Source organism: Catenulispora sp. GAS73 (assembly GCF_041262085.1).
GTDB lineage: Bacteria > Actinomycetota > Actinomycetes > Streptomycetales > Catenulisporaceae > Catenulispora.
Map to the genome: position 1 here is coordinate 1 of NZ_JBGCCM010000034.1, position 57,671 is coordinate 57,671.

Genomic DNA, 57,671 nt, shown 5'->3' on the forward strand with positions numbered 1-57,671 from the left:
CGGCCTCGACACGGACAGCACCCACACCGGTCATTTTCGCGCCGCCACGACGGCGCGGCAACGCCGTGCCAGGACTACTCAACCGAACTGCGTCCCCCCGCGAGGCCATCAAACCATGCGCGAAGCCGTAAAAATCTTCTGCAAACCCACAAACAGGCAGAACCCGACCTCCCCGCAGCACTCCCCATCAAGCGCTCGAAGAAGCCGGGGCCCTAACTAACTAACTAACCAACCAACCAACTAACCAACTCACTCACTCACCCACCCACTAACTCACCGCACACCCCTCACGGCCTCCAGCTATAAACCAAAACCTTGTTCTTCAAATCATCCTCAACCGTCACGTGATACACCCCATCCACCCCCACCGCAGCATTCAACCCATACGGAATATCCACCCACCCCGTCGGCCCATACGCCGAAGGCGCCCCCACAATCGCGCCCGGCTCCCACATCCCGACCGCCGACCCATCCGACGCCCTCAGCACCCACACCAACCCGCGCGTAGCGATCCCACACACGAAGATGTACTCCCCCGCCGGCTGCCAACTCACCGGCGTCGTAGCCACCGGCTGCACCGTCTCATCCCACGGCAACAGAACCTGCCACGTAGGCGTCGCCGTCGCCGGGTCCAGCGTGCTCCACTTGTCGTACCGCGCCAGGACCTTGCCGCACTCCTTCCAGTGCGCGTTCTCAAACGGCTGCGCCGCCGTGTACCCGGACACATACATCACGTCCATCCCCACGTCGTAGTACAACCGCCGCACCGGCTTGAACGGCGCCGGTAGCGCCGTCGTCACCATATGCGCGTAGTCGTAGATCGGATTGCCGTGACTGTCGAACCCCTGCAGCGGATACCGCCGCAAGTTACGGTCCCCGCCCTCCCACACATCCCCCTTGTCGTCGACGAACCACACCCAGCAGTTACTCGGCGCACTGAGCCCGTTGTTCGTCGTGTACTCATCCGCAGTGAACGCCCCATCACCATTCGCGTCCCGCCAGATCCACTCACCCACAGCAGGCTGAAAAGGCGGCCAGTTCGGGGCATCAGTGAAGTGCGCCTTGAAAATCGCAGCAGACGGGACCGCAATCTCACCCTGCATCCGATGAACCACCAACTCACCGCTGTACATACCAGTCGTGTACATATACACGGCGCCGTTAAACCGCCGCACGAACGCCGAAGTAATGTGATGCTGATGCCCGATCATGAACAACCGCGGATCCTGCGGATACTTCACCGAGTCCAGCGTGTACCCCATCCACGTCGAGTCACTTCCCGGAGCCTTGCTGTAGTCCATCCGGTAGTGCGCATGCGGACTGTAGATGTCCAACGCGTTCGACGCCGGATCGAAGTCCCCTGACGTCACAAACTCCTGCCCGACCAGCTGCCACACCAAGCTCCCGCTCGGATCGTACTTGCGCAGCCAAGTCCCGAACTCGTTCATACCGACGTACACATTGCCGGCCGCATCCCCACCAACCCCGGAGATCCCCCAGAACTTGTTCGTGTCCGGCACCCCCGGCGTCCCGCTACCGATCCCACCCGGCCGGCCCAGGCTCTTAGCCAACGTCGGCTTCGGCGAGAGGAGCCCGGTGTACGTGTGCACCTGCCGCAGCGGCCCGTTGTCGCCGACCAGCAGATTGCCGTTGACGTCGATCGCCAGCGACGTCGGCAGCCAGTCGGACGCCGGCCCGGAGATCGTGCCGGGCAGCGCGCTGCCGGTGTTCGTGAAACCGAGCACCGTCGCCGGGCCGTTCGCGCCCACGTGCCAGAAGTGGCCGTCGTTGGTGTCCCGGGTGACCCCGGAAACCACCCAGACGTCGCCGCTCTTCGGGTCGATCGCGACGGCGCCGGGCATGTTCACCGCCCACGTCCGCACGATCGCACCGGTCGCGGCGTCGAACACGATGACCCGGTTCTGCACCCGGTCGGTGGCGACCACCTGCGTGTCGGTCGCGGCGGCCGCGGCCGGCGGGCTGCCGACGGCGAACGTCACCGTGCTCGCGACACCGGCCAGCGAGAACGCGGTCAGCCCGTTGCCGACCGTCAGGAACGCGTTCTTGCTGTTCACCGCAACCGCGTCGCCGTTCGCGCTGTGGCTGTTGCCGACGACCTTGCCATCCTTGTAGATCCCGGCCTCGTCGCCGCCCTCGTCCCAGAAGGAGTTCGTGTAGACGGTGCCGTCGGCCGCGACAGCGATGTTGAAAAGGAAGTCCTGCATCCACTGTGTGGCGCCGGCGTACGTGTTCCCCACCCACGAAGTGGTGACGTTCAGCGTCGGGAACGTGGCGGCGGCCGTCGCGCCCTGAGTCGTGGCCGTGGCCGTCGCCGTCGCCGCCTGAGCTGTAGCTGTCTCACCGAGCAGAGCCGCTGCGGCCCCGCCCGCGATCACCGCACCAGCGCTGCTCACAATGAGCCGCCGACGCGTCATTCCCTTCGAATCCTCCATGCCGAGCTCCCTAGAACGACTGTAAAGTGAGCGTTCACTTGAGGGCACTGACGAAGGTAGGTTCGAGCGGCCCTACTGTCAACAGTCTGTTTCCAACGCCCCATGCAACCGTGCCGGATCCAGAGGCGGCGTCGGATCCAGGCATCGTCGACGATCCCCGACACTTGTAAAGTGACCGTTCATTCAGCAAGGATCGCCAGTAGCTCAGCCATGACTGCACGTCCATCCCGGGGAGGAGGAGGGATGCCTGGACAGCCGACCATGCGCAGCGTCGCGGAACACGCGGGCGTCTCGCATCAGACGGTCTCCCGCGTGGTGAACGGCGACCCGACCGTCACCGACGCGGTGCGCGAGCGCGTCGTCACCTCGATGTCCGCGCTCGGCTACCGGCCCAGCGCCGGCGGCCGCGCCATGGCCCGCGGCCGCACCGAGGTGGTCGGCCTGGTGATCCCGCACGACCCCGGCTTCGCCTTCGCCAACGACCACCTGATCCGCATGATGACCGGCGCGGAGCAGGAGCTGGCGGCCCGCGGCTACGGCATGCTGCTGTCCACGCGCGAGACCGCCAAGGACCCCGCCTCCGCCTACCGCCGCTTCGACCGGCGCCGGCTGGTCGACGGCCTGATCGTCGAGGGCGGCGGCGGCACGGCCGCGCTGCCGCGCCTGGTGGAGCTCGGCTACCCGGTCGTGGTGATCGGCTACACCGAGGACGACCTCGCCATGGTGCACCCCGACGACGAGGGCGGCGCCTACGCGGTCGCGCAGCACCTGCTGGCGCTGGGCCACCGCCGGATCGGCGTGGTCAACGGACCGCCGGAGAGCCGGCTGGCCATGGCGGCCCGGATGCGCGGCGTCCATCGCGCCTTCACCGACGCGCGCCTGGAACCCCCGCCCGGCCTGGAAGTCCACGGCGATTTCACCTTCGCATCCGGGCACGCCGCCGCGCAGCGCCTGATGGCCCTCCCCGCCCCACCGACCGCGGTCTTCGCGTTCAACGACGCGATGGCCCTGGGCGTCCTGCGCTGGATGCGGGAGAACGGCAAGAGCGTGCCCGGCGACGTCTCGATCGCAGGGTTCGACGACACCTCCGCCGCTGTACTCGGCGAGACCCCGCTGACCAGCGTCGCGCTGCAGAGCGTGGACCTGGGACGACGCGCCGCCCAGATCCTGCTGGACCTGCTCGACGGCAAGAACGCGCAGAACACCGAGACGGTCATGGCCGGCCGCCTGATGGTACGCGCGTCCACCGCACCGCCTCGCACTGTCATCTGAGAGGGCGGATTGTGACAATTCGCGGCGCGGCTGTACCCATTGGCGGCGAAGCCGCAGTGCCTATGAGCGGCGCCTGGCGTCGCCAGGTGGCCCTTACAGCCAACCAGGATGCGCGGGCCGCCTGTCTAGCCATGCTTGTTACTAGACCGTTTCGCTCGTTTCGTAGTCAGCCGGCGGTTCCGTATGCCGCAAATCATCACAATCCGCCCTCTGAGAACCCTGATCGATCAAAAGGATGTGGCCGACTCGATGACCCCTCAGACCTCGCTCAACCAGCACTCGCCCCTCAAAAAGCGCTTCGCCTACGTCGAAGACCGCTCCCCCGGCAGCGGCCGGCTGGCGCCGCGCGCGGCGTTCGCCTCCGACGCCGCGGTGCTGGGGCTGGACGGCCGGTGGCGGTTCCGGCTGGCCGCCGGGTTGCACGACACCACCGACGGCTTCCACGCCCCGGACTTCGACGACGCCGGCTGGGACCTGATCGCCGTCCCGTCGTGCTGGCAGCTGGACGGCGTGCCGGGCGAGCCGCGCCACGGCGCCCCGGCGTACACGAACGTCACCTACCCGATCCCGCTGAACCCGCCGCACGTCCCGCGCGAGAACCCGACCGGTGAGTACCGGTACGCCTTCGACGTGCCCGCCGACTTCCCCGCCGACGGCGCGCGGCTGCGCTTCGAGGGCGTCGACTCCTGCTTCGCGGTCTGGCTGAACGGCACGCTGCTCGGCGACGGCAAGGGCTCGCGGCTGCCTACCGAGTTCGACGTCTCGGCGGTGCTGGATCCGGGACGGCGCAACGTGATCGCGGTCCGGGTGCACCAGTGGTCGGCCGGCACCTACCTGGAAGACCAGGACATGTGGTGGCTGTCCGGCATCTTCCGGTCGGCGGCGATCCTGGAGCGGCCGCGCGACGGGATATCAGACTTCTTCGTCCACGCCGACTTCGACCCGGCGACCGGCGCGGGCACGCTGCGCGTCGACGTCCACACCATCACCGGGACGGCCCGGCTGACCGTCCCCGACCTCGGCATCGCCGACGCCGACCCGGCCGGCCCGTTCGTCATCGCGCACGTCGAGCCGTGGAGCGACGAGCAGCCGCGGCTGTACACCGGCGAGCTGGTCAGCGCCGGCGAACGCGTCCCGGTCCGGATCGGCTTCCGCCGCGTCGAGACCGCCGACGGTGTCCTGCTGGCCAACGGCAAGCCGCTGAAGTTCCGCGGCGTGAACCGCCACGAGTGGCATCCGATCACCGGCCGCACCCTGAGCCCGGAGACGATGCTCGAAGACGTCCTGCTGATGAAGCGGCACAACATCAACGCGGTCCGCACCTCGCACTACCCGCCGGACTCCCGGTTCCTGGACCTGTGCGACGAGTACGGCCTGTGGGTCATCGACGAGTGCGACCTGGAGACGCACGGCTTCGCGCTGGCCGGCTGGCGCGGCAACCCGGTCGCCGAACCGGAGTGGCGCGAGGCGATGCTGGACCGCGCCGAGCGGATGGTCGAGCGGGACAAGAACCACCCGAGCGTGGTGATCTGGTCGCTGGGCAACGAGTGCGACAGCGGCGAGAACCTGGCCGCGATGGCCGCGTGGATCCGGGAGCGCGACCCGGACCGGCTGATCCACTACGAGGGCGACCGCGACTCCTCCTACGTGGACCTGTACTCGCGGATGTACCCGAACTACGACCACGTGGCCGCGACCGGCGTGTATCAGGAGCCGATGACGATCGACCCGACCGTGGACGCGCACCGGCGGTCGCTGCCGTTCATCCTCTGCGAGTTCGCGCACGCGATGGGCAACGGCCCCGGCGGCCTGCTGGAGTACCGCGACCTGTTCGAGTCCCATCCCCGGCTGGCCGGCGGGTTCGTCTGGGAGTGGATCGACCACGGCGTCGCGCAGGGCGCGCACTACGCCTACGGCGGCGACTTCGGCGAGCGGGTGCACGACGGCAACTTCGTCGCCGACGGCCTGCTGTTCCCCGACCGCACGCCCTCGCCGGGCCTGCTGGAGTACGGCAAACTCTGCGAGCCGGTCCGCGTCGAGGGCGACGCGATCCGCAACCTGCACCACACCCGGGACACCGGATACCTGCGCTGGAGCTGGCGGCTGGAGATCGACGGCGACCTCATCGCGCAGGACGAACTCCCGGTGCCGCCGATCCCGCCGGGTGCCACGTACCGCTTCCGGCACCCGGTGGAACTGACGAAGGCGGCCGACGCCGCGGGCCCCGGCGAGCGCTGGCTCACCGTCGAGGCCGTGCTGGCCGCCGACGAGGCCTGGGCGCCGGCCGGGCACGTGGTCGCCTGGGGCCAGGTCGAGCTGGAGGACGCCCCGTTCAGCGACGCCGATCCGTTGGTGGACCAGGCCGTCGCGCTGGCCGCGGACGCGCTGCTGGCGGCTTCCACGCCGGGCGGCACGTCGTTCGGCAGCGCGACCATCGACCGCGGCGACGCGGCCGCGGACTACCTGACGCCGCAACGCCTCGGCGACACCGTCACGCTCGGCGCGGCGACCTTCGACGCCTCCTCCGGGGAGCTGTTGGGCCTGGCCGGACTGGCGATCGAGGGCTTCGCGCTGGACCTGTGGCACGCCCCGATCGACAACGAGCGCTGGTCCTCCTTCACCGCGCCGCCCCTGCTGGAAGCGTGGCAGGCCGCCGGGTTGGACCGGCTGGTGCACGACGTGCGCGGCGTGGAGTGCGAGCCCGACGCGTTCACCGTCACGACCCGCGTCGGCCCGGTCGGCCTGGACCACCACCTGGAGGTCACCTACATCTGGGCGGCGACCGACAGCCGGCTGAGCCTGACCGTACACACCGCGCCGAACCGGCCGTGGCCGTGCCCGATCCCGCGCTTCGGGGTCTCCTTCCAGCTGCCCGGCGAGCTGGACACCGTGAGCTGGTACGGACTCGGACCCGGCGAGGCGTACCGGGACAGCCGGTCGGCGGTGCGCGTCGGCCAATATCAGAGCTCTGTTTCGGCCATGCAGACGCCCTACCTGTTCCCGCAGGAGAACGGCAACCGGCACCAGGTCCGCAGAGCCTCGCTGACCCGCGCGGACGGCACCGGCCTGCTGCTCTCCGGCGCTCCGCACTTCGACCTCGCCGTGCGGCCGTGGAGCAACGCGGCGCTGGAAGCAGCGCGCCATCCCGACGAGCTGGTCCCCTCCGGACGCCTGCACGTCCAGGTGGACCACGCACACCACGGCATCGGAAGCGCGTCGTGCGGCCATCCCCTGCAACCGCGTCACCGCCTGGAGGCCATGCCCGCCAGCTTCACGTTTACCCTGGAGGCGCTACAGTAGCGACACGAGACAACGTAGGCACCGGGCCCGGCGCCGTGTCGCCGGAAGGAACCGGACCGCCTTGAGCATGAGCACGCCCAGTGCGGGCGGGGAAGCACGCCGCCCGACGATGGCGGACGTGGCACGGATCGCGGGCGTCAGCCTGAAGACCGTCTCGCGGGTGGTGAACAACGTCCCCACCGTGGACCCCCAGTTGGTGGTCAAGGTCAACGCCGCCGTCGCCGAGCTCGGCTTCCGCCGCAACGACATGGCCCGCAACCTGCGGGCCGGCAGCAGTTCGGCGACGGTGGGCCTGCTCATCGAGGATCTGGCGAACCCGTTCTACGCCGGGATAGCCGCGGCCGCGGCGCAGTACGCGCTGGACCGCGACACCCTGCTGATCACGGCCAGCTCCGAGGAGGACGCCGACCGCGAGCGCAAGCTGCTGCTGGAGCTGTGCGAGCGCCGGGTGGACGGGCTGCTGGTGGTCCCGGCCGCCGACGCCGACCACGTCTACCTGCGCCCGGAGATCGAGCGCGGCACGCCGATCGTGTTCCTGGACCGGCCGCCGCGCAACCTGCGCGCGGACACCGTGCTGATCGACAACGCGGCCGGCGCCCGCACGGCGATCGAGCACCTGGCCGCCGCCGGGCACACCCGGATCGGCGTGGTCGCGGACTGGCTGAGCATCTCCACCATGGCCGAGCGGCTGGCGGCGGCGGAGAAGGCGCTGGAGCAGGCCGGGCTGCCCTACCGGCCGGACCTCATCAAGTACGGCGTGCACACCGTCGCCGACGCCACAGCCGCGGTGAACGCCATGCTCGACGGCCCCGAGCCGCCGACCGCGGTGTTCGCGCTGAACAACCGGCTGGTGCTCGGCGCGCTCAGCGCGCTGGGCGGCCGGTCGGCGAAGGTGGAACTGGTCGGGTTCGACGACTTCGAGACCGCCGCGTTCGTCCCGTGGCCGCTGACGGTGGTCTCCTACGACGTGCGCGAGATCGGGCGCATCGGCGCTCAGCTGCTGTTCGACCGGATCGCCGGAGACCGGTCGCGGCCCAAGACGATCGTGGTTCCGACCGAGCTGGTAGTGCGCAGCGCCGGCTGAGACCGGCACGGCGTAGCCGACGCGCGCACTCTCGATTAAATCAGACCTCGAATATACCTGCCGGCACTCCGCGCACTCCGACCCCGACGGCGAAAACCGAGCCCGACAAAGGCTCGCGAGCTGCGTCGGTACCGGCAAGTGCCGAAGTCACGAAAAGTACACCGTCCGCGCCGAAGGCGCACGAAGAGGGTTGCGAGACGGGAAACCGCACGGTGGCGAGGTGCCGGCCGCGCGGATCGTATCGCCGCACTTCAGCGGCTCCCCAGACGGCGAGCCACAGGCAGCCGTCCTCGTCAACGCACAGTCCGTCCGGAAGTCCGCCGTCGATGCGTATCAGTTCCCTGAGAGTCCCGAGGGCGCCGGTGCGTACGTCGAATTCAGCGGCCAGCACCACCCGTCGCATGCTGTCGGCCAGGTAGAAGACGGTGTCGTCCGGGTTCCAGCCCAGGCCGTTCGGCAGCGTCAGCCCTTCGACGACGGTCCGGACTCCGTCCCGCGGGTCCCAGCAGTGCAACGCGCCGCGGCCCGGCTCGAAGGACAGTTCCGTGCTGCCCGCCCAGAAACGTCCCGCTGAGTCGCACTTGGCGTCGTTCATCCGCAACGCCGGATCAGCCAGCACTGGATGCTCGACAGTGAAGCCGCCGTCCGGTCTCAGTATCCCGAAACCCTTTGCACACGCGGCGACCCAGCCTCCGCCGCGCCGTGGAGCCACCGCGCCGAGGCTCATCCCGATTCTCGTGGTCTCCGTCGCCGGTCCGGGTTCTCGCAGGTCAGCTGATAGAAGCCGACCCTGCGGGATGTCCACGAAGACCAGGCGTCCGGCCGCCTGCTCGACCACCGGCCCCTCGCCCACCTGAGCGTCGCAGGGGGCGAATATCTCTGGACTGAACATGGGAATGCGCTTTCCTTTCCTTCGCTGAAACGCTGGACAACGTTGTCTCGGCGTGACTATGGTTCCAGCCAATCCCTTGAGAGGAACAGTGATGACCCCCCTTCCCGAGCCGCGTCGGCTGTGGAACGACGGTAGCGCCGTTGAGGTGCGAGGTGCCGTCGTGACGCGGTTGACGCCGGGGGCGGAACCGGTCGTCACCATGGAATCCGAGGGCGGTGTCGTCGAGCTCGCCGGTGGGATGCCGGGGACAACGTTGGTACGCCTGGACATCCCGCTCGGCGGCGCCGTCGGCTACTGGCACCCGGCCGCCGGCTGGGACCGCCACCTGGCCGCGGACTGGATGACCGGCTGGCGCGCGGTCGGCCTGTTCGACTCGGCGCCGCTGGGTTGTCTCTACGACGCCGATGGAAACTCGTTGCTCGCCTACGCCTCCGACCGCCTGGTCGCGACCACGCACGTCAAGTTCGGCGTCGGGGAGCGCACCGGCCGGTTCGGGATCTGGCTGGCCATGGACCTGGAGCCGGGCGAGGTCTGCCGGATCCGAATAGCCGGTCCCGGGCAGTCGCACGCCGACGCGCTGCGCGATCTGGCGCGCTGGCAGTCCTCGAAGTCTGCCGGGACAACGCTGCCCGTCCCGGACGCCGGCCGGACCGCGACCTACTCGACGTGGTACTCGTACCATCAAGACGTCACCGCGCAAGCGATCGAGGCCGAGGCCGAGCTGGCCGCCGAATCAGGGTGCGGACTCCTCATCCTGGACGACGGCTGGCAGCGCGGCGGCACCGGCGGCGGCTACTCCGGCTGCGGCGACTGGGAGCCAGACACCCAGAAGTTCCCGGACTTCGCCGCGCATGTCGCTGAGATCCACGCCACCGGCCTGAAGTACATGGCCTGGATCGCGCCGCTGTTGCTCGGCCAGGACAGCGCTGCACGCGAAGCGCTCGCCGAGTTCGCGCCGCACGCCCGGCCCGAGTGGCGGTGCCACGTGCTGGACCCGCGCCATGCCCGGGTCCGTGACTTCGTCGTCGACAGCTGCGCACGGCTGGTCGAGGCGTACGGCCTGGACGGCCTGAAGATCGATTTCCTGGACTCCGCCTCGGCGTACGCGAGTGAGATGTACACGGACACGGCCGCCGAGGGCTGGATCCCGGACGTCAGCACCGCCGTGCGCGTCATGCTGGCCGCCCTGCACGACCGGCTCCGCGCCGCACGCGGCGACGACTTCCTCGTCGAGTTCCGCCAGCCGTACACGGGCCCTGCGATGCTCGACTACGCCAACCTGCTGCGCGCCGGCGACTGCCCGGCCGACGCGGTCGCCAACCGCGTGAAGTCCCTGGACTTGGCACTGCTCGCACCGGACGCCGCGATCCACTCCGACATGCTGATGTGGGACGCGACCGGCACCCCGGAGCAGGCCGCCCGGCAGCTGCTGGCGGTCCTGCACACCGTCCCGCAGATCTCGATGCGGCTCGCCGACCTACCCGCGGAGCACCGTGCCATGACCGCTTTCTGGCTCGGTTTCTGGCGCGAGCGCCGCGACTTGCTGACCCGCGGCCGGCTGCGCGCCGGCCGTCCCGACGAGCTCTATCCCCTGGTGACCGTGTCCGACGCCGAGCGCGTCGTGGCGGTCCTGCACAACGCACAGCACCTGGTCCCGCTCGCTCTGCGCGGGCTCCGCGAGGCCGCGGTCGTCAACGCCACCGACGCCGACCGCGTCGTCCTGGACCTGCACGACCTGTTCGACCTTCCGCACCAAGCCGACGTGCGCCTGACCGTGTCAGACGCCTGCGGTCGCACCGTCCGCACGGAGAACACACGCCTAGCCCTCGGGCCGATCTCCATCGCGGTTCCCCCTTCCGGCCTGTGCGTGATCACGCCGATCGCAGAGGCCTGAAACTCCTTCCTTCCACGGAGGCCCGAGTAATGATCAACCCTGAGATCAGCCGTCGCCGCGCGCTGGGGTACGGTGCGGCGGCCACCGCCGGCGCCGCCGCGGCAAGCATGATCGGCAGCCAAAGCGCTCGTGCCGAGACGGCGATAGCCGACAGCGCCACGACCGCAGCCGTCCGCATCCCGTTGGTGGACGTCAACTTCACCGACACCACAGGGCTCTACATCGCCGACCCGAACAGCGGCACCGCCCCGGCGGCGCTGGTCGTGACCTTCAACAGCAAGGTCGCGATGACCGGCACCATCGCCTGGACCCTGACCCGGCGCGGCACCACGCAGCTGGGCACGGGTAGCTCGCCGTTCAGCGCCCCGGCCGGAACGCAGGGCGTGGTCACCATCCCGCTCGGCGCGCTGAGCCCGGACCACTACCAGGTGGCGGTCACCGTCACCAAGTCCGACGCCACGGTCCTGATAGCCGCCACACACGGCCTCGGCGTGATCCGTCAGACCGTCACCGGCGTGCGTCCGAACTCGGTGTTCGGCCTCGGGATCCGGCCCGAGGGCACGTGGGCGGTGAGTCAGCAGATCGCCTCGCGCATGGGGGTGAAGTGGACCCGCGGCATCGTGGCCGTCGAGCCGGACACCGTCGCGCCCTCCCCCGGCGTGTTCTGGGACCAGACCGCGATCGACGCCGCACGCGCCGAGGTCCAGAACTGGCTCGCGCTCGGGATCACGCCGATCGGCGGCATCAACTACAACATGTCCTGGAACGTGGAGCCGCTGCCCAACGGCACGATCCCACTGCCGTACCAGAACCGGCCGAAGGACATGGTCGCGCACTCGGAGATGGTGTACCACAGCATCGCGCCGCTCCAGGACCTGGTGCAGAACTGGGAGCTGTGGAACGAGCCGTGGGTGCACGGCTGGTCCTGGGCGACCGGCACGGCGCAGGACTACCGCGACATGACCAAGCTCATCTGGGACCTGGTCAAGCCGGACTACCCGGACGTGAACCTGATCGGCGGCGGCTCGGTCACCTACAACCGGGACATCGTCTACGCGCTCGGCTCGGACAAGACCGGCTACATCGACGGCTCGGTGAACCACGCGTACGGCTACCCGGACGCGACGCAGTACGCGATGACCAAGACCCAGATCAAGCTGGACAAGAAGTACGGCCAGACCCAGGGCCGGGCCGGCCAGTGGCAGACCGAGCTGGGCACCGCCGCGTCGTTCCAGTTCCCGGACTACCCGGTGAACATGCGGCAGTACGGCGTGGCCCGCACCCTGACGCCGAACTACCTGCTGCACATGCTGGCCGGGGCCGAGGAGAACTCGCCGGTCAAGGTGTTCTGGTTCTCGCTGTGCTACGACGCGACGTACTCGGGCGCCGAGTTCAACATGTACGACAACAAGACCAAGAGCCCGAGCGCGCCGATCGTCGCCTACTCCACGATGACCCGCGTCCTGGAGGACTGCCAGCTGCTCGAAGAGCTCTACCCGACCGCGAAGTCGACGTGGGGCTTCCTGTTCAAGCACGCCGACGGCAAGGGCCGCGCCGCCGTCTACGCCGACCAGCTCTACGACGGCACGATGGAGCACCAGAACGTCGGCTACACCGGGACGCTGACCCTGAACAACGCCCGGCACGTGCGCGTCTACGACTACCTCGGCACGCAGCTGGCCGACGGCAGCAAGTCGACCGTCACGTTGCCGCTGAACCCGTGGGAGGTCCTGTACTTCGACACGGACCTGCGGCCGAACGATCTCAAGATGCTGCTGACCGAAGGCGCCGTGTTCACCTACGACGAGCCGGTGAAGGTCACACCGCTGTCGTTCGTGAAGCCCATCGGCGACGGCAGCACCATAGACCTGCGCGTGGAGAACGTGTCCCCGGCTCCTCTGCACGCCAATGTCACGATCACGCCGCCGGCCGGCTGGACCACGCCGACCGCGACCCGGCCGGTGCTGCTGGCGCCGGGTGAGTGTCAGATCGTGTCGTGGCCGGCGCTGACGTCGCAGGTCGATCCGACCAACCAGTACCCGATCGGGTACGACGTGACGATCCCGGGACGGGACGGCTTCCATCTGAAGGGCTCGCAGACGGTCCAGCTCGCCTACGTGCCGAACCGCACGATCACCGTGGGCGGCAGCGCGAGCCAGTGGAACGGCGTCGTGCCGGTCACGATGTCCAGCACCGTGCTGCTCGCCGGCGTCAGCGACACCAAGACGTACACCTACCAGACCGCGTGGGACAGCACGAGCCTGTACGTGCGCGCGGTCATCGAGGACGACACGCAGTCCTCGAACCTGGTGTGGGCCTCGGCGCAGGGGCAGTATCTGTTCCCGTTCGCCGCCGACAGCATCCAGATCGGCTTCAATGTCGCCGCCAACCCCGACGACCTGCTGGCCGGCGACCCGCACTACGACAAGTGCCTGATCTCGGCCTCGCACCTGTTCGTCGCCACGCTGCCCTTCGGCCCCGGCGAGCTGCACCGCCAGCTGGCGCCGGGCACGAACTACCAGACGTTCTATCCGACCAACGCGGTGCTCCCGACGCCGCTGGGCCAGCTGGACGCGCACGCCACCACCGGCGCCGACGGCCGGGTAGTCGTCACCCGCGACGACACCACCAAGCTGACGACGTACGAGCTGGCGATCAACTGGAATCAGCTCCCTGATCTGTACGCGGCGATCCAGGCCCTGCCAGCCGGCCAGGTCCACGAGGCCACCATGGCGGTCCAGGTCAACGACCGCGGCAAGAACAGCCACGGCGCCACGTACTGGACGGCGAAGAACGAGGGAACCGCCTCGGGCTGCTACAACTTCGCCCCGTTCTGGGGCACCGGCGCGCAGTTCACCGGCGGCCGGATCGACACCCGTTGGGGGATCGGACAGTGAACCCCCCTTGGTCGGAGCCATCCGGCGTCAAGATCACAGATGTGCGGACCATCCTCACCGCGCCGACCGGAACCACGCTGGTCATCGTCCGAATCGACACCAACCAGCCGGGCCTGTACGGGCTCGGGTGCGCGACCTTCACGCAGCGCGCCAAGGCGGTCGCGACCGCGGTCGACGAGTACCTGGCACCGCAGCTGATCGGCCGCGATCCGGCCGACATCACGGACATCGTCAGCACCCTGCACGTCTCGGGGTACTGGCGCTCCGGCCCTGTCCTGAACAACGCTCTGTCGGGCGTCGACATGGCTTTGTGGGACATCAAGGGCAAGGCCGCCGGGCTCCCGGTGTGGCAGCTGCTCGGAGGCCGCTGCCGCACCGCGGTCCCGCTCTACACCCACGCCGCCGGGGTGGACGCCAAGGCGGTCGCCGAGGAGGTCCAGGAATGGATCGAAGCCGGCTACACACACGTGCGCTGTCAGGTCGCCGTCCCTGGCGGCGGCACCTACGGCGCACCGAAGGCGGCGAGCGGCGCCGGAGGTGAGGGCAACCGGCGTCCGCTCGTCGCCGACGCGTGGGATCCCCGCGCGTATCTGCGGACGGTGCGCGGTCTGTTCGAGCACCTGCGCAGCGAAGTGGGATCGGAAGTGGAGCTGATCCACGACGTGCACGAGCGCGTGCACCCCACCGAGGCCGTGCGGCTGGCCAAGGATCTGGAGCCGTACGACCTGTTCTATCTGGAGGATCCGGTCGCCCCGGAAGACCTCGACTGGCTCCGCGCCATCCGGAACCAGAGCGCGACGCCGATCGCGATCGGCGAGCTGTTCGTCAACCCCGCCGAGTACCGGCCGGTGATCACCGAGCGCCTGTGCGACTTCATCAGGGTCCACATATCGGCGATCGGCGGCCTGACCCCGGCCTGGCGGCTGGCGAACCTCGCCGAGAGCTTCGGCGTCCGCACCGCGTGGCACGGCCCCGGCGACGTCTCGCCAGTCGGCCACGCCGCCAACCTCGCCCTGGACCTGGCCAGCCCGAACTTCGGGATCCAGGAGCAGCACCTGTTCGCCGACCAGCACCGGGAAGTGTTCCCGGGCTGCCCGGAGATCCGGGACGGCCACCTGTGGCCGTCGGACGCGCCGGGGCTCGGCGTCGACCTCGACGAAGCCCTGGCCGCGAAGTACCCGCCGGCCGCGAAGGCCGAGCCCGGTCACGCCTGGCGCCCTCCGCGCCGGGGCGACGGTGCTCTGCAACGCCCGTAGTTCGTCCCCGTCCAGGAATCAGGAAACGGAGATAGCCGTCATGAGCATCCGCAGACCGGTCGCGATCGCCGTCGTGACCGTCGTGGCCGCGACGACCGCGGCCGCGTGTTCGTCCAGCAAGTCCTCCGGGTCGGGCTCGTCCGGCCCCAAGGAGACCCTCACCGTCGCCGAGTGGACCAACCCCGGCGCCGTCGACTTCACCAAGGCCCTCAACGCGCAGTTCGAGAAAGCGCATCCGGGCGTCACCGTCAACTTCCAGAACACCTCGACCGCGAACGGGGCCTGGGGACAGCTGTCCACCAGCCTGTTGCAGTCGAAGTCGGTGGACGTGCTGGCGCAGTTCGCCCCGACGCAGAAGGCGTTCCCGCCGAGCTTCACCAACATCAAGCCCGGCGGTCCGGCGGCCTTGATCGAGGCCGGCCAGCTGGTCGACCTGAAGGACCAGCCGTTCATGAAGAACTACGACCTGACGGCGCAGCAGGCGGCGGTCGGCTACAACGGCGGCGTGTACGGCGTGATGGCCGCGGAGTACGCCGGGGCCGGGTCGATCTGGTACAAGAAGGACCTGATCGCCAAGTACAACATGACGGTCCCGACCACGTTCTCGGAGTTCCTGGCCGACTGCGCGCAGCTCAAGGCGGCCGGCAAGACCCCGATCTTTCTGGCCGGCAAGGTCGGGATGCAGGGCGGCATCTGGCAGGGTATTGAGAACCAGACCCTGATGGCCGGCAAGCAGCCGACGGACTCCGTCCAGGTCTCCTCCGACCGCGCGAACGCGTTCTGGCAGGGCACGCAGAACTGGAACGCCCAGACCTACAAGGACATCGGCGCCAAGTACCAGCAGGTGATGCAGTACATCGAGCCGGCGGCCTCGGGCGTGGACCAGCAGACCGCGCCGGGCATCTGGGCGGTCAAGACCGACGACTACCCGTTCCTGCTGGACGGCTCGTGGGACTCCGCGACCATCCTGAAGGCGAACCCGAAGCTGAACGCGGGCCTGTTCGTGCTGCCGGGAACGGACAACGCCGCGGACAACCGGGTTCCGGTCAAGCCCGACCTGACCTGGGTGGTGCCGACCTCGGCCCCGCACAAGGACCTGGCGATGCAGTGGCTGGCGATGTTCTCCGACCCGGCCAACTACCAGAGCTGGCTCAAGGCCACCGGCTCGATGTCGACCGAGCCCGCGGTCAGCAACACCGGCACGTCGTGGATGGACTGGCTGAACCAGCACACGTCCGACTCGTTCGTGCAGCTGACCACGCCGTGGATCCCGCAGGGCGCGTCGAACGACGCCGCCGGACCGGACTACTACAAGTTGTCCCCGATCGGCTCGGACAGCCTGGACACGATCCTGAACCGCTCCGCGTCGGCCTACACGAAGTCCATCGGCAAGTAAGGACCCTCCCTGTGGTCCCGCCGAGGTCGGCGGGACCACACCAGCACCGTTGAGAGGAGGCGGCGTGTCGCGCTGTCCCTTCGGAACCTCACGCACCAGACGGTTCATCCCCTGGGCCAGCATCGCGATCCCGGGGATCGGGTGGCTGCTGTTCGGGCTCTACCCGTCGGTGGCCACCATCGGGTACTCGTTCACGCGATACTCGGGCCTGCCGGGCACGCCGCTGAACTACTGCGGGTTCTGCAACTACACCACCGCTTTCACCGCACTGTCCGGCGAAGTCTGGCCGGCGATCAAGACGACGCTGATCTACGTGGCCGGCGTGACGATCCTGCAGACCGCTGTCGGCCTGGGCCTGGCGATGCTGCTGAACCGGCCGGGCCGCTCGTACACCTTCTACCGTGCGCTGATCTTCATGCCGCAGATCTTCTCGGTCGCGGTCGTGGGCACCATCTTCGCGCTGATCCTGGACCCGGTCATGGGGCCGGCCGAGAACCTCTGGCACGGCGTCTTCCACAGCACCTCGGCCTTCCTCGGCGACAACAGCCTGGCGCTGCCGCTGGTGATGCTGGTGAACATCTGGATGTTCTCCGGCTACTCGATGCTGATCTACATCGCCGGCCTGCGGAACATCCCGAAGCCGGTCTACGAGGCCGCAGCCCTGGACGGCGCCGGCAAGTGGCGGGTGTTCCGGCACGTCACCTGGCCCCTGCTGGCCCCGGCGACCACCGTCAACGTCTTCCTCACCGCGATGGGCACGCTTGGCGAGTACGCGCTGATCCTTGTCCTGACCGGCGGCAACTTCGGCACCAAGACCCTGGGGCTCTACATGTACGACTCGGCGTTCGGCGGCAACAGCCAGCTGGGGTACGGCTCGATGCTCGCGATCCTGCAGTTCGGGCTGACGCTGGTGATCGGCGGCGGGCTGCTGTTCGGGCTGCGGCGCAGGGAGATCCAGCTGTGAGCGGCACGACGACGATGACGGCGGCTGCGGATCAGGGTCCGCAGACGCCCGGATCATCCGGAGCCTCCGGCGCCAAGCGCGCCCTGGACGTCCCCTCCCGCGCCTCGCGCCTGGCCCGGGCCAGCGGCCGGCAGCTGCTGTGCTTCGTGATCGCGGCGTTCGTGTTCGCCGCGCCGCTGGTCTACCTGTTCCTGCAGTCGTTCAAGACGTTCACCGGCTTCCTGCAGGACCCGACCGGCAGCCCGCATCCGTGGACCAAGCAGAACTTCGGCGGCGCCTGGAGCGCCGGCGACTTCGGGCGCGAGATGATCAACAGCCTGATCTACGCGGTCATCCCGGTCACGATCACGCTGACGCTCGGCGTGTTCCTGGCGTTCCCGATCTCGCGCGGCTGGTTCCGGCACTCCAACGTGCTGTACAGCTTCTTCATCTTCTCCGGGTTCCTGCCCGGCGGCCTGATCCCGCTGTTCATCGAGGCCCGTGCGCTGCACCTGTACAACTCGATGCCCGGCTATCTGCTGATGGTCAGCCTGTCGGGGGCCGGGTTCTTCTTCTTCGTCGGCTACATCAAGGGCATCCCGCGCGAGATCGACGAGGCGGCGGCGCTCGACGGCTGCGGCTACATCCGCTTCATCTTCAGGATCATCATCCCGCAGATGAAGCCGGCCCTGGCCACCTTCGCGATCTTCGGCTTCGTCGGCGCCTGGAACAACCTGATCCTGCCGCTGGTGATGCTCTCCGACAAGACGCTGTGGCCGGTGACGCGCGGCCTGTACTCGTTCTTCGGTGAGAACACACAGGACTGGCCGCTGATCGCCGCCGGGACGTTCATCGTGGCCGCGCCGATCCTGCTGCTGTTCATCCTGCTGCAGCGCTTCCTGGTCGAGGGCGTCGCCGGCGGCGCGGCGTTCGGAACGCAGGGCGTGGCCAAAGCCGCCGCCGAGCAGGGGGACGAATGAGCAGGGTTTGGGGCGCGCGGGACGAGCAGGTGGAGTTCGTCCTGCGCGACCTGATCGACCACCCGGAGTTCGCCTGGCCGCGGACACTGGTGCGGTATCCGGTGCGGTGGGAGACGCCGTCGGTGCGGGCTGAAGAACTGCGGCTGGTCGACGAGACCGGCATGGCGGTGCCGTTCCAGCTATCGCAGAGCACGAAGTCGGGCACCTTCCTAGCCTCGGCGACGGTCTGCTACTTCGCGGAACTGGAACCCGGCCAGAGCCACCGCTTTACCCTGTCGGCGGACGAGCGCTTGGCCTTGGCCGAGCCGCCGGTTTCAGTTTCGATCGCGGAGTCCGAGGAAGAGATCATCCTCGACAGCGGACCTCTGCGCGTGTGCCTCCCGGCCAAGCTGCCGGCCGATGGCAGCACACCCGGTCCCATCACCCACTTCGACCGTGGCTCCGGCTGGGTCGGCAGCTCCACGATCGGCGGGGAGGTCGAGCGCATCCAGAGCCGCGTGCTGGAATCCGGTCCCTTGTTCGTGGACTGCGAAGTTGTGTACTCCTTCTCCGGCGGCGCCCACTACACCGCCGTCGTCCGCGCGCTGGCCGGGTGCGACTTCGTCGAGCTCTCCGAGACCATGTCCGACGGCCTCGACGCCACCTGGGATCTGGCCTGGACCGGCCTGTCCCCCACCCACCGCTTCTCCTCCGTCTGGCCGCACGAGCAGGGCCGTACCTGGCGCGGCATCGATGACCCCATCGTGCTCGGAGGCGGCGGCGAGGACCCGAACTTCTCCGGTCCCGGCGGCACCGAGGACCCGAGCGTGGACATGATGTTCACCGTCGGGCCCTACGCGCCGAGCTTCGCCTGGGACATCCGTCCCCACGCCGCCTTCTGGGACGAGCGCTCCGGCGACGCATGCGGCGTCTTTATCCGCGACCACGCGCAGTGGGACGACCACCTCTACGCGCTGTGGGCCTCCTCGGACCGGCTCCAACTCCGCTTCCGGCACACCGATGGCGTCCTGCACTGGACCTGGCCGCTGCGCCCCGGGACCCGCGTCACCGGCATCGCGTTCCACGACCACGCCAGCATCGACCGGCCCTATCAGACCTCGTATGCCCGCGAGCTCCACCACTGGCAGGGCACGCTCAGCCTGGACCGGGTCAAGGACTGGCAGCTGGAGTACGTCGGCTCCCGGCCCGCGCCGGTCACGACCGAGGGCGAGTTCGCCACCGCCGACGACTTCCTGAAGGCGTTCTTCGAGGGTGACGAGGGCCCGCGCCTGATCGCGCGCGGCGTCAACGAGGTCGGCGGCTATCTCAATATCCTGCAACGCCCGCTCTACGACCGCTTCCTCGACGGCTACGTCCGGCATCGCGAGTCGCTGAGCCCCGAGGACCGGCGCCGTGTCGAGGCCCTGCTGTTGCTCTGCGCGTACGTCTCGGCCAACGAGGAGATGACGCCGTTGCTGCGCATGTTCGGCGGCCACCCCAACTTCCACGCCGACGGCGTCGCCGCGCTCGGCGCCCTGGCCTGGGCCTTCCCCGACCACCCGGACGCCCCGGCGTGGAAGGACCGGTTCGAGAAGGTGGCCGAGCTGCTGGGGCAAACCTTCACCCGGCCGGCACTGAACGCCTACCAGGCGGCCGGCGGCCGGTGGACCGAGAGCATCGCCACCTACACCTGGGCCTTCCTGCGCCCGATGACCCTCGGCAACGCCCTGGCCCGCCGCGCCGACGGCCGCAACCGGCTCACCACGCCGGAGTACGCCGCGATCGGCCGCTGGCTGGTCGACGCACTCACCACCCCGATCACCACGCCCGAAGGACCGCTGCGCATGCATCCGGCGCAGGGCGCGCACGCCTTCTGGCCCCGGCGCTCCCCCATCGAGCTGCGCCGCCTCGCCGAGGCGTTGCGCAACTATGAACCCTTGCTCGCCGAGCACCTGATCTGGGGCAGCGACGAGAACGCGAAGGGCCTGGACGTCCGGCCCGGGATGCCCGATCCGTGGCGCCCGTTGGTGGAGACAGCCGGGAATTCCGGGACGAATCCACGGCTTCGCAGCTCCAAATACACCGGCTACGGCATCACGCTGCGCGCCGACGTCTGCGAGGACTCCGAAGTCGCGGTCTTCCTCCAACAGGTCGACCACGGCCCGAACTACCGCTGGGGCATCGCCGACGACAACGGCTCGGGCCACATCTACTACTACGCCGACGGCCGCGCCTGGAGCGGCCACGGCCCCGAGGACGCCGGCGACCGTCGCGTACCGGACGGGACGTTCACCACCTCGTGCGCGGTCTGGAAGGACGGCGCGTTCCGTGCGATCGGCCAGAACGTGCTCTCGCGCCCCTTCTACGACCTGGGCTGGGCCCAGTACGCGGAGATCGTGCCGCACCCCGAGGGCCCGGTCGCCGAGGAGTACAAGAGTCGCAGTGTCCTGCTGATGGGCTCGGACTACATCGCGGTGCACGACGCCTTCGCCCCGAAGCAGCGCGTGGTGTGGACCTGGTCCACGCTGGCCGCCGCGACCGGCCACGACGCGAACAGCTTCGCCGAGCTGCCGGACCGGATGCCGGCCGTGCACATGCTCAGCGGCATCCCCTTCGTGGACGAGATCCGGACCTCCACCTCGCAGATCCGGCGCTGGGAGGGCTCGGACACCGACGTGCTGGCGGTGGTCAGCCACCGCGGCGACGTGGGCGCCGACGCCCGGCCGTGGGGCGCCAGGATCCGCGGGCCGCACGGCGTGGACCACGTGTTCCGCGGCGGAGACATCGACCACGCCGCCGACGGACTTCGCTTCGCCGGTGCCGTCGGCGCCATCCGGGTCGGCGACGACGGCCACACCCGGCTGGCGCTGTTCCACGGCAGCGCGATCGGCGCCGGGGACGTGCTGCTCACGACCGACGACCCAAACCTGGGCATCAGCCTGGAGTACGCGGACGGCACGAGCATCTCAGGGGTTTTCTTCACCCACCGCGAGACCACCGCGAGACTGTGCATCGCCTCCGGCCTCGGCACCGGTTCGCTGTTCGTGGACGGCGTCGCACCGATGATGACCCGGGTGACCGACACCGAACTGCTGGTCTCGCTACCCGCCGGACGGCACCTGGTGGAATTCACGAATGGACTGCCGCGACCACTCGCTCCCCGCGTGCTACGCACCGCGAACAGCAGCCAGAGCGCCATCGTCGAGTTCGAGCACGTCGAGGCGGCCGAGTCCTACGTGATCCAGCTGTCCAAGGACGGCGGCACGCGCTGGGAGACCGCCGGTTCGGCCCGGCAAAGCCCCTGCACCTTGCGCGGCCTCGAAAACGACACGAAATACCACGTCCGCGTCATCGCCACCAACGCCGACCAGATCGGCGAACCCGGACCGGACTACCCGCTCTACGTCAACGCCGACAGACCGCCTGCCCCCGACGGTCTTCGCCTACGGCCCAGCGGCGACCACGTGGACATTACCTGGGGCGAAGTCCTTGGTGCGTCGCGATACCGCTTGTACCGTCGGTTGAAGGGCGATCTCGGCTACCGGGAGGTGTTCTCAGGGCTGGCGTTCGAGTTCCGGGACACCGAACCGGCCTCCGACCGCGTCTATGAATACGCCGTAGCCGCGGAGAACGGCAACGGCATCGGTCCGGAGTCCACGCCGATCGACACCGATGCTGGCAGTTGGCGTTTCTGGGAGCCGCCGGTTGGGGGCTTCCGGCGTCAGCACACGTACAACCAGCTTCCCTACACGCCGAACCCGATCGTCCCCGATTCCTATGGGGAGGCGTTGTCATGACCGAACGGATCCTGATCACCGGTGCGGCCGGGCGCATCGGCAGTGCACTGCGTCCACTGCTGGCGCGGCCCGGACGCGTGCTGCGGCTGCTGGACGTCAACCCGGTGCCGCCCGGCGACGACGAGGCGGAGATCGTGAAGGCCTCCATCACCGACCCGGACGCGCTCGCCGAGGCCTGCGCAGGCGTGGACGCCGTGGTGCACCTCGGCGGCAAGCCCGGCGAGGGGACTTGGGACGAGCTGGCCGAGGTGAACGTCGAGGGCACCCGGACCGTATTGGAAGCCGTGGTACAGCAGGGGGTACCGCGGGCCGTGCTGGCGTCGAGCATCCACGCCGCCGGGTTCTGGACGCGCGACGACGTCGGGCCGGACGGGCTGCTGCCGGCCGGCGTCACCCCGCGCCCGGACACGTACTACGGCGCCAGCAAGGCGGCGGTGGAGGCGCTGGGCAGCCTGTACCACTCCCGCTTCGGGATCGATGTCAGCTGTCTGCGACTCGGCGCCTACCGCCCCGAGCCCCGCTCGGTCATCGACCTCGCGGTGTGGATCTCGCACGGGGACGGCGCGCGCCTGGTCGAGGCGTGCCTGGCAGCGCCGTCCCCGGCTGCCTTCCGCGTGTTGTGGGGCATCTCGGCGAACACCCGGGGCTGGTTCTCCCTGGCCGAGGGCGCGGCCATCGGCTACCACCCCGAGGACGACGCCGAACGCTTCGCGGCCGGCATCCCCGGCGTCGAGGCCTTCGACTGGTCGGCCCCGGCGCTGCACCGGGCCGGCGGCGGTTTCTGCGCCATGCCGCTGGGGTGATCGGGTCACCCGGCGGCTTCTGACTCCCCCCGGCGCGGGTCCGGGGGGACCTGGAAAGGACGAACGACTGTGAAAGAGCACGCGGGGCGGGTCGCCCTGGTCACCGGCGGGGCGAGCGGGATCGGCCGGGCCACGGCCGAACTGCTCGCCGCCGCCGGGGCCGCGGTGGCGGTCAACGGGCTGCGGGAGGGGGACGCGGCCGAGACCGTCGAGGCGATCGCCGCGGCCGGCGGGCAGGCCATCCCGGTGATCGCAGACGTCTGCGACGCCTCGGCGCTCGCCGCCGCGGTCGAGGCGACGGTCGCCGCCTTCGGCCGGCTGGACGTGCTGGTCACCTCCGCGGGCATCCAGCGGTACGGGACCGTGGCCGACACCGAGGAGAAGACCTGGGACGAGGTGTTCGCGGTCAACGTCAAGGGGGTGTTCCTGGCGGCCCGCGCCGCGCTGCCGTACCTGCGGCGCTCCGGGGAGGGGGCGATCGTGGTGGTGTCATCGGTGCAGGCGGTGGCGACGCAGGCGAACGTCGCGGCGTACACGGCGGGCAAGGGCGCGCTGGGGGCGCTGGTGCGGTCGATGGCGATCGACGAGGCGCCTTACGGGGTCCGGGTGAACGCGGTGTGCCCGGGCTCGGTCGACACCCCGATGCTGCGGCACTCGGCGCGGCTGTTCAGCGACGGGACCCCGGCGGGCGTCGATGCGCTGCTGGCCCAGTGGGGCCGCGCGCATCCGCTGGGCCGGATCGCGCAGCCGCTGGAGGTCGCCGAGGTGGTGGCGTTCCTGGCCGGGCGCCGTGCCGGGTTCGTGACCGGCGCCGACATCCGCGTGGACGGCGGGCTGCTGGCCTCGCTGGCGGTCGCGCTGCCGGACGACGGGGAGTAGCACCGATGCGGGTGGCGGTGGGGCACGTCGACGAGTACGACGAGCGGACGGCGGTGTTCGCGCACCAGCTGGGATTGCGGAGCGTGCAGCTCCACACGCCGAGAAATCTGGTGGGCGCTGAAGGGTTCTGGTCCGAACCGGAACTCAGGGCTCTGCGAGAGCGCATCGAGGGCGACGGGCTGCGGCTGGAAGGGCTGGAGAACGTGCCGGCCGCGCACTTCGCGCTGATCCAGCGCGGGGCGCCCGGCCGGGACGAGCAGATCGAGAACTACCTGCGGACCGTTCGGAACATGGCCGCCGCCGGCATCCCGATCCTGGGGCACCACTGGATGCCGACGTATGTGTGGCGGACGTCGATGGACGCGCCGGGACGCGGCGGGACGCACGTGACGTCGTTCGATCTGGCCGACGCGGCGTCCGGGAACGCGCTGGCGGCGTACAAGCTGACACCGGAGGAGCCGATCGACCCGCCGCTGAGTGTCGACGACATGTGGGCCAACTACCAGTACTTCCTCGACGCGGTGCTGCCCGTCGCCGAGGAGGTCGGTGTCCGACTGAGTCTGCACCCTGATGACCCGCCGGTCGCCGAGCCGTTGGGCGGTGCGGCGCGGATCTTCACGTCCCCGGCGGCGCTGGCCGAGGCACGGGACCGGGCGCGCGGGAGCAACGCGTGGGGGCTGACGCTGTGCACCGGGTCGGTGTCGGCGATGGCCGGGGCGGCGAACGTCACGGAGGTCATCGACCTGCTGGCGCCGAGCGGGCACATCGCCTATGTGCACTTCCGGGACGTGCGCGGAACGGTGCCGGCGTTCGCGGAGTGCTTCCTCGGCGAGGGGAACTTCCATCCGCCGAGCATCCTGCGGCGGCTGCACAGGGCCGGGTTCGACGGGTTCGTCATCGACGACCACGTCCCGGCGATGGTCGGGGACGTGGCGACGTGGGGCGACACGTCGTCGGACGCCTATTGCAGCCGCGGGCGCGCGCACGAGTTGGGGTATATCTCAGGGATCGTCGATGCGTTGGGCATCGGGGGTTAGGGCCCGCATCACGGTTCCCGGCAAGTGGTTCCAGATATGTGGTTCCCGGACGTCGCCCTCGGGCTGGACGGCGTCCGGTCGCCGCTGTATCTATACCAGGGCCACCTGTGGTTCGAACACGTTTGTCAGTTTTCTGTTTCCGGATCCGCCGTGTCCCACGCGGCTTCGAAGACGGCGCGGTCCACCTCGGCCAGGCCCAGGACCGGGTCGTAGAGGTCGTAGGGCGGGTTGACGGGCCACTCCCCGATCCTCTCGCGGGAGCCGTCGGCGTGCTCGACGACCTGGCGGGTGCGGTAGCCGTCCTCCCGAAGTTCCAGGAGATAGACGTCCTCCTCCCAGGGCTGGCGGACGTAGACCGTGCCGCGGCCGACGAGCGCGCCGAAGCCCGGCTTACCGCGCTGCTCGTCCCGGGTGGCCTTGAAGCCGGTCAACGGGTTCTCGCCGGGAGCGTCGATGTCGATCTCCATCAGCTTCCAGTCCGCGACCCGGTTGATGGTCTCGCTCGCCGTCACCACGACGACGTCCGCGACCCGTTCCTTGATCTCCTTGGCGCTGCGGGCCGTGACCCACCACCACAGGCCGCCCATGCCGTAGTCGTGGCAGACGAGGTAGCGGCCCTTCTCGCCATCGCGGTATCCCTCCGGCGAGGGGTCGTCGACCGGGAGACCGAGCACTTCTCCGGCCCGCAACGCCGCCTTGGCCTGGGCCGCGCCGGTCTCGTGCCAGTGCAGGAGCTCGGGGGCGCGGGCCAGACCGGTCATGAAGCGGCGGTTGGTGCGTCCGTTGTCAGGGTCGGGGCCGATGGGTTCGTAGGCGATGATCGGCGCGGCGTAGCGCAGCTGGGCATAGGGTTCGGGGCGCTTGGCGAACCAGGTGACGACCTGGTGGCCCAGATAGACGGCCCGCTCGGTGTCGATGCGGATCTGGGACTCCTCCATCGCCTCGCGGGCCGCGGTCTTCAGCGGGTCGCCGCCGTCCTCCGGCTCGGGGCGGCCGCCGGGCAGCGTGTAGCGGCGCGGGTGCTGCGGGCCGCGGTCCTGGATCAGGACGCGGCCGTCGTCGGGGTCCAGCGCCCAGACATAGGCCTGCGCGACCGGCATGCCCGGCGGGACCGGCGCTTCGTGCCAGGTGATGTGCGGCTGTTCCTCGGGATGTTCCTCGGCGTCCATCGGTCCTCCATCCTCGGCTCGGAACCCCCATTGTCACCGGTGATCCGGCATCGGCCGGGGCGTTTCTGCCAAGCTCGGTGCATGGCGATCGACAGCGCGGTCCGAGCGCTGGTCCGGGCGGCACATGCCTACCCGCGCCGCAACCCCATGACCTTCGCGTATCTGCTGGTCATCCTCGCCGGCCTGCTGCTCCTGACGAAGATCCTCACCGGCCCGGCCGCGGACCACCTGAAGATCACGATCAGCACCAACCCGCACAACATGGCACACGCCCCACTGACGGTCCTGCTGGCCAGCCCCTTGTTCGCGGCCACCGACAGCGGCCTACTCTCCCACCTTCTGATCATCGCAGGCGGCGTCGGCGTCTGCATGGCCGCACTCGAACGCCGCCTCGGCGCGCGCCGCACCGCCGCCGTCTTCCTCCTGGCCAACACCATCGCCACCGCCGTGGCCACGAGCGTCGCCGCCGCCGCGATCCACTCCGGCCGCTACCCGGCGAAGTGGTGGGACGGCTACGACTACGGGATCAGCTACGGCGTGCTGGCGATCGCGGCGGCGGTGACACCGCTGGTGCCGAAGGCGGTGCGGGTGCTGTGGGCGGCGGGGGTGTTCGCGTACCCGTTCGTCAGCGCGCAGTGGTTCGGACTGCTGCCGAACTTCGCGACGATCGGGCACGAGACGGCGGCGGCTTTCGGACTGGGGGCGGGGTACTTCCTGCTGCGACGTGCCACACCACCTGGATGACCCGGCTCGCCCCTGTCAGTGCCGTGGCGGAGCATGGACCTCATGCGCTTGCTCGATCTGGCCACCACGTCCACCGCGGTCGCCGAGACCTCGGCCCGCTCGGCCAAGATCGCGCTGCTCGCCGAGCGGCTGCGGACGGCCGGGCCCGAGGAGATCACGGTCGCCGTCCACTATCTGTCCGGCGAGCTGCCTCAGCGGCAGATCGGCGTCGGTTGGGCCACCCTGCGCGATCTCCCCGCGCCGGCGGCCGGGGTCGGCGAGCTGGAGGTGGCCGAGGTCGACCGGATCCTCGACGAGGTCGGCGGGACGTCCGGCGCCGGGTCGCAGGCGCGCCGCCGCGAGCTGCTGGCAGGGCTGTTCGCCCGCGCCACCGCTGAGGAGCAATCATTCCTCCGCCGACTCCTCACCGGCGAACTGCGGCAGGGGGCGCTCGACGGCGTCATGGCCGACGCGGTCGCGAAGGCCGCCGAGGTCCCGGCGGCCGAGGTGCGGCGCGCGGCGATGTTCGGCGGCGATCTGGCGGCGGCCGCGCAGACCGCGCTCCGGGACGGCGTGCCGGGGCTGCGCGCGGTCGGCCTGGTCGTCGGGCGTCCGATCCAGCCGATGCTGGCCGGGACGGCGGACGACGTCGTCACGGCCCTGCAGAAGGCCGCCCCGGCGGCCCTGGAGTGGAAACTCGACGGAATCAGGGTCCAGATCCACCGCGACGGCGACCGCGTCCAGGTCTTCACCCGCAGCCTGGACGACATCACCGACCGGCTGCCGGAGGTGGTCGAGTTGGCCCGCGCGCTCCCGGTGACCTCGGCCGTGCTGGACGGCGAGGCGCTGGCCCTGGCCCCCGACGGCCGGCCGCGGCCGTTCCAGGAGACTGCGAGCCGCACGGGCAGCCGCCGCGACATCGCCAAGCTCCGCGAGCAGATCCCGCTGACCGTCTTCCTCTTCGACCTGCTGCACCTCGACGGCCGCGACCTGATCGACCTGCCCTCCCACGAGCGCTCGGACCTGCTCGCCTCGATCGCCCCGCCGGACGCGCTGGCGCCGCGCCTGGTCACGGACGACCCGCAGGCCGCGGAGGCGTTCGCGAAGGACGCTCTGGATCGCGGGCACGAGGGCGTCGTCGTGAAGTCCCTCGACGCGCTCTACACCGCCGGGCGGCGCGGCTCGGGGTGGCTGAAGGTCAAGCCGGTCCACACCCTCGACCTGGTGGTCGTCGCCGCCGAGTGGGGCCACGGCCGCCGGAGCGGGTGGCTGAGCAACCTCCATCTGGCCGCGCGCGATCCGGAGAGCGGCGAGTTCGTGATGCTGGGCAAGACGTTCAAGGGCATGACGGACGAACTGCTCGCCTGGCAGACCGAGCGGCTGCGCGCGTTGCAGACGTCCGCCGACGATTGGACCGTGCGCGTGCGGCCGGAGCTGGTGGTCGAGGTGGCGTTCGACGGGGTGCAGCGCAGTTCGCGGTACCCCGGCGGGGTCACGCTGCGGTTCGCGCGAGTGGTGCGGTACCGGGAGGACAAGCGGGCTCAGGACGCTGACACGATCGACGCGGTGCGGGCGATCGGGCAAGCCGCCCAATAACTTCTCCCTGGCTTCTTCTCCACAGCTCCTCCAATAGTAGCGCCAGCGATAGTATCCTGATCGAAAGTATCCGGATCGACGACTGGACGCACCGGAGGAGCCGCCGTGACTCGTTTCGTGGGCCGAAGACGCGAACTGGCCGCCCTCAACCAGGTCCTCTCCCAGGTCAGCGCCGGTGACGCGGCCGGCCCGGCAGGACGCTGCCTGGTCCTGCGCGGACGCCGCCGGATCGGCAAGTCGGCGCTGGTCGAGGAGTTCGTGGGCGGCGCCGGCGTGCCGCACGTCTACTACACCGCGGAAATCGGCATCGGCGAGGAACCGCTGGCCGAGTTCGTCCGCGCGGTCAGCACCTCCGACCTGCCCGAAGCCGACGTCTTCGGCGACGCCACCCCCGGCAACTGGGCCGCCGCGTTCCGGCAGCTGGCCGGGATCCTGCCCGACGACCGGCCGTCGGTGGTCGTGCTCGACGAGGTGCCGTACCTGATGGACGAGCAGGGCGCGTTCGAGAGCGTGCTCCAGCGCGCCTGGGACCGCGAGCTGTCCCGCAAACCGGTGCTCCTGCTGCTCATCGGCTCAGACCTGTCGATGATGGAGGCCCTCACCTCCTACGGCCGGCCCTTCCACCAGCGCGGCACCGAGCTACCGATCGGGCCGCTCAACCCCGCCGACGTCGCCGCCATGACCGGCCTGAGCGACGCCGACGCCTTCGACGCCGCGCTGATAACCGGCGGACTGCCGATGATCTGCGCACGCTGGCGGCCCGGCGAGGACATGTGGTCCTTCCTCACCAGGGAGCTGGCCGACCCCTTCAGCCCCCTGACCACCTCCGCGCAGCTGTCGCTGGCCGCCGAGTTCCCGGACCAGGCGCAGGCGCGTGCCGTGCTGGCCGCGATCGGCTCGGGCGAGCGCACGTTCACGAACATCGCCCGCACCGCAGGCGGCATCGCGCACTCGACGCTGACCCGCGCCACCGAAGTCCTGACCGACAAACGCGTGGTCGCCGCCGAGCTGCCGGTGTCGCTGGCGCCATCGAAGGAACGGCGCTACCGCATCACCGACTCCTACCTCCGCTTCTGGTTCCGTTTCCTGGCCCCGCACCTGGCCGAGATCAACCGCATGCGCTCAGACCTCACCCTCGACCGCATCCGCACCGGCTGGCCGAGCTGGCGCGGCCGCGCCGTGGAGCCGCTGGTCCGCGAGAGCCTGGCGCGGCTGCTACCCGCCGCGGGCCTGCCAGCCGCCCCGGTCGTCGGCGGCTACTGGACGCGCAGCAACGACGTCGAAATCGACATCGTCGGCGCCGACCGCGCCCCCGTCGCCCGTCGGCTGCTGTTTCTGGGCTCCATCAAGTGGCTCGACCACACCCCCTTCGACGCGCGCGACCTGCTTGCGCTGCAACGGCATCGGGACCGCGTGACCGACGACCCGGTGCCGCTGCTCGCGGTGTCGCGGACGGGTGCGGCGGCGAAGGGGCTGGACGCGGTGTTCGGGCCGGAGGATTTGTTGCGGCCTTGGCAGGGCTGAGGCTCCGACCGACCTGCAATCGTCAACGGCTGACCGGACACGCAGCATTGGGAGCGCGCGCCGGTCGCATGACCAGCGCACGCCCCGATGCGTCACCGCATCAGCATGCTTGTACGTAGTAGACCGGGTTGAAGTCGTAGTTCGTGTTGGAGTCACCTGGCGCCGAGGCCGTGATGACGTTGTGGTTCTGGTCCTTGGTGTAGGCGTCGGTCCCACCGGAGTTGTCGTTGATGTAGGACCCGGCCGCGACCCAGTTCTGCAGCGCCCAGTCGCCGCCGTTGTACTGGCAGTGGTAGAAGGAGAACACGGTGCCGCTGTAGCCGGTGCCGGTGTAGATGCAGAAGTGTCCGCTGTAGCAGTCCGAACCGTTGCCGGCCGCGCTGTTCCAGCAGTCGGCGTTCGACGACGTGTCGCACTGGCCCATACCGGTGACCGACGGGCCGCTGCCGCCACCGCCGCCGGTCCACAGGTAGGTCACGGTGACCCAGCCGTTGTCGTTCAGGCCGATGTTGTAGAAGGTGCCGTCGGCGAGGTCGATGCCGGCCGGGTTGGAGACCGCGCGCCCGAACTCGTCGTGCCCGCCGTTGTAGCCGTTCTGATACGCCGCCTGCGCCTCCGGCGTGCCCTGCGGCAGGTCGGTGAACTCGGCCCGGCTGGCGTCCCAGTAGTCGTCGTGCGTGTTCCACGGGCCGATGTCCCACACCGGCGCGGTCTCGCAGGTGTTCGGCCCGCAGACCTGCACCGAGTAGTCGCCGGAGCCGTTCGGCGACAGCGCCGACCCCGACGGCAACGCGACAAAGTGGTCGCTGGGCTGGATCACATGGCCGTTCGCGGTCGTACCCCCGACCAAGCCCTCGCGCGTGGCGTAGACCTGGTAGGAAACGGACATCGGGGCGAGGCGAGGCGCGACGGCGGGAGCGGCACCGCTGTCAGCGCTCAGCGACAACTTGGCCACAGCCGGAGCGGCACCCTGCGCACTGTCGCGCAGCGTGATGCGCGCCTGCACCTTGCTGACGGACTCCGACAGACGCGTCGCACCGGTGCTCGCTGCGGAGACCCACTGGGTCCACTTGCCGTCCTGGCCCAGGCCCCGCACGTCCACCTGCGCATCGGAGCCTGCGGGCCGAGCGGCGGTCAGCGTAACGACGACCTCGTTCGCCGGCTTCGCGAGGCTGTGCGCGGGCAGGACGTCCTGCGCGTAGCCACGCGTGTCACGCGACGTCGTGGCGTGCACGCGCGCGTCCTTGACGGTGAGCACCTTCCCGGTCCAGGCGACGTTGAAGTCGGAGGCCTGCACCTGGGACAGGTTCTCCGTCCATCGCGTACTACTCGAAGCCGCCTGCGCCGTACCGGCCATCGCACCCGTAGTAACGGTGGACACCGCGAGCACGGCCACGGCTGCTATAGCAGCTCTCTTATGCAGAGGGAGTGTCATGTCGTCCTTTCGTGGGGTCGTTTTGCGCGTGGGGTAGCGTGCCGTCAAGAGCCTGTGATGTGACTGACACAGTCAGTAGTGTCGCAGGGCTGCACGTTGATCGCAGTGCTCTGATTGCACAGCAAGGGCTGTTTGTCATAGGCAGGCACTGCCATGGAGGTTTACCCGACGACAGAAGGGTCGGGCTTTCACTCTGAATGCGGCGACTTCCCCCTGAGGCGATGAGGGCCCGTCCGCGAGCCCCGCATTATCGCTGGACAGCTCGCTGATCACACCAGTTACTCTGAGCCGTCTCATCACCCTGCTACGCGCCCGGAGGGCCGTCTCGCAATGTCCATACCCGCGAAAGCACGTCTGGCCGTCGCAGCGGTCGCGGCAACCGCAGTCTCCGCAGGCTTCGGGATAAGCGCAGGTCCTGCGACTGCGGCGGTGGCCACCACAGTGCCGGCGCACAGCGGCAGTGGTTCGGCGAAGTCCGTGGCCGCCGATTCGTCCGCCACGCTGAACTTCGCTCCGTATACACAGTTCGCGAACGGCGGTCAGTACGACTTCTACGTCAGCTTCGCGGGGCGTGGCTGCATGGGGGTGGCTGCCTGCGTGGACCCGTCGGTTCCGGCGACGGCGACCTGGTCGCTCGACTATCAGGACACTGCGCCCGGCTCCACTCCTGTCCACGTCACCAGCGGGTCGGGCAACTCGATCGCGTCGAACGCGCGGACCCTGGTCGAGTTCCCGACGCCTGCGGCCGGGGCGAAGGGAGCGTGGCGGATTTCGATCACCTTCACCGATACGACCGGCGGCAGCACGCGGACGTGGTCGAACTACGTCTTGATGGACTACGGGAACTCGGGGATCGCCCCGGGCGGGCCCTCGGGGTTGGACGCGGGAACGGCGGACTACGGCGTCGCGGTCGGCACGCCGATCACCATCACCGCGACCGGAGGCTATGTCGCCCCCGGAAGTAGCAAGCACCAGGAGATCTTCGACTTCGGCGACCCCGGCGGAACGAACAGCGTGCAGACCGTGGACGTTCCCGCGGCGCCGGCCGGCACGCAGCCGACCACCACGGCCACCTATACGTATTCGAAGCCGGGCACATACTACGTCCTCGTCAGCACCTTCGACGGGGTAAACCAGTCTCCGCCGTACGCCATGGCCGTGACCGTCACCGCGGACTCGGCGAACCTCGTGGTGAGTCCGACGACCGGTGTGGCCTCGGTCGAGAAGCCGCTGGTCGTCACCCTCGACGGCACCGGATCCAAGGCCGCCCCCGGTGCGACGATCACCAAGTACGCGTTCAGCTGCCAGGTGCTGATGGGGAGCGGGACGTGCGGGTCGCCCACGCCGGTGCCGGTTCCGGGGCAGCCGGGTAAGGCGACGGTGACGTTCGACCAGGTCGGGGCGGCGCAGATCGGACTGACGGTCACCGACTCCGACGGCAACGTCGCCCAGGCCCCGTTCCAGACGATCAACTACGGCCAGGGCCCGTCCGGTCCGGGCTTGGGCACGTTCGGCTTCGCAGTCGGTCCCGCCCCGCTCACCGCCTCCGCCGACCTGCGGCAGATCAAGATCGACCCGTCGGCGGATCCGGCCTCGACGAAGTACACCATCACTTGGGGCGACGGGCAGACGAGCACGTACACCGGTGCGACCCTGCCGCCGGGACCCGCGACACACACCTACGCCGCTGCCGGCCGCTACAACGCCTCGCTCCGAGTCGACGACGGCCTCGGCCTCAGCGGCTCCGTCCAGACCATGAGCCAGGTGCTGGACATCGCCCCCGTGCCGCCAGCGCCGCCCGGGCCGACGCAGGTGATCCGGCTGGCCGGCCAGGACCGCTTCGACACCGGCGTGCACGTCTCCCGCTTCGCCTGGGCCGACGCCGGTGACACCGCGGCTGGGGCCGGGGCGCACCCCGACGCGGTCGTCCTGGCCACCGGCCGCGCCTTCCCCGACGCCCTCGCCGGCGTCCCGCTGGCCTCCAAGGTGAACGGCGACCTGCTGCTCACCGACCCGGCCACGCTGACCCCCGAGGTCCGCGACGAGATCCGGCGGGTCCTGCCCGCCGACGGCAGGCACACGGTCTACGCGCTCGGCGGCACCGCGGCGATCAGCCCGGGCATCGTCAAGGAACTGACCAGCCTCGGCTACCACGTCGACCGCCTCGGCGGCACCGACCGCTTCGCGACCTCGCTGCTCATCGCCCACACCATCGGCGACCCGTCGCACGTGGTCGTGGCGCGCGGCGACGACTTCGCCGACGCCCTCTCGGCCGGCCCGCTGGCCGCCGACCTGTTCGGCACCGGCAGCGGCACGTCGTACACCCCTGCGGCGATCGTGCTGACCAACGGCCCCACCCTCGACCCCGCCACCAAGTCCTACATCCAGAAACGCCTCACCTCCCACGACCTGTCGGTCGTTGCAGTAGGCGGCGACGCAGCCAAGGCGATCGCCCCCCTCCCCGGCCTCGTCGGCACCGGCCCGAACCCCAACGCAATAGCAATCTTCGGCGCGAACCGCTACGAAACCGCCGCCGACGTCGCCTCAGTCTTCACTCACGTCGACCCCCGTACCCCCCTCGGCATCGCCACCGGCACGAGCTTCGCCGACGCCCTCACCGGCGGCGCCTTCATGGCCCTGACCGGCGGCCCCCTCCTGCTCACCGACCCGAGCACCGAATCCTCCGCAACCCGCGACGCGGTCCTGGCCGAAGGCCCGTCCGCCTCCGCAGTACTGGTCTTCGGCGGCCCGGGCGCGGTCTCACCGGCGATCTTCAACCAGCTGATCACGCAGGTCGGCGGCGTCGGCCACGTGTTCTGAGCCGACGGAGAACAAGAATGCGGCACCGTCTCGAAGGACGGTGCCGCATTCGCAAAACAATCAGCTCACGAACTTCGCATGGACGCGAGTTCAGTTCCCGCAGGCTCCACTCGCTCTCTTGCCTTTGCAAGCCCCGGCCGTCGTCGTCGCTCACACCTCGCCGCCCGCCAATTTCGTTGAGCCCACACCTGTGATCGTTTTGGCTGACGGCACTGAACTGTCAGTACCGCTGGTGTCCGCTTGGCCATAGCGCTGTCGCCGGGAGAAAACGTGCAGGACATTGTCGTCGACCCCGCTGCCCACAATCGGGCTGCCTGGGACAAGCTTGTCCAGGAGGGCAACGAGTGGTCGAGGCTGGTGAGCGCTGAGGCTGTCGAGCGCGCCCGCGTGGGCGACTGGTCGGTTGTTCTCATCGGGCATGAGCCCGTCGACCGCTCCTGGCTGCCGGCGGACCTGAGCGGCAAGGACGTGTTGTGTCTCGCCTGCGGCGGGGGCCAGCAGGGTCCGATTCTCGCCGCCGCGGGCGCGCGAGTCACGGTGTTCGACAACTCGCCGCGCCAGCTCGGGCAGGACCTGATAGTGGCCGCGCGCGACGGGCTCGAGGTGCGCACCGTCCTGGGTGACGTGCGCGACGTCAGTGCCTTCGGCGACGCAGCGTTCGACGTTGTGTTCCACCCGGTCTCGAACTTGTTCGTCCCGGACGCGGCACCGGTATGGCGTGAGTGCTTCCGCGTCCTGTGACCGGGCGGGACACTGCTCGCTGGCTTCCTCAACCCTGATGCGTACTTGTTCGACCACGAAGCCCTCGACGAGCACGGCGAGCCAGTCGTCCTGCACAATCTGCCCTACAGCGACGTCGCGCAGTACTCCGCCGAGGAACGCGCCGCGAAGTTCGGCGCGGACGCACCTCTTGACCGCACCAGTACAACGCATCCGCCCAATACATCTCGCATTATTTTGCGACGATGGCTGTCAAGCCAGGTTGGCCCAACCTGCGGCGCCGGCCAGGACGGCCGTGAACAACCAAAACTGACCTGCCGAAAAACATCCTGGGACACGCTTCCAGCCGGCACTACCGGGTCGGACGACGAGATACGCGCTTGCCACCGATCAGACGAACATGTTGCTGCTTCGCTACGCGAGCGCCTGGATGTAGGCGATACGTCCCGCAATTGCTGCCGTGAGGTTGCGTGTGGACACCGCGGGCACGGGCTCCCCGTGGATACCTTCACCCTTAACCGAACTAATGAGGCAAGCAGCATCGTAGAGGCGTTCACGTACGAGACGCTCGAAGAGAATCTCGTAGCGACGGGTATACGAGGAGTCTCTAAAGGCAGGGTCCGTCGGGTACAGAGGCTTGCCCTGGTCCCGCACGGACGTGGTTGACCCGAGTGCGCGCTCGATGACGAACACGAAGCCTAGCCAAGGCTTTGTGGCACCCACCAAGCCCGCCTCGTAGGCACGCCAGAGGTCGACCGCATTGCCTATGGCCTCTTCCGTTCGGTTGTTGAAGTTGTTCCCGAACGAGCCAACTTGGGACTTGCATTCGATCGCCGCAACCAGGATGTCGTTGTAGGTCACTACAATGTCCCAGTTCTTAGCGCGTCGGTAGAAGCCGGGCAAGGGAATGGCGCCCGTCTGCCTCACCTTTGCGCCGATCGCCTTCAGAGGTTCGAACTCAGCCGCGATCAAGTCCTGCAAAGCGGTCAGATGGAGACCACCGGTTGCACTTCCCCGCGTGCCCGCATCGACCTTGCCGGACTCGATCTGCTTCTGCGCCTGGAGGTCCCGGCCGGTCCAGAACGCCTTGACCGCCGCGTCGTAGTCTTCGTAGCTTGCCGTCACGTTGCGTCTTCTCCGCCTGCTGTCATTCGTATTTCGTCAGGTCAGTGCCATAGGTACCCGCGTTGAACAATCGCTTGTTCAAAGACTCTGCGTTCTCCGGGTGCGCCCCCCTAGGTCGGTAGGTGATCCAAGCCGTAGACCCGCAGCGCAGCTTCGGTAGCTGCAGCCGTGTCGCGCCGCTCGAAGGCATCGACCAGTGCCGCACAGTCCGTCTCAGAGATCTGCGACGGGTCAGGCACTCGAATCTTACGCAAGTACTGGGCCTGGAAGCGAAGCGTTCCGCCGCGCATCTTGACCGCGTATGCCTCGACGAACGCTTCGGCCACCTTGGATAGCAGCAGACCGCCCAGGACCCGAAGGTCCCAGGTGTCGGAGATGATGTAGTAGAGGTTGTGGTGAGGGTACAGTCCGCCCTGGTCAAGCACCGGATGAATCGTCAGCTTCATATCAGGGAAAAGTAACTTCTGACGTGCTGTGAGCTTGTGATCTACCTTGTCGATGGTCTTGTACCACCGTTCGGGCTGCTTCACCGCTACGTACCGCCGACGCAGGATCTCCGCGTGGCGAGCGAAGTGAGACTGAAGGCGAGGGTATCCCCGTAGATCGACCAACCCCCCGTCCGGCGTCCATGGGTTGACCAGGTAAGTTCCGGACCAGTGCAGGGCACCGTCGACGGTATCGCGAACCATCGCCATCGGGAGCAGCCTGTCGAGTTCGACTGCATTAGTGTCCTGAGTAATAAACACCGCATCCGCCCCCGTCGCGATACCGATGCCTACTCTGGTTCCGGTCGACTTGTCCTCCAACAGCGGGAACCGGTCTGACAAGTCTTCAAGCATCGCCAATCTGGCCGGCGATCCGGTCGGCCAGAAGCCGCCATCGGTGAACAAGTGCGGCAGCCGAGCAGCTTGAGCTGCCGATGAGGCGTACGTCGTCGACTCGCACTTATCGGTAATCCATGCCAGCAGCTCTCTCGCCTGCGGCTCGCCGAACTGCTGGGTCGTGTCGGCGTTTACGGAGCATCCTTGCGGTCGATTCGCGATGACAGTGATCGCCGGATACGCCGAGACCTGCTCGTGGAAGGCGTCAACGTCGTGCATCGTCAGGACCAGCTCGACGCTGAAGCGCTGTTCGACGTAGCTGCGCAGGTTCCGCCCATATTGGTTGCGCATCCACCGGTCGGCACAGATGAAGCCGAGAACTCCACCGGCCTTCAGGCTGCGCAGCCCGACTTCATAGAATCCGACATAGACGTCAGCTCGTCCTCCCATGGTCGAGCACGCAGACCGGTAGCGGTCCATACGCTCATCCGGAACGTCTTCGAGCCTGATGTAAGGCGGGTTGCCCACGACAAAATCGACCTTGAGCTCGCTGGGGATCCGAAGCAGGTAGTCGCCCTGCCTGATCCACGACTTCACGACCCTGTCGATCTCATCGCCGCCCCAGCCGTCGGCCATGAGCTGTTCGGCAACAACTCTCCGGGTAAGCTCAACGTTCTTCTCTAGAAGGTCGAAGGCTTCGATCGCATCCACTGCCTCAAGCAGCGACCGCCCGCGAGCCTTACATGATGCACTGAGGCGATCGACGATCGCCGTGAGGAAGGCACCCTCCCCGCAGGCCGGCTCGGCAACACGTAGGGCAGCCAAGTCGAGGTCCGCCGAATAGCCGACAAGGTCAAGGATCAGGTCCACAACCCACCGGCGAGTGAAGACCTCGCCATGTGAGATGGCGTCACGAAGCGTCTCGGACACAGCGAGCTCATCGTCAATCACGTCAAAAAGCGGAACCGTTGCCACGTCCCGACGATACAGGCCGCACCTCGACGAGCTGCCAGAGGTGCCACCTGCGTCGCACGAACTGATGGCTCGACCGAGCGCGGACCGCATCGTCCGCACCACCCCGACCAGCGTAGGGAGGCCATTCGATGCCGCGAACCCGTCGACACCGCGCGAACGCGATCCCAGCGCCCGGAAACGAGAAATGCGGCACCGCCTCGAAAGGCGATGCCGCATTCGCAAAACAACCAACTCACGGACTCCGCGTGGACGCGGGTTCAATTCCCGCCGGCTCCACGCCCTACCGCACCTATAAAACAAGTGGAGCTAATGTTGACCTACTTGAACACGCCTGACCTGCCGAAATGCGTTGACGGCGCAAGTTGAGCAGGCATGCAATCGAGTCATCCGGCGGCGCTGCCATGTTCGTCAATGACGTCGAGATCGGGCAGCGCGCCGACGATCCTCATCGTCTCCACGCTGACGGTGACGATGCGAGCCAGCAGGTCGACGATGTAACGCGGATCGTTGGACCAGTCGTTCGGGTCGTTGACGATGCCGCTGTCCTTGTGCGTCTTGACCTGGTAGCGGTCGATGATCCACTCGATGGCGCTGCGGCCACCAAGCTGATAGTCGTACGCTTCGGCGGGGATGTCACTGAGCACCACGTGAGCGTTATAGCGGATCTTCGACTTGTCTTCCTTCGAGGGGTAGCGCATCTTCTCGACGCGGTACAGATCCTTCGCAGATGATGCGGTTCCAGTGACGGTCTCTGTCACCGGATAAAGCTCAACGGACTCGTAGTTCAGGTGCAGGTCGGCAAGTGCACGGCCAGCGACGGCGAAGCCCGCGAAGTCGCGGACCCTCGGGATGCGTGGAAGCGACTTCTTCAGGTCGGCGGCGAAGTCTTCGCGATACGTCGGCGAGTGGAGCACAGCATAGACGTAGTAGAAGATGTCGTCCTTGGTAACCGACGTGCCGAACGCCTTCTGGTACGACCTCAGGGTAGCGTCCGTGATGTTGTCGATGCGGGTGTAGCCAGGGGCGTCGGAGGCCGCGGAGAAGAGGTCGTGCTGGGACTCGTCGTAGCGGTAGCGCGGGTAGAACTGGCCGTTGCTCGACCCCCAGTACGCAAGGTCAGGCAACGCATTCGTTGCATGAACCGAGAACGGCTTGTCCGAGCCCATGCCGACCACGTAGAAGCCGATATTCGCCATTTCCGGCTCGGGGAAGATCCGTCCAATCTGGTACACCATGTCGTTGAAGTCAGCGCTAAAGTAGACGTGCTGCTTCATGAATGGCCTGTAGGACCCAGTGAAGTACCGATCATCACTCAGGCTCAGCGACTCGAACCGTCGGATTCGCGCACGGTCTACACGGTTCCAGCTGAACTTGGTGGGGTCGAGGTTGATGAACTTCGCGACATCCTTTTCATTGGGGGTGATCCCGGCGGCCTCACAAGACGCCTTGAATGCGGTGGACTGCTCGTTGAAGAACCCCATCGCGCGTGCGATGTTCCCCTTGAGGTTCTGCTCGGAGAAGTTGTAGACCCACGCGTCGCGGCCGGACTTCAATCCCGCCGAGTACGTGCCGAACACGCCAGCCTGCTTGGCGGTCTTGTCGCCGATCTCCTGGAACGTGTCGAACCGGTCGTCACGGTGGTTGATCCAGTCGCCCTGTGGGCTCGGCTCGATCTGCTCCCACTCAACAGACTCCAGGTCCTGTCCGGCGAGGATCGCCAGCTTCTGCTCTTTGCTCAGGAAGTCGCCGATGTCCCGGTAGAACAGCCGACAGCCTTCCTGTCCGCCCGTGGCGGCTTCACCGCCTCTCTCACGAGTAGCAGGATCGCCACAGTGTTCTGGCTTCCCTCGCCAAAGACTTTTCCGCCCTCGCGTCTCCACTGCGGCGTGCGCTGGTTTCCCCGCAGGTTGTAGCAGTAAATGGCGTCGTACTCGCTGACCAGGGTCTTGCGCAGGCCGTCGGCGGTATTTCCGTCGATATACCCACCGTTGGAGACGAAGCAGACGATGCCCTCGTCCTTGATCCGGTCGGTGGCCCATCGGATGGCCCGGATGTAGGAGTCGTATAGCGAGTTCTTGTTCGTCGCCGTGGACAAGGCCGCATACGTCGCGCCGATCTTCGCGTCGAGCGCCTCGTACTTCAGGTTCTGGTTGTTGTCGTTCTGGCTGTCCTGCCCTACTGAGTATGGCGGGTTGCCGACGATGACGCGGATGTCGAGCTTTTTCTGCCGCTCGGCCCGGTCATGGTTGCCTTCCAGTACGATCGGCAGGGTCTCCTGTCCGCCTTCGGCGAGGTGGAAGGTGTCAGTCAGGACGATCCCGTTGAACGGGACGTATGTCTCACCGGCTTCGGGGGCCTGCATCCGGTATCGGTGGTGGAACGACGCCTCGATGTTGATGGCGGCGATGTAGTAGGCCAGCAGCAGGATCTCGTTGGCGTTGAGTTCCTGCGTGTACTTGCGCAGCAGATCTTCGGGCTTGATCAGGCCGGATTCCAGAAGCCGGACGATGAAGGTCCCAGTGCCGGTGAACGGATCCAAGACCTGAACGCCCTCGCTGGTCAGCCCAACGCCCCAGTACCTGACGAGGGCTTGGTCGGTGGCGCGCAGGATGAAGTCGACAACCTCGACCGGGGTGTAGACGATCCCGAGCGCGTCGGCGGTCTTGGGCAAGGCGGTCTTGAAGAACTGCTCGTACAGTTCCGTGATGACTTTCTGGCGGGCCTCGTGGTTGTCGATGCCCTCGGCGCGGCGGCGCACCGAGTCGTAGAAGCCTTCCAGCTTGGCATGTTCGGTGCCGAGCGTACGGTCCTCCAGCGCTTGGAGCATCGAATCCATGGCCAGGGACACCGGGTTGTTCTCGGCGAACTGGTATCCGGCGAACAGTGCCTCAAATACTGGGCTGGTGATCAGGTGCTGGGCGAGCATGTCGACGGCCTGCGCGTCGGTAACGCCGGGGTTTATGGCGTCGCGTAGCTCGGTCAGGAATGTCTCGAAGCGCTCGCGCTTGGCTGCGTCTTTCAGCGCCTCATTGATCCGGTTGACGTGCTCCTCGGCGAGGTTGGCGACGTCCTTGGACCACTGCTGCCAGTACTGCCGCTCGCCGACCTTCTTCACGACCTTGGCGTAGAGCGCGTCGCTCCACTCCCCGAACGGCAGCGCCAGCTGCTGAGGGTCCAGGTTCGGCGCGATGCTGTCGCCGTCTTCGTCGCCGACCATCATCAGCATGAGGTTGGACGGCTTCTCCTTGTTCAGCTCGATCTTGTTGACCATCGCGTTGAACCGCTCGTCGTGCGACCGCAGCGCCTGCAGGACCTGCCACACGACCTGGAAGCGCCTGTTGTCGTTGAGTGCCTTCTCCGGAGGCATCCCGGCCGGGACCGCAACCGGCAGGATGATGTAGCCGAAGTCCTTGCCGTCAGCCTTGCGCATGACACGACCGACAGATTGCACCACGTCAACCATCGAGTTGCGCGGGTTCAAGAAGATCACCGCGTCCAAGGAAGGCACATCCACACCCTCGGACAGGCAGCGGGCGTTGGTCAGTATCCGGCAGTTTCCGTCGCCCGGTTCGTCCTTGAGCCAGTTCAGTTCCCGATTGCGGATCAGGGAGTTCATGGTGCCGTCTACGTGGTGGACGTCGCAGTGCACACCGTCGTTGGGGCCGTTACGGAACTGGTCGACCGTCTCGCCGAAGAGGCTGGCGATGGCTTTGGAGGCGGCGATATTTGCGGCGAACGCCACGGCCCGCTTCATCGGAGCCTCGCCGACGGCGAAGCCGTTGCCGCCCTCAGCGTCATCGCCGGAGCGCTTGGACAACGCGTTCCAGCAGCCGACGATCTTGCACTGGTCCTCCAGCTTTAGCTCGCCATCCTCGGCGAACTGGGCCTGGAAGTGGGCGCTGACGTACTGCTCGTCGATCGCCAGGACGATGACCTTGTAGTCGGTAAGCAACTTCCTCTCCACCGCCTCGCCGAAGCCGAGGCGGTGGAACTCCGGGCCGAATTTTGTCTCATCGTCCATCGAGACCAGCGTGGCCTCGTTCCGACTGGCCTGTTCCTTGCTGCTGTCGCTGTACAGGCGCGGCGTTGCCGTCATGTAAAGGCGCTTGGCGCCGGCAATGAAGCCATTGTCGTGGATCTTGACGAAGTGCGAGTCGTCCTCGCCGGACAAGGTGACGCCAGTCGTACGGTGTGCCTCGTCGCAGACGATCAGGTCGAACTCGGGCAGGCCCTTGGCCTGGGCCTGGCTGATCACGTCGATGGATTGGTATGTGGAGAAGACGACGCTCAGCTCGCCCGCGCCAGCCTTGGACGCCACGATGCGCTTCGCCAGAACATCGGGGTTCGTCGTGGATGGCAGTGCCAGATCGTGCGCACGGATGTCCTGGGTGTCGTCCTTCGTCGCCCGGCTGGTGGCCTTGGCGTCGGAGCAGACGGCGAAGGCGTGCAGGTTCAGGTCGGCGTTGTCGGTCCACTCGCGCAGTGTCTGGGACAGCAGCGCGATCGACGGCAGGAGAAAGAGCACTCGTGTGGCATCGTCACCCTCATCGCCCAGCACCTTCTGGTTGGCGATCTCCTCGGCGATCTTCAGCGCGGTGAAGGTCTTCCCCGTACCGCACGCCATGATCAACTTTCCACGGTCCCGCGCCGTGAAGCCCTCGATCACCTTCGCGATCGCTGTCTCCTGGTGCTCGCGGGGCTGTTTGCGGTCCTTACGATGAAATGCGGACGGATCGATCCGCAGGTCCGCAGTGATCGTGATCGCGTCCCAGTTGATCGAACTGTCGGTCAGCTCGGCCAGCCCGATTCGCGAAACGGGCGGCTGCTGGTCCCGGATGGCATCCTCGGCGTTGGAGTTCCACTTCTCCGTCGTGGAGACGATGAGGCGGCTGGCGAACTCGGCCTTGCTAGACGCGGCCAGGAAGGAGTCGATGTCGGGCTTAGTGATGGCGTGGCCCGGCTCATAGAACTTGCACTGAATGGCGCAGTAGCCGCCGCCTTCGCGCTCCTCGCCTACCAGGTCGATCCCAGTATCCGGCCGGCTGCCGTTGCCGGGCCAGTCCTTCCAGCGCCACACCTTGTCGAAACGGTCAGCGAACAGCGCATCCGTCGTCAGAAACCCGAGCATCAGCTGTTCGAACAGCGATCCTCGCTCCGAGTTACTGGTCGCCTTCGTACGGATGTCCGAAATCACGTCCTGAACCGAGGTGACCACTATTCGTCCTTCGTCTGGCAGCCGTGTTCGATAAAGCGCGCTGAGTGCTCGCCAGCCTATCGGTCGCCTCCGACGCACACCTGCCCGCAGCGGCAATTCGCCGGTAGTGGCACGGCTATCGCCTCTCCACTACCGGCGCGACGGCCGCCTGCCAGTGGGGCAGCGATCAGTTCGCCAGCTCCCGAGCTAGCCTCGCCGCTACTTCCCTTACTGCCGTGTATTCCGGCTCCTCATCCGTCGCCCACGCCAGGAACTCAGCACAGCGCCACAAACGCATGACCTGCCCATCCCGGGATTCCAGGTTCGCCTGCAGGCGCTCCATGACCTCGTCGGCGACCTCCGGTATCCGCAAGGACCCGAACCACAGTGTGGCTGCGTCCAGACCTCGCGGCGCAGCCCCGAAGTCCTCCCAGTCGAACACCTCGAACTTCGGCCCGGTGAGGTTCGGCCAGTTGAAGTCGGCGTGAGCGGTTGTCCACTCTGTGATGGTCGTGTCCACGTCCGGGAAGACCTTCGCAATCGCTGCGCCGAAGCGGTCGCCGGTGGCCGGTTCCAGGTCCGGAGTCGCACGGCGGTAGGTCTTGTAGGCCGCGAGCGTGTTCAGGGCCGAGCTGAGCGCGGCCCACCAGGACAGCGGCAGCTCCTGAGCCGCCTGCGGCTTCCCGATCGGGCGTCCGACGATGAGGTCGGTCTCGTCGGCGCGCCACCGCACGCCTCGTTCGGTGTCCAGCCAGGAAGCTCCCTGGTGCCAGGCCGGCATTGGCAGGCCGGTGATCCCGGAGGCGGCCTCAGTGCCCCAGCCCTGGTCAAGGGGTCGGTCGAGGCCGCGACAATCCACCCTGACCCATGTCCCACGGTCCGAGGGGAACCCGATGGAGCGGCGCTTGCGCACGGAGCCCTCGGTGTCGAGGCGCAGCGCGAGCGTGGCTTGCACGCGGTCCAAGACGTCATCGACTTCGACCTTGCGTAGGTCGAGGCGTTGGTGGGCGGGCGCGCCGGTTGTGGTCATGCCTTGACTCCTTCCGTCTCCTCGACGCTAGCGCGCTGGTGAATTAGGGAGCGGTATTGCGTGATGACGCGCGGGTTCACGTCGAGGTAGGTTGCCGCGACGAGGTTCCGCAGGTGTTCGGTGTGCGATGTGCCGACCGCGACCGCTGCGACCCTCGGCAGGTCGAAGGCGACTGCGAACGCCGCCTCGACGCGGCTGGCCTTCCGGTTCGGGGACATAAAGAGGGTCGGGTCAACCGCACTCCAGACCGGATCGGCCCATGAACCGCCAAACGGCGCCATGCCGCGCAGTTCGCCCGGCCGGAGGGACGCGGCCAGTTCCTCGGCGGCGGTGAGCACGGCTGTTGGCACCGACAAGCCGCACCGCACCATTAAGACGTCTGGCGGCTCGGGGGACGGGTAGTCGAGCAACGGCCGAGGATCCCAGGTGGAGATGCCCCAGGTACGGCAGATGCCCTGGTCCCGCAGTCGGATCATGGTTCGGCAGGCCGAGGTGAACCATGCCGGCGAGTTCTCCGGATTGTGCAGCAGCAGGGTGTCAGGGACGCTGCCGAGTTCGTCGACGGTGCGCAGCGCGGCTTCCCGGAGCCGGGAGGCTGTCAAATCGTGCCCGTCGGGGAAGAACCCGACCTTCGTCGTGATGTCGAAGCGTTCCAGGAGCGGCCCGGCGGCCTCGGCCAGCTGCCGGTGTCCGGTGAATCCACCGTAGTTGTATGCGGTGTCGAGCGCGGTCACGCCGCTGCGGAGCGCCGCGCGCAGAAGCTCATGGTCGGGAGCATTCCGGTATAGCCCGAGAATGATCCGTCGGTGTTCGGCGTCAGCGGCGCGCACAGGCCCTCCTGGATGAGACGTTCGGCGAGACGGATGGCGGCCGGGTCAGCGTCGGCAAGGTCGACGGGGTGGCCGGACAGAAGTGTGCGGAGCCACGGCTCGGCCCGGGGAGCCAGAGAGATCCGTTTGCCTCCGGCGCGAACTTCGACCGTGGTGTCGGTAGCCTCGATGCTCGGCTCGTACTCGGTCACCGCAGCCACGGCCGCGACCTCGCCGAAGGCACGTATCCAGGGCGTATGCCGGGCCGGTGGTGTCGAGTCCCGCAGTCGTGCCAGGTATGCCGCCGGGGGTACGTCACATGCCAGGTCCAGCAGCCGGGTCGCCAGTTCCTTGCCGCCGGGGGCGTCCGGTCCTTCGAGGTCAGCGCGGAAGCGGACGTAGTCGCGTGCTGCATCAGACAGCCAGTTGAGCCACGTGATCCCGGTCCGGCGTGTGATCCCGAAGGTGCAGTGCAGCGACAGTCCGTCTCCGGATCCGACGCGGGTCGCGGTGTGCCACCAGCCGCGTGGGATGTGCATGACATCGCCGGCCTTCATGGTCCCGGCCCAGACGACCTCCTCCGAGGGCTCCAGGTTCCGCTCGGCGTCCCGGTACATCGGCGCGGGCCGTGACGCCTTGCGCACTTCCCACGACTTCTCCCCGGCCAGTTGCACCGCGATCACGTCGTGGTCGTCCCAGTGCAGGTTGAATCCGGCGGTGTCGCCGACGGCGAGATAGGTGTTGACCGAGACCAATTCGCCGGACCACCAGCCCAGCGCGCGGCAGGCGACCTCCATGGTCGGGTCGAAGGTGTCGAGGGAGTCCAACACGAGCGTCCCGCCGCCGTTGAGCACGGCGCCGACGGCGGCCATGTCCGCGCCGGACCGATTGCCTGCGCCGGTTGGTGGTCGTGGACAGGTAGGCCGAAGGGTGCAGTTCGTTGCCTTCGGCGTAAAACCGCAGTTGCGGGTTCTCCAGGTGTCGGGTCTTGACGACCTCCAGCAGTCGCGACGGGGTCATAAGAGCCTCGCGCAGGTCGTTGTCCGGAAGTTGGCCGCGGAGGAAGGCCGAGCCGAGGAGCCCCGGCCCGTCCCAGCCCAGCGCCTTGCAGATGTTCGCGACGAGCCGGTGCTCCATCGTGCCTACGCCTCCTTCGGCAGGTTCAGGTCGCGGTTCTCGCCGTCGTCGCCGGCCGAGTTCTGCGAGCTGGTGACATCGCTGCGCTCGGACTCCTGCCGGTCGTGCGCGACGGCCAGGGCCTCGACCGTGAGCACAAGGTCGTCGTTCTCGGTGTTGGGCATGGTGCAGTCCTCCTTGATCATTGAGGGGTGTTGGGCGGGATCTCAGCGCGGCCACAGGCACTCGGCGTCGTGGCTGTCCCGCAGCAGTTCAACCATCTCGATGGTCGCCACGTCGCGGGACTTCCAGCCGCAGCGACAGCGCGCGAGAAACCCCGGCGAGGCGTCCGGTCTACCGACAGTCCGGAAGATCTGAACGCCCTCTACCTGCGGGTGGATCGCGTAGCCGGGTGATTGAGCCTGCTGAGATGCCATGTCTTGGACGGTAGGAGTCAGTGACCGTCGGCAGCGAGCATGTTGCTCAAGGTTGCTCGGAAGTTGCCTGGGTTTCTTCCAGCACCCGCTGGACGATGCTGCGGGCGGAGGCGCCGTGGCGGGCTTGGCCGCGCATGTGGTCGAACAGCCGGATGTACAAGGCGATCTCCGCCGGGCGGGTCACCTCGATTCCGGCCGTGGGGACCTCGAGAGCGGCCAGTTCGTCGTCGAAGACCCAGAAGCCGGACGATGGCACACCCGATCTGCGGTGCATGAGCGGGATTACGCCGACCGACACGTTGGGTAGGCGCATGCACTCCAGCAGGTGCTGTAGCTGTTCGGTCATCGTGGTCGACGTGCCGAACCACGTTCGTAGCGCCTGCTCTTCCAACACGATCTCGAAGCGCTTCGTGGGCCGACATAGGACCGCCTGCCGAGCGGTGCGTACCGCCACGGCTTCGTCCATGTCGTCAGGTGCTTGGAGGAAGGCGAACCAGAAGGCCAGCATTGCTTGTGTGTAATCCTCGGTCTGAAGCAGGCCGGGGATCACGTTGTGCTCGAAGATCCGGAACAGCGACGTTGCTTCGTACCGCTCAAGCGTGTGGGAGCCGAGCACCTGCCGCATGCCGGCACGGGAGGTCTGGCGGTACTCGACGTACGCCGATCGGGCTGAGCGAAGCGTGGCCATCAGATCCGCGAACTCATCGGCCGCATCACATGCGCGGCACCACGCGCGGACATCAGCCTGCGACGGCTCCTGGCTGCCGTGCTCGATCTTGGAGACCTTGGTGAAGTGCCAGCCGCACGCCGTGGCCAGCGCCCGCCCCGTAAGTCCTGCTTCCAGGCGGAGGCTTCTCAGGCGCTGGCCGAATGCTTGGCGTGCTTCCCTGGCCGCGCTAGACGGGCTGGTAGACACCGTGAGGCACAGTCAGCGGCCACACCGCGTCGAACGCGGCCCGGCAGCGCCGCAGGTCGTCTGGATCGGTGGACACCAACCGGTCCACGGACATTCCGTCGCCGGTGTAGGTGAGGAACACAGCGATTGCGTCGTCCAGCAGGTAGAAGTCGTTCGCTGTGACCAGCGCCGATCCGAGAGCGTGCCGGGGAACCCAGCGGATGTCTTCGCCGGCATCCACCATCGGCTGAGCAATAGCGTGTGACCAGCGCTGGTAGTCGCACAGTGGCTCTGAGACGATCCGGGCACGCTTCACCGACCGGCCCGCAGCAACGTGCTCGCGCAGCGTCGCGCACCAATCATCCAGCCACGCCAGATCGTCTGGTTCACCGTTCAGCCACTTCGCCATGTAGGGCAGCTCGATGGCGGTGCCGTACGCCTCGCGGGTCTCCAGGTGCGCGGCCTCCCTCTTGAAGCCGGTCCTCAGCAGTTCTTGGAACTCACCTTCACTGATCGACTCCATCGGCCCCACTAACGCTCCTCCCGAAAAACTGGATCATCCGATCCGGGATCTCAACCGCCGACTCGCCATCCGGAATGTCCATGGCGGCCAGCGCGTCCAGGTCCGTGATGACCCAGCCCTGCACCACCCACGACCCGCGATCGGTGCGATAGACGGTCGGGGAGCCGTTCGGATTCGACTCCGGATCCTTCCCGACAAACGTTAGCTTCACAGCGCACCCCATTCGGAGAAGTTGCCGCATGTTGCCCGCGACTACGGACACTGCGAACCTACCGACTACGCGGCGTACGTCAAGCGACACGATCCGTCTCGATCGGACCTCACGGCTGTCATGGGCTGCCTACGGCGTGCCTATGGGTGTCTCGCGCCGTGCGTATCTCGTGCGCACTCACGCGGGCGCACCCGGTCGCGTTGAGGTTAGAAAACGGCTGGTCGGCGGTGAAAGTTGCACGCCTCGCGGCCGGGGGATCTGCCGGGGCGCCTGCTCACGGTACGCGGTTACTAAACTACTTTCCTCAAGCGGTTGACATCAGCTTTGACGGCATGACAATCTGCCTCTTCCGCGGCGTCAGACTTGTCCGGCCGCAGATGACGGTCATCGACCGTATGTTGGGCTTATGGCCATCTGGTAGGGCACGCCGGTGTCTGATCAGCCAGGTGCCGCGCAGCGACTGCCGTCCACCCGCCAGGTGGGAGAAGGGCACGGGCGCGGAGGGACAGCTCGCCGGATAAGTCGGCTGTCACCCCAGGGGTTCGGTGCGCATGTTGCCGAACGGCCGACCGATACGCGCCTCAGGTGGCGCGAAGGCCGTCCTTGGGACGCTTTAGGAGGCGGGCTCGGGATCAAGGCCACCGAACCCCCGTCGCCGCAGACCGCCCTGGAGGTGGCCTGTGCGTGCTCAATGCAAAAGCAGTTCCCGTATTCGTTCCGGTCGATCCCGAACGATCGTCCACGCGCCTTCGAGCGCGGCATCGGCGAAGGTCAGCGCCGAGAGTTGCACGCCGGTAGCACGTTGGCGGCCGACCTGGCCGTCCCGCGATGCTGCCCACTTTCGGGTTGGCATTCCGGTCGGCAGCAGTGGCGGCAGCCGGGTCGGCAGCTTTGAAGTGCCGACCCTACTAGCGCCGTTCACGCTGGTCAGCGCACAAATACGCACGGCCTGGCGGGTCGCGACGTATATCTGTGTGTGCATGTACATCTCCGATATCCGTTCGGGGCCGGGCGCCCGGGGGCGCATGTACTCCACCGGTGCCGGTGGTCATCGCTACAGCTCCACCCCGTGCCGGCGTGGCGTACTCGCCGAAGCTGCGCCCGCCCGTCGTCGTTTCGCGTCCTCAGCACTGCGCGGTGATATCTGCACCCGCGGCCTTCGGTGGCGGTGCGCGTGAGCCGCCGCCGTTCGCCGTCCGGCGGCGCGCCGTCGCAGTTCGCGCTGGCGCACGCCGCGAAGCATCTCACCGAGCGCGACCGGGACCTGCTGACTGCCCTGGCTGTGCATCGGGTGCTGACCGCGCCGCAGTTGACCGAGATCGGGTTCGGCTCGCCGACGACCGCCCGGCACCGGTTGCAGATCCTGTGCGAGCAGGTGAAGGTGATCGCCCGGTTCCGGCCGTTCGCCGAGCGCGGCTCCAACCCCTACCACTACGTGCTCACCCCGCTCGGGGCGCACGTGGTCGCGGTGCAGCACGGCGAGGCCGAGCAGACCGAGAAGTACCGCTCCCGTGCCCGCCGTGATGCCGACCTCGCGGTGTCACCCGGCGCGCAGCTCAAGCACACCCTCGGGGTGGCCGGGCTGTACGCCAGCCTCAAGCGCGCCGAGCGGCAATCCGGCGGCGCCGCCGCGCTGGCCTGCTGGCGCACCGAGCGGCACTACAACCCGGACGGCCGTTCCAGCAGCCGGGTCATCCCGGATGCGGTGGGCTGCTTCACCGAACGCGTCCCGGCCCACCCCGGCGGCGTGGCGCTGCCCCGACGCACCTGGTTCGTGGTCGAGTACGACACCGGCACTGAGAAGCACGAGGTGCTGCTCGCCAAGCTGAACAAGTATGGCCAGCTCCTCGGTGATGGATTCGAGCAAGAGTGGGAGCGCGAGCAGTTGTTCTGCTGGCCACATAAAGCCGCCCAGCCTGCCGTGACGGTGCTGTTGGTGTTCGCCTCGCCGCTGCGGGAGCAGAACGTGCGCGCCGCCCTGCTCGACGACATCGCACAGCGCGGCCTGCGCAAGTTCGGCGTCGCCACGGCCGTTTATACGCCGGGCGTCGACGCGGCCGGACCGATCTGGCAGCCGCTGGGCAGCGCCGGGCTGGACCGCGCCAGACCGCCCCGGCTGCGATTGTCGGCGCTGGACGCTTCCTTCGCCGAGGAGGTGAAACGGCACCAGCCCAGACCCGCCCCGTCCCGGCATGACATAGAAGCGGCAGCGGAATTCGAGCGCGCGCAGGACGCGGCGTTCGGTCTCGACGACGACGCGGAGGCGGCGTGACCGCCGGGCCGGGCACGACCCGGCCCCACTGCCCCCGCACCGCAAGCGGCGGCGCTAGCAAAACAGGGATCTGCGATAGCAGTCCGGGGTGTGGCTGCACCCGGCCGCGCCGCAGAGCCCTGGCCGTCACCGCCGAGGCCCCACTGCGCGACGACGTCCACCCCGACATGATCGCGCAAGTGCTGCTCGCTATCGCCGCCGAACAAGCGGCCGCCAGCCCCGTCAGGCGACGTGTGCCGCGCCAGCGCGCCGCCTGACACCAGTTGGGCCGCTGCCGGGTGTTCCGCCCGGCAGCGGCCCGCTCCCCGGCACGGCGTTTGCGCAGGTCATCGAGTGTTCAAGCGCTCGATAACCGGGCGGGATCGAGCTATGGTCGATGCCCCGCACCGATCACCACATTGTCTGGAAGCTGAGACATGACCATCACACATCCGTTCTCCACGACCCCCTGGCCGGCCGACCGTCCCCGGTTTCACGTCACCTGGCTGTACACCGCCGACGACCGCCCGGCCGTGTTCGCCGGATCCTGGATCGCCCCCGGCGACTACGCGCCGGGTGGCAAGTGCGGGCTGTACTTGGACCTCGTCCGGCGCGAGGGCGGCGCAGTCGCGGTCGCGATGGTCGCCGACCGGCCCGACGTCCATGCCGCTACCGAGACTCTCGCCGCCTGGGCCGCGCTGCCCACCGACCGGTGGGCCGACATCATCGCCCCCACCGTCGCCGCACATCCGTGGATCGGCACCACTCACTACTACGAGGAAGAAAAGCCCCTGCTCACCCGATGGCAGCGAGCGGCCCTCGCCTGGGCCATCGTCGGCCGATAGCCCCCGCTACCCGCCCGTCCGGCCTCGCACAACGTCAGGACCCATAGATGACTGCCACCCGCCACCGCACCCTCGCCGCCGTGACTACCCCCGCCAAGCGCGCCGTCCTCTACCTGCGCGTCTCCACGGCAGGCCAGGTGAACACGGACTACGACCCCGAGGGCATATCCCTGCCAGCGCAGCGCTCCGCCTGCCAGAAGAAGGCGGCCGAACTCGGCGCGGCCATCGTCGGGGAGTACGTGGAGCCGGGCCGCTCGGCCACGACCGTCGAGGGACGGCCGAAGTTCGCCGAGATGATGGCGCGGATCAAGGCAGAGAAGGATGTCGACTACGTCATCGTCTACGCCCGCTCCCGCATGCACCGCAACAGCGTGGACGCCGCGATCACCAAGCGGGACCTGCGTAAAGCCGGAGCCGCGATCGTCTCGATCATGGACTACACCGAGGACAACGCCATCGGCGACCTCGTCGCCACCGTCCTCGACGGCGTCAACGAATACCAGTCCCGAGCGTCCGGGGCGGACATCGCCTACAAGATGGGCCAGAAAGTCGCCAGGGGCGGCGCGATCGGCCGCGCCCCCATCGGCTACCTCAACGTGCGCGAGCAGTTCGAAGGCCGGGAGGTGCGCACCATCGGCGTCGACCCCGAACGCGCCCCGCTCGTGCGCCTCGCGTTCGAACTGTACGCCACCGGCACCTACGGCTACCACGCCCTGCGCGACGCCCTCACCGACGCGGGCCTGCGCACCCGGCCGTCCAAGCGGCACCCGGCCGGGAACGAGATCTCCATCCACAAACTCGGCACCATGCTGCGCGACCGCTTCTACATCGGCTATGTCCGACACAAGGACACCGAATACGCCGGACGCCACGAGCCGATCATCGGCGAGGAACTGTTCGCCAAGGTGCAGGAGGTCCTGGACGGGCAGCGTGGCGGCGGCACCCGCGCCAGGGTGCATCACCACTTCTTGAAGGGCACCGTGTGGTGCGCCCGCTGCCACAAGCGCCTGATCCTCATCCCCGGCAAGTCCAAGAACGGCACCCGCTACTTCTACTACCTGTGCCGGGGCAAACAGGACCACACCTGCGACCTGCCCTACCTGCCCGTCGAGGCATGCGAGCGGGCCGTGGAGAATCACTACACGAGGATCAGCCTTCCGGCCGAGCTGCGGCAGCGGATCACGCAGGCAATGCACGCCGCCACAGGCGAGGACGGCGACGCCACCACCGCGCTCCGGACCCAGATCGAGAAGCAACTCGCCGCCCTCGACATCCGCGAAGACCACTACCTCGACCTCGTCGGCAACCCCGACTGGCCCACCGAGAAACTCGGCGCCAAGATGCGCGACCTGCGCGCCGAGCGCGGACAACTCCAGGCGCGGTTCGCCGAGACCCACCGCCCGGACCTGTCCGGCGGCGCGGCCAACATCGAACACATCCTCGACCTGCTCACCGACCCCCACGGCATGTACATCCGGGCCGGGGAAGCCTCAAAGCGCGTCCTGAACCAGGCGTTCTTCACCCGCGTCTACCTCGACGCCCTCAACCCCGACGACCACGCCCCAACCGCCACCAGCGACACCCTCACCGAACCGTTCGAGCCGTTCGTCACCGTCCACCGCCGCCGGGCGCACCTCACGGCCGTCCCAGCGCCGTCCGGGAACGACAACGGCGGCACCACCGCGAACGATGATGCCGCCGTACCGAAAACAACAGCGGCGCTACTTGCCACCGCCCTTTCGGGCAAGTGTTCAAGTAGCGCCGCTATGGTGGAGCCGGCGGGAATTGAACCCGCGTCCATCGGCGACTTGTCAGGGCTTCTCCGGGCGCAGCCTGTGTTCGCTTTTCTTGGCCCCGGCAGTCTCACAGGCACGCTGCTGACAGGCCCAGCCACATTGGTGTCCCGCCTGGCCCTGTGGCCGTGTCAGGCGGTGGATCCTCCTCATGATGTCTTACCGGGCCGGAGGCGCTCCCGGGTCGACAGAAGCCATTACCTGATTATTGTCAGGCGGCGAGACCGTAAGCGGTCTGCGACTTCAGCTGCGTCTTGTTGGCAGTTATTTTTTGTGCAGCGTGTGGTTAACGAGATCATCGCTGCTTCCTCGGCCCGCTTCCCCTGCCAAAACGTCCGATGTCGAAACCGTTCGGCCCCTTGTCGGACGACTCTGGTCGGAAACGTTTGGATTTCTGACGCTTGGTCGTCTCTGTGTAGTTGTCAAGCAGTCGGCTCCGGTTTCCCGGGGCCGTGATCCAAGGGTAGCGGTTCGGGCGGGCAGACTCCAGCGGGTTCGCCGTGGGCGAACTGGCGGCGGGGGCTGGCTGCCGGTGGCGCGGTGCTTGGGCTGGGCGCCTGGTCAGGGCTACTTCCGGCGGTTGTTGCGCTTGAAGGCGGCTGCCATCGCGCGCTCGGCTTCGCGCTTGTTCTGGCGCTCCATGAGGGTCTGGCGCTTGTCGTAGGTCTTCTTGCCTCGTGCCAGGCCGATCTCGACCTTGACCTTGCCGTCCTTGAAGTAGAGCTCCAGGGGGATCAGCGTGAGGCCGGTCTCCTTGGTCTTGCCGATGAGCTTGTTGATCTCGGCGCGGTGCAGCAGGAGCTTGCGGTTGCGGCGCGGCGAGTGGTTGGTCCACGTGCCTTCCGCGTACTCCGCGATGTGTACGCCCTGCAGCCAGACCTCCGCGTCCTTGATGACCGCGTAGCCGTCGACGAGGCTGGCGCGGCCCGCCCGGAGGGACTTGACCTCGGTGCCGGTCAGGGAGATGCCCGCTTCGTAGGTGGCCTCGATCTCGTACTCGTGGCGCGCCTTCTTGTTGCGGGCGATGACCTTCTGGCCTTGTTCCTTCGGCATGGGGTTCATTATCCCCGAAGAACGCCGCTAGACCTTCAGGTATTTCCGTAGGGACAGGGCGCTGGCGCCGACTGCCATCAGCAGGCCGACCGGGATCAGGATCACGACCGTCAGCATCACCTTGTCCCAGCCCACGTAGCTGGTGGAGGTGAAGTTGGGCGCGAGCACCCGGTCGATCAGGAAGTACTTGAAGCTGATGACGCCCAGCGCCGCCACGGCGACGCCTCCCAGGCCGGCGACCGCGCCCTCCATGAGGAATGGCAATCGGATATAGAAGTTCGAGGCTCCGACCAGGCGCATGATGCCGGTCTCGCGCCGTCTGCTGAACGCGGACAGTCGGACCGTGTTGACGATCAGCATCAGCGCCAACCCGACCATCACCACCGCGACCGTCGTCGCCGACACCGTCAGGCCGTTCAGGAGTTTGAACAGTGGTTGCAGCACGGCCCTCTGGTCCGACACCGTCTCCACACCCTGCTGCCCCTGGTAGCTGCTGATCATCGCGTCGATGTTCTCAGTGCTCGGGTCCTTCAGCTTCACCCGCAGCGAGGCCGGGATCTGGTCCGGAGTCACGTACTCCGACATCGCGTTGCCGTTCTGGCTGCCCTTGGTCATCGCCTGGTAGCGCACGAACGCCTCAGCCTGGGTCTCGCTGAAGACCTGCTGGACCAGCGGGTTCGCCTGCAGCTGTGCCTGCAGGGTGTTCATCTGGTTCTGCGACGCCTGGCCGGAGGCGCAGGTGGTCGGATGCAGGTTCGGGTCGTCCTTGGTGCACATGAACACCGTGACCTCGACCTTGCCGTACCAGAAGTCCTTCATGTGGCTGGTCTGGAACAGCATCAGCAGCGCGACGCCGAGCATACCGAGGGCCACGGCAGCGGAGACGATGACGGCGACGGTCATCGTCAGGTTGCGGCGCAGACCGATGAAGATCTCGGACAGGACGAATTGTGCGCGCATAGTGGGTCGGGGCTCCTACGTGAGTTCTGCTTCTAGTGCTGCGGATTCGTGGGCGCTCTAGCGGACGTATCCGTACACGCCGCGCGACTGGTCGCGCACCAGGTTGCCGCTGTCGAGCTCCAGGACGCGCTTGCGCATCTGGTTCACGATGGCCTGGTCGTGGGTCACCATCACCACCGTGGTGCCGGCGCGGTTGATCCGGTCCAGCAGCTTCATGATGCCGACCGAGGTCTCCGGGTCCAGGTTTCCGGTGGGCTCGTCGGCGATCAGCACCATCGGGCGGTTCACGAACGCCCGGGCGATCGCCACGCGCTGCTGCTCACCGCCGGACAGTTCGTTGGGGAACCGGCCGCCCTTGCCTCCCAGGCCGACCAGGTCCAGCACTTCCGGCACCGCCTTGTTGATGGTCGGCCGGGACTTGCCGATGACCTCCAGAGCGAAGGCCACGTTCTGCTCCACCGTCTTGTTCGGCAGCAGACGAAAGTCCTGGAACACCGTGCCGATCTGCCGGCGCAGCTGCGGGATCTTCCAGTTCGACAACTTGGCCAGGTCCTTGCCGGCCACGTGCACCCGGCCGGCCGTGGGCCGCTCTTCACGCAGGATCAGACGCATGAAGGTCGACTTGCCGGAGCCGGAGGAGCCGATGACGAAAACAAACTCGCCCCGCTCGATCTCCAGCGAGATGTTCTCCAGCGCCGGACGGTTCTGGCTCGGGTAGGTCTTGGTGACCTTGTCGAATCGGATCATGCTGGCATCGCCTCCGCGACAAGCGCAGCCTTCAGGAAGCCCCCGCGGGCACTTATGCGTACGCTCGGTCGTAGTGTCACAGTAGAGATGACAGTACACGCCGGAAGTAGGGGTTCATGGCCCCTTCGCCCGGGAACCACAATCCGCACCGGCTGCCGGCGGGTACGGAACACAGGAGGTGAGGCGGCATGTGCTGTGAGCACCTAGTTTGCGCGAACTGCGCAGGTCCGGTGTCCGAGGGCAGGTGCAGCGTCTGCCGTGGCCAGAGGGCCCAGATGCACGGCCAGTCCGGAGGCATGTCGTTCTCGGCGATGACCGCGGTCCTGTTGACCTTGCTCGTGGCTGTGGCTTTTCTCACCGCGACCATCCATTAATGGATCATCGCTATACGTGGTGCCCATATACATGAGAAAGCCGCTATATAGCGCAGAGTGAGCTATATAGCGGCTTGTGTCGCTTTTTAACCGTTTTCCCGCTGCTTGCGCCAGCGGATCCCGGCCTCGATGAACTCGTCGATGTCCCCGTCGAGCACCGCGGTGGTGTTGCCGGTCTCATAGTTCGTGCGCAGGTCCTTCACCAGCTGGTACGGGTGCAGGACGTAGCTGCGCATCTGGTTGCCCCAGGACCCCGACGAGTCGTCCTTCAGGGCGTCCATCCTCGCCTGCTCCTCCTCGCGCCGCCGCTGCAGCAGCTTGGCCTGGAGCACGGCCATGGCCGAGGCCCGGTTCTGGATCTGCGAGCGCTCGTTCTGGCAGGACACCACGATCCCGGTCGGCAGGTGCGTGATGCGCACCGCGGAGTCGGTGGTGTTGACGCCCTGGCCGCCGGGGCCGGAGGAGCGGTAGACGTCGACCCGCAGCTCGTCCTCGGGGATGTCGACGTGGTCGGTCTGCTCGATCACCGGCACCACTTCGACGGCCGCGAACGAGGTCTGGCGCCGGCCCTGGTTGTCGAACGGCGAGATACGCACCAGGCGGTGCGTCCCCTGCTCGACGGAGAGGGTGCCGTACGCATAGGGGGCCTTGACCGTGAAGGTCGCGGACTTGATCCCGGCCTCTTCGGCGTACGACGTGTCGTAGACCTCGGTCGGGTAGCCGTGCCGCTCGGCCCAGCGCGTGTACATGCGCAGCAGCATCTCGGCGAAGTCCGCGGCGTCCACGCCGCCGGCCTCGGCGCGCAGCGACACCAGCGCCTCGCGCGCGTCGTACTCGCCGGACAGCAGCGTGCGCACCTCCAGCTCGCCGACCGCCTTGGAGACGTCGATCAGCTCGCCCTGCACCTCGGCCAGCGTGTCCGCGTCGCCCTCGGCCTGGCCGAGCTCGAAGAGCACCTCGACGTCCTCCAGGCGCCGGTTCAGCGTGGAGAAGCGGTTCAGCTCCGCCTGCATACCCGACAACTTCGAGGTCACGGCCTGTGCCTTGGTCTGGTCGTTCCACAGATCCGGGGCCGAGGCCTGCTCCTCCAAGTCCGCGATCTGCGTGCGCAGCCTGTCCAGGTCGAGCACGGCCTCGATCGAGGCCATGGTCGCGCGGAGGTTCTTGAGCTCTTCGGAAGGATCTGTAGCCACGTGACAAGCCTATCCGGAGTACGAGACCCGCAGCCTCGTCGGAGACTCGGCCGTGACCACCGCGACCCGGCCGTCGGGGGTGGCCGTGGCGCCGGGCGGCAGCACCGACTGGAGGCCACCGGCGCCGGCCTGGCCATTACCGTTCATGGCCTTGACGGAACCGCCGGTTGAACGCACGAAGACATAAGCGGTGCCGTCACCTGAGGTAGCGGCTGTGGGAAGACCCGACAGTGGGGTCTGCGCAGGGGTGCCCCACAGCTTGTTCGCATAAGCGATCGCCATGACGCCCTCATCGGAGGCTCGCGGCACGTACGCGGTGAACCCGGACGTCGCCGGAGTCGACACCAACGCGACACCGGAGCCCAGGTCCCCCGCTGCCGACACAGGCTGCCACTCGCTCCAGGTGTAGTCGCCAGAAGTACCTGTAGGCGTCCCTGTAGAGGTCATCAAAGTTTTGTTGCTCCCGACCG

41 protein-coding genes, 1 other RNA gene and 3 pseudogenes (1 of these 45 running past the window's edge) are annotated in these 57,671 nt (G+C 67.9%); 21 read left to right on the forward strand and 24 right to left on the reverse strand.

What is annotated here, in order from left to right:
* Positions 1-287 precede the first annotated feature (287 nt).
* Positions 288-2,501 carry a hypothetical protein gene (locus ABH935_RS38475; protein ID WP_370382911.1) on the reverse strand — a complete coding sequence of 738 codons (2,214 nt, stop codon included), beginning with the start codon at positions 2,499-2,501 and terminating at the stop codon, positions 288-290.
* A gap of 195 nt (positions 2,502-2,696) precedes the next feature.
* Between ABH935_RS38475 and ABH935_RS38480 the strand changes: the two genes are divergently transcribed.
* The 3 genes from ABH935_RS38480 to ABH935_RS38490 all read left to right on the forward strand — a co-directional run bounded on the left by ABH935_RS38480 (position 2,697) and on the right by ABH935_RS38490 (position 8,109).
* Positions 2,697-3,725 carry a LacI family DNA-binding transcriptional regulator gene (locus ABH935_RS38480; protein ID WP_370382912.1) on the forward strand — a complete coding sequence of 343 codons (1,029 nt, stop codon included), beginning with the start codon at positions 2,697-2,699 and terminating at the stop codon, positions 3,723-3,725.
* A gap of 249 nt (positions 3,726-3,974) precedes the next feature.
* Positions 3,975-7,025, forward strand: coding sequence for a glycoside hydrolase family 2 TIM barrel-domain containing protein (locus ABH935_RS38485; RefSeq protein WP_370382913.1), 3,051 nt, complete (start codon positions 3,975-3,977; stop codon positions 7,023-7,025).
* A gap of 67 nt (positions 7,026-7,092) precedes the next feature.
* Positions 7,093-8,109: a LacI family DNA-binding transcriptional regulator gene (locus ABH935_RS38490; protein ID WP_370382914.1), complete on the forward strand. Its 1,017-nt coding sequence runs from the start codon at positions 7,093-7,095 to the stop codon at positions 8,107-8,109.
* 40 nt (positions 8,110-8,149) lie between these two features.
* On the opposite strand, the gene ABH935_RS38495 is transcribed toward ABH935_RS38490, so the two are convergent.
* Entirely contained in the window at positions 8,150-9,001 is an 852-nt protein-coding gene (locus tag ABH935_RS38495) for an SMP-30/gluconolactonase/LRE family protein (protein ID WP_370382915.1), read from the reverse strand.
* A 91-nt stretch (positions 9,002-9,092) separates the two neighbouring features.
* Between ABH935_RS38495 and ABH935_RS38500 the strand changes: the two genes are divergently transcribed.
* The 10 genes from ABH935_RS38500 to ABH935_RS38545 all read left to right on the forward strand — a co-directional run bounded on the left by ABH935_RS38500 (position 9,093) and on the right by ABH935_RS38545 (position 24,862).
* The gene (locus ABH935_RS38500) at positions 9,093-10,895 is read left to right on the forward strand and encodes a glycoside hydrolase family 36 protein (RefSeq protein WP_370382916.1); all 1,803 of its coding nucleotides are present in this window, start codon (positions 9,093-9,095) and stop codon (positions 10,893-10,895) included.
* A 29-nt stretch (positions 10,896-10,924) separates the two neighbouring features.
* Entirely contained in the window at positions 10,925-13,792 is a 2,868-nt protein-coding gene (locus tag ABH935_RS38505; protein WP_370382917.1) for a hypothetical protein, read from the forward strand.
* A 41-nt stretch (positions 13,793-13,833) separates the two neighbouring features.
* Positions 13,834-15,048 (forward strand): enolase C-terminal domain-like protein, encoded by a 1,215-nt coding sequence (locus ABH935_RS38510; protein WP_370382918.1) that lies wholly within the window; start codon positions 13,834-13,836, stop codon positions 15,046-15,048.
* Between the two features lie 40 nt (positions 15,049-15,088).
* On the forward strand, positions 15,089-16,444 hold the full coding sequence (locus ABH935_RS38515; protein WP_370382919.1) for an ABC transporter substrate-binding protein: 1,356 nt from the start codon (positions 15,089-15,091) through the stop codon (positions 16,442-16,444).
* A 64-nt stretch (positions 16,445-16,508) separates the two neighbouring features.
* Positions 16,509-17,408 (forward strand): carbohydrate ABC transporter permease, encoded by a 900-nt coding sequence (locus ABH935_RS38520; RefSeq protein ID WP_370382920.1) that lies wholly within the window; start codon positions 16,509-16,511, stop codon positions 17,406-17,408.
* Positions 17,405-18,367, forward strand: a complete 963-nt coding sequence (locus ABH935_RS38525; protein ID WP_370382921.1) for a carbohydrate ABC transporter permease — start codon at positions 17,405-17,407, stop codon at positions 18,365-18,367. Before ABH935_RS38520 ends, ABH935_RS38525 begins: the two co-directional genes overlap by 4 nt.
* On the forward strand, positions 18,364-22,143 hold the full coding sequence (locus ABH935_RS38530) for a fibronectin type III domain-containing protein (RefSeq protein ID WP_370382922.1): 3,780 nt from the start codon (positions 18,364-18,366) through the stop codon (positions 22,141-22,143). The genes ABH935_RS38525 and ABH935_RS38530 overlap by 4 nt, the downstream gene beginning before the upstream one ends.
* Complete coding sequence (locus ABH935_RS38535; protein ID WP_370382923.1) at positions 22,140-22,946, forward strand: NAD-dependent epimerase/dehydratase family protein; 807 nt, start codon at positions 22,140-22,142, stop codon at positions 22,944-22,946. The genes ABH935_RS38530 and ABH935_RS38535 overlap by 4 nt, the downstream gene beginning before the upstream one ends.
* Before the next feature lie 69 nt (positions 22,947-23,015).
* A complete protein-coding gene (locus tag ABH935_RS38540; protein WP_370382924.1) occupies positions 23,016-23,825 on the forward strand; it encodes an SDR family NAD(P)-dependent oxidoreductase in 810 nt (269 codons plus the stop codon).
* A 5-nt stretch (positions 23,826-23,830) separates the two neighbouring features.
* Positions 23,831-24,862 carry a mannonate dehydratase gene (locus ABH935_RS38545; RefSeq protein ID WP_370382925.1) on the forward strand — a complete coding sequence of 344 codons (1,032 nt, stop codon included), beginning with the start codon at positions 23,831-23,833 and terminating at the stop codon, positions 24,860-24,862.
* 125 nt (positions 24,863-24,987) lie between these two features.
* On the opposite strand, the gene ABH935_RS38550 is transcribed toward ABH935_RS38545, so the two are convergent.
* A complete protein-coding gene (locus ABH935_RS38550) occupies positions 24,988-26,031 on the reverse strand; it encodes an NUDIX hydrolase (RefSeq protein WP_370382926.1) in 1,044 nt (347 codons plus the stop codon).
* Between the two features lie 81 nt (positions 26,032-26,112).
* Between ABH935_RS38550 and ABH935_RS38555 the strand changes: the two genes are divergently transcribed.
* The 3 genes from ABH935_RS38555 to ABH935_RS38565 all read left to right on the forward strand — a co-directional run bounded on the left by ABH935_RS38555 (position 26,113) and on the right by ABH935_RS38565 (position 29,874).
* Positions 26,113-26,775 (forward strand): rhomboid-like protein, encoded by a 663-nt coding sequence (locus ABH935_RS38555; RefSeq protein ID WP_370382927.1) that lies wholly within the window; start codon positions 26,113-26,115, stop codon positions 26,773-26,775.
* A gap of 42 nt (positions 26,776-26,817) precedes the next feature.
* Complete coding sequence (locus ABH935_RS38560; RefSeq protein WP_370382928.1) at positions 26,818-28,350, forward strand: ATP-dependent DNA ligase; 1,533 nt, start codon at positions 26,818-26,820, stop codon at positions 28,348-28,350.
* 105 nt (positions 28,351-28,455) lie between these two features.
* Positions 28,456-29,874, forward strand: coding sequence for an ATP-binding protein (locus ABH935_RS38565; protein WP_370382929.1), 1,419 nt, complete (start codon positions 28,456-28,458; stop codon positions 29,872-29,874).
* Between the two features lie 100 nt (positions 29,875-29,974).
* Here ABH935_RS38565 and ABH935_RS38570 read toward each other — a convergent pair whose 3' ends face one another.
* Positions 29,975-31,309, reverse strand: a complete 1,335-nt coding sequence (locus tag ABH935_RS38570; protein ID WP_370382930.1) for a hypothetical protein — start codon at positions 31,307-31,309, stop codon at positions 29,975-29,977.
* Between the two features lie 429 nt (positions 31,310-31,738).
* Here ABH935_RS38570 and ABH935_RS38575 point away from each other — a divergent pair, with 429 nt between their 5' ends.
* Together ABH935_RS38575 and ABH935_RS38580 are read left to right on the forward strand one after the other, a co-directional pair.
* Entirely contained in the window at positions 31,739-34,129 is a 2,391-nt protein-coding gene (locus ABH935_RS38575) for a cell wall-binding repeat-containing protein (protein WP_370382931.1), read from the forward strand.
* A gap of 270 nt (positions 34,130-34,399) precedes the next feature.
* Positions 34,400-35,148: pseudogene (locus ABH935_RS38580) on the forward strand (class I SAM-dependent methyltransferase).
* A gap of 115 nt (positions 35,149-35,263) precedes the next feature.
* Here the strand turns inward: ABH935_RS38580 and ABH935_RS38585 are convergent.
* The 13 genes and pseudogenes from ABH935_RS38585 to ABH935_RS38645 form a co-directional block, all read right to left on the reverse strand.
* Positions 35,264-35,974, reverse strand: coding sequence for a PaeR7I family type II restriction endonuclease (locus tag ABH935_RS38585; RefSeq protein ID WP_370382932.1), 711 nt, complete (start codon positions 35,972-35,974; stop codon positions 35,264-35,266).
* A gap of 110 nt (positions 35,975-36,084) precedes the next feature.
* Positions 36,085-37,770 carry an Eco57I restriction-modification methylase domain-containing protein gene (locus tag ABH935_RS38590; protein WP_370382933.1) on the reverse strand — a complete coding sequence of 562 codons (1,686 nt, stop codon included), beginning with the start codon at positions 37,768-37,770 and terminating at the stop codon, positions 36,085-36,087.
* Between the two features lie 383 nt (positions 37,771-38,153).
* The gene (locus ABH935_RS38595; protein WP_370383004.1) at positions 38,154-39,347 is read right to left on the reverse strand and encodes a type ISP restriction/modification enzyme; all 1,194 of its coding nucleotides are present in this window, start codon (positions 39,345-39,347) and stop codon (positions 38,154-38,156) included.
* 158 nt (positions 39,348-39,505) lie between these two features.
* On the reverse strand, positions 39,506-42,985 hold the full coding sequence (locus ABH935_RS38600) for a DEAD/DEAH box helicase family protein (RefSeq protein ID WP_370382934.1): 3,480 nt from the start codon (positions 42,983-42,985) through the stop codon (positions 39,506-39,508).
* Positions 42,986-43,151: 166 nt separating this feature from the next.
* Positions 43,152-43,994 (reverse strand): hypothetical protein, encoded by an 843-nt coding sequence (locus ABH935_RS38605; protein WP_370382935.1) that lies wholly within the window; start codon positions 43,992-43,994, stop codon positions 43,152-43,154.
* Positions 43,991-44,824 carry an aldo/keto reductase gene (locus ABH935_RS38610; RefSeq protein ID WP_370382936.1) on the reverse strand — a complete coding sequence of 278 codons (834 nt, stop codon included), beginning with the start codon at positions 44,822-44,824 and terminating at the stop codon, positions 43,991-43,993. The genes ABH935_RS38605 and ABH935_RS38610 overlap by 4 nt, the downstream gene beginning before the upstream one ends.
* Positions 44,725-45,940: pseudogene (locus ABH935_RS38615) on the reverse strand (JmjC domain-containing protein). Before ABH935_RS38615 ends, ABH935_RS38610 begins: the two are co-directional and overlap by 100 nt.
* Positions 45,941-45,945: 5 nt before the next feature.
* The gene (locus tag ABH935_RS38620; RefSeq protein WP_370382937.1) at positions 45,946-46,104 is read right to left on the reverse strand and encodes a hypothetical protein; all 159 of its coding nucleotides are present in this window, start codon (positions 46,102-46,104) and stop codon (positions 45,946-45,948) included.
* Positions 46,105-46,146: 42 nt separating this feature from the next.
* On the reverse strand, positions 46,147-46,356 hold the full coding sequence (locus tag ABH935_RS38625) for a hypothetical protein (RefSeq protein ID WP_370382938.1): 210 nt from the start codon (positions 46,354-46,356) through the stop codon (positions 46,147-46,149).
* Positions 46,357-46,402: 46 nt separating this feature from the next.
* Positions 46,403-47,272 carry a helix-turn-helix domain-containing protein gene (locus tag ABH935_RS38630; RefSeq protein ID WP_370382939.1) on the reverse strand — a complete coding sequence of 290 codons (870 nt, stop codon included), beginning with the start codon at positions 47,270-47,272 and terminating at the stop codon, positions 46,403-46,405.
* Positions 47,253-47,774, reverse strand: coding sequence for a DUF6879 family protein (locus ABH935_RS38635; protein WP_370382940.1), 522 nt, complete (start codon positions 47,772-47,774; stop codon positions 47,253-47,255). The genes ABH935_RS38630 and ABH935_RS38635 overlap by 20 nt, the downstream gene beginning before the upstream one ends.
* Positions 47,758-47,985, reverse strand: a complete 228-nt coding sequence (locus tag ABH935_RS38640; RefSeq protein WP_370383005.1) for a hypothetical protein — start codon at positions 47,983-47,985, stop codon at positions 47,758-47,760. The genes ABH935_RS38635 and ABH935_RS38640 overlap by 17 nt, the downstream gene beginning before the upstream one ends.
* A gap of 688 nt (positions 47,986-48,673) precedes the next feature.
* Positions 48,674-48,967: a hypothetical protein gene (locus ABH935_RS38645; RefSeq protein ID WP_370382941.1), complete on the reverse strand. Its 294-nt coding sequence runs from the start codon at positions 48,965-48,967 to the stop codon at positions 48,674-48,676.
* 192 nt (positions 48,968-49,159) lie between these two features.
* On the opposite strand from ABH935_RS38645, the gene ABH935_RS38650 reads away from it, so the two are divergent.
* From ABH935_RS38650 to ABH935_RS38660, 3 genes and pseudogenes are all read left to right on the forward strand, one after another.
* Positions 49,160-50,257 (forward strand): replication-relaxation family protein, encoded by a 1,098-nt coding sequence (locus tag ABH935_RS38650; RefSeq protein WP_370382942.1) that lies wholly within the window; start codon positions 49,160-49,162, stop codon positions 50,255-50,257.
* Positions 50,258-50,673: 416 nt separating this feature from the next.
* On the forward strand, positions 50,674-51,081 hold the full coding sequence (locus ABH935_RS38655) for a hypothetical protein (protein ID WP_370382943.1): 408 nt from the start codon (positions 50,674-50,676) through the stop codon (positions 51,079-51,081).
* A 47-nt stretch (positions 51,082-51,128) separates the two neighbouring features.
* Positions 51,129-52,160: pseudogene (locus ABH935_RS38660) on the forward strand (recombinase family protein); the annotation flags it as partial.
* Between the two features lie 411 nt (positions 52,161-52,571).
* Here the strand turns inward: ABH935_RS38660 and ABH935_RS38665 are convergent.
* The 7 genes from ABH935_RS38665 to ABH935_RS38695 all read right to left on the reverse strand — a co-directional run.
* Positions 52,572-52,700: a hypothetical protein gene (locus ABH935_RS38665; protein ID WP_370382944.1), complete on the reverse strand. Its 129-nt coding sequence runs from the start codon at positions 52,698-52,700 to the stop codon at positions 52,572-52,574.
* A gap of 148 nt (positions 52,701-52,848) precedes the next feature.
* Positions 52,849-53,233: a transfer-messenger RNA gene (gene ssrA / locus ABH935_RS38670) on the reverse strand.
* Between the two features lie 208 nt (positions 53,234-53,441).
* On the reverse strand, positions 53,442-53,927 hold the full coding sequence (gene smpB / locus ABH935_RS38675; protein ID WP_012785626.1) for an SsrA-binding protein SmpB: 486 nt from the start codon (positions 53,925-53,927) through the stop codon (positions 53,442-53,444).
* Between the two features lie 27 nt (positions 53,928-53,954).
* Positions 53,955-54,887 carry a permease-like cell division protein FtsX gene (gene ftsX, locus ABH935_RS38680; RefSeq protein WP_370382945.1) on the reverse strand — a complete coding sequence of 311 codons (933 nt, stop codon included), beginning with the start codon at positions 54,885-54,887 and terminating at the stop codon, positions 53,955-53,957.
* A 57-nt stretch (positions 54,888-54,944) separates the two neighbouring features.
* The gene (gene ftsE, locus ABH935_RS38685) at positions 54,945-55,634 is read right to left on the reverse strand and encodes a cell division ATP-binding protein FtsE (RefSeq protein WP_370382946.1); all 690 of its coding nucleotides are present in this window, start codon (positions 55,632-55,634) and stop codon (positions 54,945-54,947) included.
* A gap of 460 nt (positions 55,635-56,094) precedes the next feature.
* Positions 56,095-57,201 carry a peptide chain release factor 2 gene (prfB, locus tag ABH935_RS38690; RefSeq protein ID WP_370382947.1) on the reverse strand — a complete coding sequence of 369 codons (1,107 nt, stop codon included), beginning with the start codon at positions 57,199-57,201 and terminating at the stop codon, positions 56,095-56,097.
* A gap of 9 nt (positions 57,202-57,210) precedes the next feature.
* On the reverse strand, positions 57,211-57,671 hold the 3' portion of the coding sequence (locus ABH935_RS38695; RefSeq protein WP_370382948.1) for a protein kinase. 1,690 nt of this gene lie beyond the right edge of the window; only the last 461 of its 2,151 coding nucleotides appear in the window; its start codon lies off the right edge, out of view; it ends in the stop codon at positions 57,211-57,213.

Excerpts from the sequence above, each read along its gene's own strand:
- ABH935_RS38480 (WP_370382912.1), top strand. The coding sequence starts at position 2,697 with ATGCCTGGACAGCCGACCATGCGCAGCGTCGCGGAACACGCGGGCGTC.
- ABH935_RS38485 (WP_370382913.1), top strand. The coding sequence starts at position 3,975 with ATGACCCCTCAGACCTCGCTCAACCAGCACTCGCCCCTCAAAAAGCGC.
- ABH935_RS38490 (WP_370382914.1), top strand. The coding sequence starts at position 7,093 with ATGAGCACGCCCAGTGCGGGCGGGGAAGCACGCCGCCCGACGATGGCG.
- ABH935_RS38495 (WP_370382915.1), bottom strand. The coding sequence starts at position 9,001 with ATGTTCAGTCCAGAGATATTCGCCCCCTGCGACGCTCAGGTGGGCGAG.
- ABH935_RS38500 (WP_370382916.1), top strand. The coding sequence starts at position 9,093 with ATGACCCCCCTTCCCGAGCCGCGTCGGCTGTGGAACGACGGTAGCGCC.
- ABH935_RS38505 (WP_370382917.1), top strand. The coding sequence starts at position 10,925 with ATGATCAACCCTGAGATCAGCCGTCGCCGCGCGCTGGGGTACGGTGCG.
- ABH935_RS38515 (WP_370382919.1), top strand. The coding sequence starts at position 15,089 with ATGAGCATCCGCAGACCGGTCGCGATCGCCGTCGTGACCGTCGTGGCC.
- ABH935_RS38530 (WP_370382922.1), top strand. The coding sequence starts at position 18,364 with ATGAGCAGGGTTTGGGGCGCGCGGGACGAGCAGGTGGAGTTCGTCCTG.
- ABH935_RS38535 (WP_370382923.1), top strand. The coding sequence starts at position 22,140 with ATGACCGAACGGATCCTGATCACCGGTGCGGCCGGGCGCATCGGCAGT.
- ABH935_RS38545 (WP_370382925.1), top strand. The coding sequence starts at position 23,831 with ATGCGGGTGGCGGTGGGGCACGTCGACGAGTACGACGAGCGGACGGCG.
- ABH935_RS38550 (WP_370382926.1), bottom strand. The coding sequence starts at position 26,031 with ATGGACGCCGAGGAACATCCCGAGGAACAGCCGCACATCACCTGGCAC.
- ABH935_RS38555 (WP_370382927.1), top strand. The coding sequence starts at position 26,113 with ATGGCGATCGACAGCGCGGTCCGAGCGCTGGTCCGGGCGGCACATGCC.
- ABH935_RS38560 (WP_370382928.1), top strand. The coding sequence starts at position 26,818 with ATGCGCTTGCTCGATCTGGCCACCACGTCCACCGCGGTCGCCGAGACC.
- ABH935_RS38570 (WP_370382930.1), bottom strand. The coding sequence starts at position 31,309 with ATGACACTCCCTCTGCATAAGAGAGCTGCTATAGCAGCCGTGGCCGTG.
- ABH935_RS38605 (WP_370382935.1), bottom strand. The coding sequence starts at position 43,994 with ATGACCACAACCGGCGCGCCCGCCCACCAACGCCTCGACCTACGCAAG.
- ABH935_RS38620 (WP_370382937.1), bottom strand. The coding sequence starts at position 46,104 with ATGCCCAACACCGAGAACGACGACCTTGTGCTCACGGTCGAGGCCCTG.
- ABH935_RS38625 (WP_370382938.1), bottom strand. The coding sequence starts at position 46,356 with ATGGCATCTCAGCAGGCTCAATCACCCGGCTACGCGATCCACCCGCAG.
- ABH935_RS38635 (WP_370382940.1), bottom strand. The coding sequence starts at position 47,774 with ATGGAGTCGATCAGTGAAGGTGAGTTCCAAGAACTGCTGAGGACCGGC.
- ABH935_RS38645 (WP_370382941.1), bottom strand. The coding sequence starts at position 48,967 with ATGCACACACAGATATACGTCGCGACCCGCCAGGCCGTGCGTATTTGT.
- ABH935_RS38655 (WP_370382943.1), top strand. The coding sequence starts at position 50,674 with ATGACCATCACACATCCGTTCTCCACGACCCCCTGGCCGGCCGACCGT.
- smpB (WP_012785626.1), bottom strand. The coding sequence starts at position 53,927 with ATGCCGAAGGAACAAGGCCAGAAGGTCATCGCCCGCAACAAGAAGGCG.
- ftsX (WP_370382945.1), bottom strand. The coding sequence starts at position 54,887 with ATGCGCGCACAATTCGTCCTGTCCGAGATCTTCATCGGTCTGCGCCGC.
- ftsE (WP_370382946.1), bottom strand. The coding sequence starts at position 55,634 with ATGATCCGATTCGACAAGGTCACCAAGACCTACCCGAGCCAGAACCGT.